Genomic DNA, 55,576 nt, shown 5'->3' on the forward strand with positions numbered 1-55,576 from the left:
GATGGAAAAGCGCACGCCCCGGCGCCCCAGCCCCATATCGAACAGCAGGCCGTCGGCATCGCGCGGCAGCAGCGCCTGCGGATCGGTGCCGAGGGCCGTCAGGGTGGTGGGGCCGGCGACATCGGCGCGGCCGGTGGGCACCGCCAGCGCGATCAGTGGCGTGCGCCCTTCGCGCGCGATCTCGAAGGCGGTGAGGAAGGCCGGCGCCTCCACCCGCAGGGCCGCCCGGCGGGTGCGCACGGTGAGGGTGTCCGCCTCGCGCACCCGCTCGAAGGGTTCATCGGGCTCCCGCAGCACCTCGGCGACGGCGCCGGGAACGCCCACCACGAAGGTGCCCGCGGCGGTCGCGAAGCGCGTCTCGATGGCATCCAGCAGGCTGGCGCCGCGCCACGGCAGCCGGCGCATCTGCAGGCCGAGCGTGCGGGCGCGGGCCGGCAGCGCCGCCCAGATCCGCTGGCGCTCGGCCTCGTCGGCGCCGCCCCATGCGGCGATCTCCGCGCCGGTCCGCGCGCAGCCGGTGCAATAGCCGGTGGCCGGATCAATGCCGCAGGCGCCGATGCACGGGCTCGCCGGGCGGGGCTTTTCCACATTGATGGTCATCAGAACTCCACCCCCGGCTGCGCCATCACCCCGTCGCGGAACGGATGCTTCACCAGCGTCATCTCCGTCACCAGATCGGCCGCCGCGATCAAGTCCGGCGGCGCATTGCGGCCGGTCAGGCAGACATGGGTCATGGCCGGCTTCTGCGTCGTCAGGAAGTCCACCACGCTCGCCACGTCGAGATAGCCATAGCGCAGGGCGATGTTGATCTCGTCCAGAAGCACGAAGCGGATCTGCGGATCAAGGATCTGCGCCTGCGCCAGCTGCCAGCCGCGCTGCGCCGCCGCCACGTCGCGGTCGCGGTCCTGGGTCTCCCAGGTGAAGCCCTCGCCGCTGACGAAGAACCGGCATTCCCGGGCGAACCGCTCGCGCAGCAGGGTCTTCTCGCCGGTCTCCCGATCCCCCTTGATGAACTGCACCACCGCGCACGGCATGCCATGGGCGATCGCCCGCAGGATCATGCCGAAGCCGGAGGACGACTTGCCCTTGCCGGCGCCGGTGTGGACGATGATGAGGCCCTTTTCCCGGGTCTTCGACTTCATCATCTCGTCCCGCGCCGCCTTGACGACCTTCATCTTGGCATTGTGGCGGGCGGTCAGCTCATCCATGGGGCAGATCCTTCTTGCTTGACAGAGTCGGCCGTTCGGGCACATTTCCCGCGAAGCTGGTGTCTGTGTAAACAGATGAAAAGGGAATGCGCCAGGCTCTTCGGCGCGTGAGCATGCTGCCCACGCGCCTGCCCAAGCGCAGCCGCCCCCGCGACCGTGACCGGAGAGGTCGCCCAATGCCACTGGTTCGCGCCGGGAAGGCAGGGTGACCGCCAGAGCCGCCCGCGCCGACCGCCCCCGGGCGGATCGTGTGGTGCGTCCTCTGACTTCCGCAAGCCGGGAGACCTGCCAGCCCGACAGACGGAACCGGACGGGGTGCGCCGGTGTCGGGAGGGCTTAAGGTCAAGCCACCCGCCATGCGCCCCCCGAACCATCAGGATGGGACGCAGGCGCACCATGGCCACTCTCGAAAAGCTGCCCGTGACGGTGATCACGGGCTTTCTGGGCGCGGGCAAGACCACCGTCATCAGCCACCTCATGCGCAACGCCGCCGGCAAGCGGCTGGCGGTGGTGGTGAACGAGTTCGGCGACGTGGGCGTCGATGGCGAGATCCTCAAGGGCTGCGCCCTGCCGGACTGCCCGGAGCAGAACATCATCGAGCTGGCCAACGGCTGCATCTGCTGCACCGTCGCCGATGAGTTCATCCCCACCATCGAGGCGCTGATGGCGCTCGATCCGCGGCCGGACCACATCCTCATCGAAACCTCCGGCCTCGCCCTGCCCAAGCCGCTGGTGAAGGCCTTCGACTGGCCGGACATCCGCTCGCGCATCACCGTCGACGGGGTGATCGCCCTCGCCGATGCGGAGGCGGTGGCCGCCGGCCGCTTCGCCCCGGACGTCGCCGCAGTGGACCGCCAGCGCCAGGCCGATGCCAGCATCGACCATGAGACGCCCTTGAGCGAGGTGTTCGAGGACCAGATCGCCTGCGCCGACATCGTGCTGCTGACCAAGGCGGACCTCGCCGGCGCCGCTGGCGTCGCCCAAGCAAAGGCGGTGATCCAGGCCGAGGCGCCGCGCCCGCTGCCCATCGTCGAGGTGGTCGACGGGGTGGTGGATCCGCGCATCATCCTCGGTCTCGGCGCCGCCGCCGAGGATGACCTCGCCGCCCGCCCCAGCCACCATGACGGCGCCGGCGACCACCACCACGACGATTTCGACAGCGTGGTCATCGAGGTGCCGGAGCTGGCCGATCCGGCCGAGCTCACCGCCCGCATCGTCACCCTGGCCGATACCCAGAACATCCTGCGGGTAAAAGGCTATGCGGCGGTGGCCGGCAAGCCCATGCGGCTGCTGGTGCAGGCGGTGGGCGCCCGGGTGCGCCATCAATACGACCGGCCGTGGGGGCCGCAGGAGGCCCGCCACGGCCGCCTGGTGGTGATCGCCGAGCACGACGACATCGATCCCAAGGCCATTGCCGCCGTGCTCGCGCCACAGGTGGAAGCGGCCGAATAGGCATGCACATCGTCTTCCGCGAGAGCCACGGACTCGAGGAGACCGACACCCCGACCGACCTGGGGCAGAGCCCGGCGGATCTGGTGGTGCTGTCGTTCTCCGATTCCGATCTCGGCGCCTTCGCCGCCGGCTGGCGGCGCGGTGGCGGCGCGGGCGGGGCCATGCCCAGCCTGCGGCTGGCCAATATCGGCGCGCTGCGCCATCCCCTGTCGGTGGATACCTATATCGAGCGCACCCTCGGCGCCGCCAGGGGCATCCTGATCCGCCTCATCGGCGGCGCCTCCTACTGGCCCTACGGCCTCGGCCAGATCGAGGCGCTGGCCCGCGCCAAGGGCATCGCCCTGGCGGTGCTGCCGGCGGACGGGCGCCCGGATCCGCGGCTCGATGCCGCCTCCACCCTGCCCCACTCCACCCTACGCCGGCTGGCCGAGCTGTGCGATGCCGGCGGCGCGGTCGCCGCCCAGGCCGCCCTGGCGCAATTGGCTTTGGCGGCAGGCCTCTACGCCGCCCCGGTGCCGGGCGCGAAGGCCGTGCCCACCGTCGGCCTGTGGACCCCGGAGACGGGGGTGACCGATCCCGTCCGGCCGCCCGCTGCCGCCCCGGGCGACGCCCTGCCGCTGGTGCTGGTGGTGTTCTACCGGGCCTATCTGGTGGCCGCCGATCTCGCCCCCATCGAGGCCCTGTTCGCGGCGCTGCGGGCGCGCGGCTTCCGGGTGCTGGGGTTGTTCGCGCCGTCGCTGAAGGCGCCCGACGCCGCCGATGTCCTGGCCGCCCGGGTGGCCGCCCTCAAGCCCGTCGCCATCGTCAACGCCACCGCCTTCTCGGGGCGCGGCCAAAGCCAGCGACAGGACGAGGGGCAGGACGAAGGACAGGGGTCCGCCTCGCCACTGGACGCCGCCGGGGTCCCGGTCTTCCAGGTGGCCCTCGCCACATCGAGCCGGGCCGCCTGGGCGCCGGCCGCGCGCGGGCTGTCGCCGGCCGATCTCGCCATGCACGTGGTGCTGCCGGAGGTGGATGGCCGCCTGTTCGCCGGCGTCGTCTCCTTCAAGGCCGAGGCGGAACGCGACCCCGCTCTGGAATTCTCGCGCACCATCCACGCCCCCGCCCTGGACCGCATCGCCGCGGTCGCCGATCGGGTGCGGCGCTGGCATGATCTGGCCGCCACGCCGGCGCCGCATCGGCGGCTGGCGCTGGTGCTCTCCACCTATCCCGGGCGCGACTGGAACCTCGCCCACGCGGTGGGGCTCGATGCCCTCGCCTCCGCCGAGGCGATCCTCGCGGATCTCGCCGCCGCGGGCTACGACACCGCCGGCGGCGCACCGCTCGCCACCGCCCTGGGCCGGGCGCGCATCATGTGGCCCATGGCCGCCTATCGCGCCGCCCTCGCCCGGCTTCCCGAGGCCCTGCGGGCCGATCTCGACTCAAGTTGGGGCCCGCCCGAGCACGACCCGGACGCCAGCGCGGATGGCTTCGCCTTCGCCGCCGTGGCGCGCGGGCGGATGCTGGTGGCCCTGCAGCCGGAACGGGGCCTCCCGGCGCAGCGCGATGGCGAGTATCACGACCTGTCGCGCACCCCGCGCCACGCCTATGTGGCCTTCTATCTGTGGCTGCGGGCCACGGTGGACGGGCTGGTGCACGTGGGCGCCCATGGCACGCTGGAATGGCTGCCGGGCAAGGCGGTGGGCCTGTCGGACACGTGCTGGCCGGAGGCCCTGGTGGGCGACCTGCCGGTGGTCTATCCGTTCATCGTCAACGATCCGGGCGAGGCGGCCCAGGCCAAGCGCCGCATCGGCGCCATCACCCTCGGCCACGTGCCGCCGCCGCTGCGCCCCTCCGACACCCCCACCCGCCTCGCCCGGCTGGAGGCGCTGCTGGACGAATTCTCCAATGCTGACGGGCTCGATCCCAAGCGGCGCGGACGGCTGATCGAGGCCATCCGCGACGAGGCCCAGGCGCAGGGCATCGAGGGCGATCTGGGCCTCGATGCCGGCATCAGCCCCCATGAGGCGGTGACGCGGATCGACCGGTTCGTCTGCGACGTCAAGGACAGCCAGTTCGGCGATGGCCTGCATGTTTGGGGCCGGGCGCCGACCGGTGACGACCCGCTCGGCCTTGGGGCCTCGGCCGCCGCCGAGAAACAGGCGCTGCTCGACGCCCTCGACGGCCGGCGGATCGAGCCGGGGCCGGCCGGCTCGCCCTATCGCGGCCGGCGCGACGTGCTGCCCACCGGGCGCAACCTCTACACCACCGATCCACGCGCGGTGCCGACGCGGGCGGCCTATGCCCAGGGGGTGCGGCTGGCCGAAGAGCTGGTGCGCCGCCATCTGCAGGACGAAGGCGACTGGCCGCGCACCCTCATGGTGGATCTGTGGGGCTCCGCCACCATGCGCACCGCCGGCGAGGATTTCGCCATGGCCCTGGCGCTGATGGGCGTGCGCCCCCTGTGGGACAACGGATCGGAGCGGGTGAGCGGCATCGAGGTGCTGGCTCCGGCCGAGCTGGCGCGCCCGCGCATCGACGTCACCCTGCGCATCTCCGGCCTGTTCCGCGATGTCTTCCCGAGCCTTTCGGCCCTGTTCCAGCAGGCGGTGCGGGCGCTGGCGGCGCGCGACGACGAGGCCGGTTGGAACCCCTATGCGGGCGATGCCGCGGCCCGGGTCTACGGCCCGGCGCCGGGGGCCTTCGGGCTGGGGTTGGGCGAGAGCCTCACCGACTATTCCGAAGCCGGCCGCCGCGCCGCCGCCGAGGCGTGGCTCGCCGCCAGCGCCTATGCCCACGATGGCGACGGCGCCCGGAAGGACGATGCCGGCCTGCGCGCCCGGGTGGCCGGCGCCGATGCCTTCGTGCACCCGCAGGACCTGCCGGAGAGCGACCTGCTGCTGGCGCAGGATTACGCCAGCCACGAGGCCGGCTTTGCCGCCGCCCGCGACATCGCCGGTGGCCACGCCGCAGTCTATCATCTCGACAACACCTGCCCCGAACAGCCCCGCGCCCGCCCCCTGCAGGAGGAGATCGCGCGGGTGGTGCGCGCCCGCGCCGCCCATCCCCAATGGATCGCGGGCATGCGGCGCCACGGCTTCCGCGGCGCCGCCGAGATCGCCGCCACCCTGGAGAACATGGCGGCGTTCGCCCATCTCGCCCATTGCGTGCCCTCCCACCTGTTCGACCTCTATTGGGATGCGACCCTCGGCGACAGCGAGGTGCAGCGCTTCCTGGAGGAGGAGAACCCGCAGGCGCTGGCGGCCATGCGCGCCCGCTTCGCCGCGCTCGATGCCGCCGGCCTGTGGTCGTCGCGCCGCAATTCCATCCGCGCCGCGCTGGAGGCGCAGCCATGAGCGCGCCCATAAACGCCCCCGCCGTGAAAGGCTGGTGCCCCGGCGCGCACCGGCCCATGATGTCAGCCGAAGGGCTGGTGGTGCGCATTCGCCCGCCCCGGGGCGAGCTGACGGCGCACCAGGCATCCGGCCTCGCCGCGCTGGCCACGGCCTATGGCCATGGCACGGTGGAGCTGACCAATCGCGCCAACCTGCAGATCAGGGGCGTCGCCGACGCGCATCACGCACCGCTGATCGAGGGGCTGGATGGGCTGGGGCTGCTGGATGCCGATGCGGACGCCGAGCGCCATCGCAACATCGTCATCGACCCGTTCCGGCCGCTGGGCGAGGACCGGCAGACGGTGTGCGCGGAACACCTCGCCGCGCAGCTGCGGGCACAGGCCACCGGCGATGCCGACCTCGCCCGCCTGCCCTCCAAGTTCGGCTTCGTCATCGACGCCGGCCCCCGGCGGCAACTGGCCGAGGTGAGCGGCGATATCCGCATCGAGGCGGCCGCCGGCGCGCTCCTGGTGCGCGCCGATGCCATGGCCACCGGCCGCATCGCCCGCGATGGGGAAGACGCGGTGCGGCTGGCGCTGGAGCTGGCCCGCTGGTTCGTCGCCTCGGGCGGCGTCGGCGCCGATGGCCGCGGCCGCATGCGCGCCCATCTGGCCGCCGGCGCCCAGCCTCCAGACGCCTGCTGTGGCGCGGCCCAACCCAATCCGGCGGCACCACGGCCCCAGCCGGGCCCGAGGGACGGCGGGCTGACCGTGGCCGTCGCCTTCGGCCAGCTCGACGCCGCCGATCTCGCCCGCCTCGCCGCCACCGGCGCGCCGGTGCTGCGCATCACGCCCTACCGCATGATCCATCTGCCCGGTGTCAGCACCTGCGCGCTCGCCGGCGGCTCCCTGATCCTCGCCGGCGACGACCCGCTGCTCCGGGTGGTGGCCTGCACCGGCGCGCCCGGCTGCCCCCAGGCCAGCGTCACCACACGCGACCTCGCCCGGGCGATCGCACCGCTCCTGGTGCCGAGCCTGCCGGCGGGCGCCACCGCCCATGTCTCCGGCTGCGCCAAGGGCTGCGCCCTGCCCGCCCCGGCGGCGCTGACGCTGGTTGGCCGCGACGGCCGTTTCGACCTCATCTCCCATGGCCCCCCCTGGAGCGAGCCCGCCCGTCGCGGCCTCACCCCCGGCGCGGTGCTCTCGATCCTCGGCGGTTGACCGATGCCCTATCAGTATGAAACCGATGGCGCAGCCATCTACGCCCAATCCTTCGCCACCATCCGCGCCGAAGCGGACCTCGCCCGGTTCGCCGCCGATGAGGAGCAGGTGGCGGTGCGCATGATCCACGCCGCCGGCATGGTCGGCCTGGAGACCTATATCCGCGTCTCTCCGGGCATGGTGGCGGCGGCGCGGCGCGCCCTGGAGGCCGGAGCCCCCATCCTGTGCGACGCCCGCATGGTCAGCGAGGGCATCACCCGCAAGCGCCTGCCCGCCGACAATCCCGTGCTCTGCACTCTGCATGACCCGCAGGTGGCCGCCTTGGCGGCGCAGCTCGGCACCACACGGTCGGCGGCGGCGCTGGAATTGTGGCGGCCGCACCTGGCTGGCGCGGTGGTGGCCATCGGCAATGCCCCCACCGCCCTGTTCCACCTGCTGGAGATGCTGGAGGCCGCCGATTGCCCGCGGCCCGCCGCCATCATCGGCTGCCCGGTGGGCTTTGTCGGCGCACAGGAATCCAAGGCGGCGCTGTGGCAGGCCCAGCCCGCCCCCAGCCTGATCGTCGAAGGCCGGCTGGGGGGCAGCGCCATCACCGTCGCCGCCGTCAACGCCATTGCGAGCCGCGCCGAATGACCCCGGGCACCATCTATGGCGTGGGCCTCGGCCCCGGCGATCCCGATCTGATGAGCGTGCGCGCCGACCGGCTGGTGCGCGGCGCCGCCCACATCGCTTATTTCCGCAAGGCCGGCCGGGCCGGCCGCGCCCGCACCATCGTCGACGGGCTGCTGCGCGCCGATGTCCGCGAGCATCCCCTGGACTATCCGGTCACCACCGAGATTCCGTTCGCCGACCCGCGCTACAACGCGCTGCTGGCCGATTTCTACGCCGGCGCCAGCGCCCATCTGCGCGACCTCGCGCAAGCGGGCGACGACGTGGTGGTGCTGTGTGAGGGCGACCCCTTCTTCTATGGCTCCTTCATGCATCTGCACGTGCGGCTGAAAGGCGAGGTGCCGGTGTGCGTGGTGCCCGCCATCACCGGCATGTCGGCCGCCTGGACCGCCACAGGAACACCGGTGACCTGGGGCGACGACGTGCTGACCGTGCTGGCGGCCACCCTGCCCGAGGCGGAGCTGGCCCAGCGCATGGCCGAGGCCGATGCCCTGGTGGTGATGAAGATCGGCCGCAATCTCGCCCGGGTCCGGCGCGCCCTCGCCGCCGCCGGCAAGGCCGACCGCGCCTTCCTCGTGGAATACGCCAGCATGGCCGAAGAGAGGGTCACTCCGCTGGCCGAGGTGGAAGCGGATGCCGCGCCCTATTTCTCCATCGCCATCGTCCACGGACAGGGACGCCGCCCATGACCGCGACACCCCAGCATGCCCCGCCGCAGGCCGCCGGCGGATGGGTGGTCATCGCCGGCCTCGGACCCGGCGACGAAGCCCTCGTCACCCCCGAGGTGGCCGCTGCCATCGCCGACGCGACGGATGTAGTAGGATACCTTCCCTATGTGCGCCGGGTCGCCGACCGCCCCGGTCTGCGGCGTCATGAGAGCGACAACCGGGTCGAAATCGAGCGCGCCCGACACGCCTTGTCCCTCGCCGCCGAGGGCGGCCGCGTCGTGGTGGTCTCGTCGGGGGATCCGGGCGTCTTCGCCATGGCCTCGGCGGTGTTCGAGGCGGTGGAGCACGGCTTGCCCGGATGGCGCACCCTCGACATCCGGGTGCTCCCCGGCGTCACCGCCATGCTGGCCGCCGCCGCCCGGGTGGGCGCCCCGCTGGGGCACGATTTCTGCGCCATCAACCTGTCGGACAACCTGAAACCGTGGAGCCTGGTGGAGCGGAGGCTGCGGCTGGCGGTCGAGGCCGACTTCGCCATGGCCCTCTACAATCCGCGCTCCAAGGCCCGCCCGGACGGCTTCGGCCAGGCCCTGGCACTGCTCCGGACCCTGTGCAAACCCGCACGCCTGCTGGTTTTCGCCCGGGCGGTCAGCACGCCCGAGGAAGCCATCCAGATCGTTCCGCTGGCGCAGGCGGAGCCGGAGATGGCCGACATGCGGACAGTGGTTCTGGTGGGCGCCGCCACCACCCGCCTCATCCCCCGCGACCCGCGCCCGTTCGTCTACACGCCAAGATCGGTGTCGGCATGAGCCAGCCACTCCAGCACCGCCGCGACGCTCTCCAGCTCCAGTCGATCGAGCCGCGGCGCCCGGTCGATCATGATCACCGGCAGGCCGAGAGTGCGGGCGGCGACGATCTTCGCGTAAGCTCCTGTGCCTCCGGAGTTTTTCGAAACCACCAGCGCAATGGCATGCTCCTGCAGCAGGCGGCGGTCGGCCTCGACGCTGAAGGGACCGCGATCGATCACCACATGGTGCTGCGGAAAGGGCAGCGGCGCCTTGGCCGGCTCGACCAGCCGCAACAGGTAGAAGTGCTGGGGATGGGGCAGGAAATCCGCCAGATGCATGCGGCCCACCGCCAGCATGACCCGCGTCGCCGGCCGGTCCAGCGCCGCCACCGCGCCGGCCATGTCGGGCACATGGATCCAATGATCCCCTGGAACCTCCTGCCAGGGCGGCCGGGTGAGGGCCGCCAGGGGCAGCCCCAGGCGGGTACAGGCCGCCAGCGCATGGGCGCTCATCTGCACCGCGAAGGGGTGAGTGGCATCCACCACGTGGGTGATCCGGTGCTCCCGCAGATAGGCCTCCAGCCCCTCCACCCCGCCGAAGCCCCCGACCCGTTGCGGCAGCGGCTGCGCGGGCAGGCGCTCCACCCGCCCGGCGAACGACACGGTGCCGGCGATTCCCGCCGCCGAGACGGCGCGGGCGAGCGCCGCCGCTTCGGTGGTGCCGGCCAGGATCAACAGGTTGGGGCGAGATTTCGAGGCGCCCATGGGTGAAGCTCCGTGGCTGACCATCATCGGGGTCGGCGAAGATGGACTGGAAGGCCTCGCGCCGGCAAGCCGTGCGGTGTTGGAACGCGCGCAGGTGATCATGGGCCCGCCACGGCACCTGGCGCTGGTGCCAGACCTCGGGCAGGAACGGCTTCCCTGGCCGGTGCCCTTCGCCGCCGGGTTGCCGCTGCTGCAGGCGCAGCGCGGGCGGCGGGTCGTGGTGCTGGCCTCCGGCGATCCGTTCTGGTTCGGCGCCGGCAGCGTCATCGCCCGCGTGCTGCATGCGGATGAATGGCGGGCGCTGCCAGGCCCGTCCACCTTTGCCCTGGCGGCGGCGCGGCGCGGCTGGCCGCTGGAGCAGACCGCCTGCCTCGGACTGCACGCAGCGCCCCTGACCCGGCTGCGCCCGCATCTTGCTCCGGGCCGGCGCGCCATTGTGCTGCTGCGCGACGGCGCGGCAGTGGCGGCGCTCGGCAGCTATCTCACCGACCTCGGCTTCGGCGCCAGCCGGCTGTGGATCATGGAAGCCCTGGGTGGGCCCCGGGAGCAAGTCACCGAGGCCCTGGCCGAGGCCCTGCCGGCCGCCCCCTTCGCCCATCCCCTCTGCGTCGCGCTGGAGATCGCCGGCACCGGGGCGGTGGTGCCCCTGGCTTCCGGCATCGACGACGATTTCTTTGATCATGACGGGCAGATCAGCAAGCGGCCGGTACGGGCCCTGGCGCTGTCGGCCCTGGCACCCCGCCCCGGCGAGCGGCTGTGGGACATTGGCGGGGGCTCCGGCTCCATCGCCATCGAATGGCTGCTGCGCGACCCGGCGATGCAGGCCGTCAGCATCGAACCGGTGGCCGCCCGCGCCGCCCGCATCCGCGCCAACGCCGCGCAACTGGGCGTCGATCGGCTGCAGGTGGTGGAGGGAGCGGCCCCGGTGGCGCTGCAGGGCCTGCCGCCGCCCCATGCGGTGTTCATCGGCGGCGGCCTCTCGGCCGACCTGCTGACGACCCTGGCCGATCTCCTGCCGCCCGCCACGCGCCTGGTGGCCCATGCCGTCACCTTGGAATCCGAGGCGGTGCTGACGGCCGCGCAGGCGCGCTGGGGGGGCGAGCTGCTGCGCATCGAGCTGGCGCAGGCGACACCGCTGGGCAGCCGCCGGGGCTGGAAGTCCGCTTTCCCCATCGTGCAATGGCGCGCCACCCGATGAGCGCGCCGCAGCGAACCCCGGCGGACGCCGCCGGGAAGGACCAGCCATGACCGTGCATTTCATTGGCGCCGGCCCCGGCGCACCGGATCTTCTGACCCTGCGCGGCCGCGACCTCATCGCCGCCTGCCCGGTGTGCCTCTATGCGGGCTCCCTGGTGCCCGAGGCGGTGCTCGCCCATTGCCCGCCGGGCGCGCGGATCGTCAACACCGCGCCGCTCAGCCTCGACGACATCATGGCCGAGATCGGCCGGGCCCATGGCGCCGGCCAGGACGTGGCGCGCCTGCATTCGGGCGATCTGTCGGTGTGGTCGGCCATGGGCGAACAGCTGCGCCGGCTGGAGGCGCTGGGCATCGCCTATACGGTGACGCCCGGGGTGCCGTCGTTCGCCGCGGCGGCCGCAGCGCTTGGCGCCGAGCTGACCCTGCCGGGCCTCGCCCAATCGGTGGTGCTGACCCGCACCCCCGGCCGGGCCTCGGCCATGCCGGAGGCGGAGGCGCTCTCCGCCTTCGCCGCCACCGGCGCCACCCTCGCCATTCATCTGTCGATCCAGAACCTGCCCCGTGTGGTGGCCGATCTCACCCCCCATTACGGGGCCGATTGCCCGGCGGCGGTGGTCTACCGGGCAAGCTGGCCCGACCAGAAGATCGTCCGGGCGCGCCTCGACACCATTGCAGAGGCGGTGGGATCGAGCATGGCGCGCACCGCGCTGATCCTGGTGGGCCGCACCCTCGGCGCCGCCGGCTTCGCCGAAAGCCGGCTCTACGCCCCGGACTATGATCGACGCTACCGGCCGCAATCCAGCGACAGCGCCTGGGCAAGTTGGAGGCCGGATGATGAATGAACGCCCCCCGCTGCCGCCGGGCCTTCTCATTTCCGCGCCGGCCTCGGGCACCGGCAAGACCACCGTCATGCTCGGCCTGCTGCGGGCCCTGCGCGACGCGGGGCATGTGGTGCAGCCCTTCAAGTCCGGCCCCGACTACATCGATCCGGCGTTTCACCGCGCCGCCGCCGGCCGGCCGTCGTTCAACCTCGACACCTGGGCCATGGACGCCGGCCTGTTCGACGCCATCGCCGCGCGCGCCATCGGCGCCGATCTGTGCCTCGCGGAAGGCTCCATGGGCCTTTACGATGCGGTGGCTACGCGCGGGGCCCTGGGGTTCGGCGCCAGCGCCGAAACCGCGCAAGCCCTGGGTTGGCCAGTGGTGCTGGTGCTCGACGTGGCCGGCCAGGCGCAGTCGGCGGCGGCCACTGCGCTCGGGTTTGCCGCTTATGCGCCGACCCTGCCGTTTGCCGGCGTCATCGTGAACCGGGTCGCCAGCCCCCGGCATGAACGCCTGGTGCTGCGCGGCATGGAACGGGCCGGGCTGCCGGTGCTCGGGGTGCTGCCCCGGCGCGGCGACCTGGTGCTCCCCGAACGCCATCTCGGCCTGATCCAGGCGGCCGAACATCCCGACCTGGACGCCGCCATCACCGACTATGCCGCCTTCCTGCGCGCCCATGTGGACCTTCCCGCCCTGGTCGCGGCGGCCAGGGGAGGTGAACACCGGGGAGAACAAGAGCGCAGCGTCCTGTCGGGTGGGGCGCAAACGGCAGGCGGCCCCCTCCCGCTTCCCCCGGCCCAACGCATCGCCCTCGCACAAGACCCGGCCTTCTCCTTCACCTATCCCCATCTGCTTGAGGGCTGGCGGGCCGCCGGCGCGGACATCCTGCCGTTCTCGCCGCTCGCCGACGAGCCGCCCGACCCGACGGCGGATCTGGTCTGGCTGCCGGGGGGCTATCCCGAGCTTCATGCCGGCGCCATCGCCGGGGCGCAGCGGTTCATGGCCGGGCTCCGGCGCCATGCCGAGAGCCGCCCGGTGCACGGCGAATGCGGCGGCTACATGGTGCTCGGCACCACGCTGGTGGACGCGCAGGGCAACGCCCACCCCATGGCCGGACTGCTGGGCCTGGTGACCAGCTACCAGACCCGCCGCCTGCATCTCGGCTACCGCCGGGCGGAGCTGAGCGCGCCCATGCCCGGGCACGCCGCCGGCGCCACCCTGCGGGGCCACGAATTCCATTATTCCACCATCCTGGACCAGCCCGATGCCCCCCTCGCCCGCGTGGCAGACGCCGATGGCGCGCCGGTGGCCGAGACCGGCTCGCGCCGGGGACAGGTGACGGGAACCTTCTTCCATCTGATCGCACAGGAGCGCCCGTGAGCGGCTTCGTCAGCTTCGTCGGCTCCGGTCCCGGGGACCCGGAACTTCTCACCCTCAAGGCGGCCGATCGCCTGCGGCAGGCCGATGCCGTGCTGTTCGATGACCTCGCCGCCGGCCCCATCCTGGGCCTCGCCCGCCCCGGCGCCGATCTGGTGGGGGTGGGCAAGCGCGCCGGGCGTGCCTCGCCGCGGCAGGACCATGTGAGCCGGCTGCTGGTCGACTATGCCCGCGCCGGCGGCCGCGTGGTGCGCCTCAAATCCGGCGACGGCGGGCTGTTCGGTCGGCTGGAGGAAGAGTTGCTGGCGGTGCGCGCTGCGGCCATTGCCTATGAGATCATCCCCGGCGTGCCCTCTCCCTGCGCGGCGGCGGCCGCTTGCGGCATCCCCCTCACCCGTCGGCTCACCGCGCGACGGGTGCAGTTCGTGACCGCTCACGACACCGAGGGACGGCTGCCAGGCGACCTCGATCTCCCGGCGCTGGCCGATCCCAAGGCCTGCACCGTGGTGTTCATGGGCCAGCGCACCTTTCCCGCCCTGGCCGCGGCGCTGCTGGCGCACGGCCTGCCGCCGGATACGCCGGCGCTGCTGGCCGAGGCGGTGGGCACGCCCGAGCAGGCTTTGGCGCGGCTCACCGTGGCGACCCTCGCCGAACGGCTGGCGACGGCGGTGAGCGCCAAGCCGGCGTTGATCGTCTATGGCCCGTTGGCGGAAACGGGGGTGGGCTTTGATTGACCTGTGGCTGATCGGCATCGGCACCGGCAACCCGGCCCATGTCACCCTGGAGGCGCAGCAGGCGCTGCGCGCCGCCGCCCTGGTGCTGGTGCCGCGCAAGGGGCCGGACAAGGCCGATCTCGAGACCCTGCGGCACGCCATTCTGAAGGCCAGCGGAAGCACGGCGCCGGTGGCGACCTTCGACATGCCGGTGCGCGACGAGAGTCTGCCCTATCTGGAGCGGGTGCGCCGCTGGCATGACGAGATCGCGACCCTGTGGGCCGACACCATCGCCACCGCGCAGCCGCGCGGGCCCGTGGCCCTGTTGGTGTGGGGCGATCCCGGCCTCTACGACAGCACCCTGCGCATCGCCGCGCGGCTCAGCCCGCCCCCGCACCTGCGGGTGGTGCCGGGCATTTCCGCCCTCCAGGCCCTCACCGCCGCCCACGCCATTCCCTTCAACACCGTGAACGGCGCGGTGAACGTGACCACCGGCCGCCGTCTGCGCGACTTCGGCTGGCCCGGCGAGGCCGATACGGCGGTGGTGATGCTGGATGGCGCCTGCAGCTTCAGCGCCCTCGATCCCGACGGGGTGGAGATCTGGTGGGGAGCGTTCCTGGGCATGCCGGAACAGGTGCTCGACAAGGGACCGCTGGCTGAGGCCGGCCCCCGCATCATTGCCACGCGCGCCGCCGCCCGAGAACAGCACGGCTGGATCATGGACACCTATCTGTTGCGACGGGTACGGCGGAGCAGGTGAGAAACACGGTGCCGGCTGTGCCTTGACACCACCCAGCCGGGCCAATACCACAGACATCGTGGTGTCCTCGAAAGTGTTTTCTCCCGCTCGGGACGGACGTGCTGACGAGGATGAAAAGGGAATTCGGTGCGCCGTTCGCGGCAACTCCGGAGCTGCCCCCGCAACTGTAATTGGCGAGCCCTCACCCCATGCGTGCCACTGGCGCCTCCAGGCGTCGGGAAGGTCGGGTGGAGGCGGTGACCCAAGAGCCAGGAGACCTGCCACAAACCGCGCGCTCCGGCGCGCGGTCGTTCGTCGGACGCCGGGGTGAGCGTCGTGCGCGAGCGCGCCGGGCTTTTCCTCACGGGCCGGCGTGCGCGCCTCAGATTCCCCGCGTCTCCTGCTCAATCCGAGCCGTTTCGGCTCGTCGGGGAGACATCGCCTTGAACACTTTCACCCGCGCCTGGAGTTGCGCCGCAGCCTTGCTGGCCGGCGCCGCCGGCCTCACCGCGCTGGCGCAGCCCGCCCAAGCCCATTTCCAGCTCATCTACACCCCCGAGACGAACCTGGAGAAGCCGCAGGAGGTGCCCTTCCTGCTGGTGTTCTGGCATCCCTTCTCGAACGGTCCGGCCATGGACATGGGCACGCCGGAGCAGTTCTTCGTCAGCCGCAAGGGCAAGACCACGGACCTGCGCGGCACGCTCAAGCCCATCATCTTCAAGGCCGCACAGAACAGTTCCGCAGGGTTTGAAACCAAGGTGCGAGTGAACGGGCTCGGCGATCACATCTTCGCCCTGGTGCCGGCCCCCTATTACGAAGCCAGCGAAGACAAATACATTCAGCAGATCACCAAGACCTATGTGAACCAGGGCGGCGTGCCGAGCGGATGGGACGAGCCGCTCGGCCTCGCCACCGAGATCGTGCCCCTCAACAAGCCCAATGCCGTCATCGCCGGCTCCACCTTCTCCGGACAGGTGCTGAGCGAAGGCAAGCCGGTGCCGGGCGCGGAGATCGAGGTGGAATACATCGCGGCCACGCCGGATCTCGCCACGCGCGCCTCCGGCCCCGCCAGCGTCGCGCCACCGCCGGGGGGCGCCGTGGTGGTGAAGGCCGATGACAACGGCGTGTTCACCTTCGGCATTCCCCGCGCCGGCACCTGGGGTTTTGCCGCGCTGGGGTCGGGGCCTGCCAAGACGGTGCAGGGCAAGCCCCTCTCCCAGGACGCGGTGCTGTGGATCCAGGCCAACCCGCTCCAGTGACGGCTGCGAGGCTCCCATGCACATTGTCGATGGTGCCCTCTCTCCCCCGGTGCTGATCGGCGGCGCGGCGCTCGCCGTCGCCGGCATCGGCATCGGTCTGCGGCGGATGCCGATGGAGAAGATCCCGGCGGCCGGCGTCCTCAGCGCCACCTTCTTCGTCGCCTCGCTGGTGCACGTGCCGGTGGGCCCGTCGAGCGTCCACCTCATTCTCAACGGTCTGGCCGGGCTGGTGCTCGGCTGGGCCGCCTTTCCGGCGCTGTTCGTCGCGCTGCTGCTGCAGGCGGTGTTCTTCGGCTTCGGCGGGCTGACGGTGCTGGGCGTGAACACGGTGGACATCGCCCTGCCGGCAGTGACCGTGGGCATGCTGTGCCGCGCTGGCATCGTGCGCTCCTCACCGCGCGGCGCGGCCATCTGGGGCGCGCTGGGCGGCGGGCTCGCCATCGCCCTCACCAGCGTCTGCGTCGCGCTGGCGCTGGCGCTGTCGGGCGAGGCGTTCATTCCCGCCGCCAAGCTGGTGCTGGTGGCGCACATCCCGGTGATGCTCATCGAAGCCGCCATCACGGGCGCTGCGGTCTATCTGGCACAGCGCGTCAAGCCAGAGCTGTTCACCGCCTTCGGCGCCTCCACGGAGCACGGGTGACCCCATGCGCAGAATTGTCACGACACTGCTGCTCACCGCCGCGCTCGCCGCCGGCCCAGCACTGCCCGCCGCCGCCCACAAGGTGGTGGCCGGGGCCTACGCCGCCGGCGACCAGATTGAAGGCGAAGTCGGTTTTTCCGATGGCTCCATGGCCAACAATGCCCTGGTGGAGGTGCTGGCGGAGGACGGCAGCAAGATCGGCGAGACCCACACCAATCCCGAAGGGGTGTTCACCTTCACGCCCACCCGCAGCATTGTCCACATCTTCCGCGTGGATCTCGGCGGCGGCCATGTGGCCGAAGTCCGCCTGGATGTGGCCGATCTGCCGGCCGCGCTGCGGGCGCCTGCTGCCGCGAGCGCGCCAACGGGTCCGGCCACAACTCCGGCGGCACCGTCGGCCGCCGTGGCGGATCGCCCTCCGACGCCCGCGCAACAGGCCGCTTTCGCCAGCGCCCTGCGCGACGAGCTGAGGCCGCTCCGGCGGGAAATCATCGCGCTCAAGGAGAAGAACGACTTGCAATCGGTGCTCGGCGGCATCGGCTACATCGTGGGCCTGTTCGGCCTGTGGTTCTTCCTGGCGGCGCGGCGTCAGATGCGCAAGGCCGGCGGCCACTGATGGGCGATCTGGCCCCGGCCGCCGGCCTCCTCGACACGCCGGCGCGCCGCTCCGGCTGGATCCCCCGCCTCGATCCGCGGGTCCGCCTCGTCACCGCCGGAGCGTTCGCGGTGCTGGTGGTCGCCTGTTCGGCGTTCGGCCCCCTGCTGGCGGCGCTGGCCGGCGCCGGGGCCATGATGGTGGCGGCGCATCTGCCCATCGGCCGGACCCTGCGGCGGGTCGCCACCATGGATTCCTTCATCGTCTTCATGCTGGCGACGCTGCCCTTCACCACCCCCGGCGCGCCGCTCTTCACCCTGTTCGGCCTGCCGGCGAGCCAGGAGGGGGTTGTTCACGCCGCCACCATCGCGCTCAAGGCCAATGCGGTCATGCTGATGGCCATGGCCTTGCTGTCCACCCTCGCTCCCGACACCCTGGCGCGCGCGCTCGCCCGGCTGGGCGCGCCGGAACGCCTCGTGCACCTCATCCTGTTCAAGATCCGCTATGTCGACATGCTGCATCAGGAATATCATCGCCTGCGCACCGCCATGCGGGCACGCGGCTTCAAACCCGCCAACACGCGCCACACCTATGTCAGCTTTGGCTACCTCATCGGCATGATGCTGATCCGCGCCCTGGAGCGGTCGGAACGCATTCTCAAGGCCATGAAGTGCCGCGGCTTCACCGGCCGGCTGTTCATCGAGGACGACAGCCGCCTGGGTGCCCACGACATCGCCTTCTGCATCCTGGCCGGAGCCCTCGCCACCGGCCTTGTCACCTGGGAGGTGATGATCCGTGTCTCCGCTTCTTGAGGCCCAGGATATCGTCTTCGCCTATCCCGGCCGCCCGCGCGTGCTCGACGGCGCCAGCCTCACCCTGTCGGCGGGGGAACGGGTCTGCCTGGTCGGGCCCAATGGCGCGGGCAAAAGCACGCTGCTGCATATCCTGGTGGGCCTGCTCTCCCCTTCAGCCGGCACCGTCCGCGCCTTTGGCACCTTCTGCCGCGCGGAAGCAGATTTCATCGGCGTGCGGCAGCGGGCCGGGTTGGTGTTTCAGGACCCCGACGACCAGCTGTTTTGCCCGACCGTGGCCGACGACGTGGCCTTCGGCCCCCTCAACCAGGGCAAGAGCCGCGCCGACGTCCGGGCCATTGTCGACGCGACCCTCGCCCAGCTCGATCTCCAGCACCTGCGGGACCGCATCACCCATAAATTGTCAGGCGGGGAAAAGCGGCTGGTGACCTTGGCGGCGGTGCTCGCCATGCAGCCGGAGGTGCTACTCCTGGACGAGCCCACCAACGCACTGGATGAGCAGGTGTATGCGCGGCTGGTGGAGATCCTGCGCGGCCTGCCGCAGGCGATGGTGATCGTCTCCCATGATCCAGCCTTCCGCACGGCCCTCGCCACCCGCACCGTGCGCCTCCAGGCCGGCCGGACCGCCGACCTCGCCGCCACCGATGACGTCACGCCCGCCGCCCGCCAACGTCCGGCGCCGCGGTAGCTCCTGCCAGCGCACCGGAGGTCGCTTCCTTTTTCCCTCGCGAATCAGCAGATTGTGTCAAGGGAGCTCAGGGGGCGAGAATCATGGCGGCGATGGCGGCGGCGCGGCGCGCACTGCTGGTTTCAGTTTCGACACTTGCGACAGGGGTGGCGCTGCCGGCAATAGCTGCCGACCTGCCGCCGGCAATGGCGGTGAAAGCCCCCGGCCCCGCAGGCAGCTGGACCGGGTTCTATCTCGGCACCTATGTGGGCGCCGGCCTGGTGGACAGCCAGTGGGGACCGGGCACCGGGCCGCTCGTGGCCACCGCTCCCCAGTCCTTCCCCAGCTCCGGCTCGGCCGCAGGGGCGCTGATCGGCTCGACCATCGGCTACAATTACCAGATGGGCTCCTACGTGCTCGGCCTCGAGGGCGACCTCGGCACGGGCTTCCTCTACGGGCAGGCCCGATGCGCCGGCAGCTGGCAATCCATCTGCACCACCGACACCGATCTGCTCGCCACCCTGGCGGGCCGGATCGGCTATGCCTTCGACAATGTGCTGGTCTATGGCAAGGCCGGCGCCGCCTTCATCAACAACAGCTACACCGTGAGCGGCACCGCTTATGCGGGCCAGTTCACCGGGTCGCAGTTTCAGGCCGGCTGGACGGTGGGCGGCGGTGTCGAGGTGGCGCTGACGCCGCAGATGTCGGCCAAGGCGGAATATGCCTATCTCGATTTCGGCAGCTCCGATGTCGACCTGTCCAACGGACGTGTCGCCAGCACCATTCCGATGTCCGGCTCGGCGCAGATGGTCAAGCTCGGCCTCAACTGGCGGCCCTGGGGGGCGCCGTTGCCCGGGTCCGGCGCGGCACTGCCGGTGCCGGGGCGCAACTGGGCCGGCTTCTATCTCGGCGGCCACGCCGGCGGCGCCTGGGGACGCGACGACTGGACCACGGCCAACGGTTTCCTGGCGCAGGATTCCGTGGGCGGGGCCTTTCCGGGCGGCGCCAATCCCATGGGGCTGCTCGGCGGCGTGCAGGCCGGCTTCAACGTGCAGTCGGGCCCCTGGGTGGCGGGCCTGGAAGCTTCCATCAGCGCGGCGGACCTCAGCGGCTATGCCAAGTGCGCCGCCGGCAACACCGGCACGCCCACCAGCTATGCCTGCCACAACGCGATTTCCTCGCTCGGCTCCCTCTCCGGCCGGCTGGGCCAGAGCTGGGGCGACCTGCTGCTCTACGGCAAGGTCGGCGCCGCATGGGTCAACAGCTCCGGCGAGGTGTTCCCCACCGACAGCGTCCGCCATTACACCCAGAGCGGCACCCGCTGGGGCTGGATGCTGGGATCGGGCATCGAATATGCCCTGAGCCAGAATGTCTCGACCTTCATCGAGTACAATTTCTATGACTTCGGCACGCAGGACGTGACCTATTCCGGCTGGGGCCGCAGTGCCACGGCGAGCTTCCGGCAGCGGCTGGAGGCGGTGCGCGCCGGCCTCAACTACCGCTTCGCCTGGGGCGAAGCCGATGCGCCGATGGCCCACAAGGCGCCGGAGCTGCCCATGGGCTGGACCGCCGAGATCGGCGGCCGCTACTTCCTCAGCACCGGCCGCATGCAGAAGGACCTGATGGCGCCGGTGCCGCCGGCACGCCTCAACTCCCGACTGATCTATGCCAACACCACCGGCCAGTCGGCCGAGACATTCTTCCGCTTCGAGAACAAGGACGGCCTGTTCCTGAAGGGCTTCGCCGGTCTCGGCGGGCTCTCCGGCGGCGGGCTCAACGACGAGGACTTCCCGGCGGCGGTGGTCTATTCCAACACCATCACCGATCTGCACGACGGCCAGCTGGCCTATGGCGCCATCGATGTGGGCTATGACTTCCTGCGCCAGGGCGGCAACACCCTGGGCGCCTTCATCGGCTATCGCGGCTTCTATCAGAGCGTGAACGGCTTCGGCTGTCGGCAGCTCGCCGGCGACACCACCTGCGATCGCGCCCAAGCGGCGGCCTATCCGGCCCTGCTCAATTCCCTCGGCCTCAGCGAAACCGAGTCCTGGCAGGCGCTGGCCATCGGCCTCAACACCCGGGTGCATCTGTCCGATCGGGTGCGGCTGGAGGTGGATGCCGCCTACCTGCCCTATGCCACGCGGGCCAGCACCGACAATCACTGGTTCCGGTCCGACATCAACCCGCAGGTGGAGCAGGGCCGCGGCTGGGGCACTCAGCTGGAGGCCATTCTCTCCTACGCGGTCACCGACCGGCTGAACGTGGGACTGGGCGGGCGCTACTGGTACTTTGCCACCGACACCGCCTCCACCCAGTTCCCGGCTCCCATCCCACGCTCGCCGCAGGCCTTCTTCTCCGAGCGCTATGGCGCCTTCGTGCAGGCCTCCTACCTGTTCGGCGACCTGCCGCCGAAGGCCGACGGCAGCCTTATCACCAAGGCGCCGGAGCAGCCGGTGAACTGGACCGGCTTTTATGTCGGCGGCACCTTGGGCGGCGGCAAGGGGCACTCCACTTATGCCTCGCCCTTCGCGGCACCGGTGTCCGGCGATGCGGCAGATCTCGGCGGCGCCATGGCCGGCGGGCAGATCGGCGGGGACTGGCAGTTCGGCGCGCTGGTGGTCGGCGCAGAAGCCTCCGCTGCCTGGGCCAACATCATCGGCGCCAACACCTGCTTCTCCACCGCGCCCGCCGGCGCCGATTCCGGCTTCAACTGCGGCAGTGGCGTGGGCGCCCTCGGCACGGTGACGGCGCGCCTCGGCTATGCCTTCGACAAGACCCTGCTTTATGCCCGTGGCGGCTTCGCCTGGGATCGGCAGACCGACGGCTTCAACAATTTCAACTTCACCGGCCAGCTCATGGGCCACGACAGCACCAACACCGGCTGGACCGCCGGCGCCGGCGTCGAATATGCGCTGCTGCCCAATCTCTCGGTGGGGCTGGAATACAAGCACTTCGACTTCGGCGGCTCGTCGGCCTTCTTCACCACGGCCCCGGCGTCGCTGGTGGGGGTGAACCTCGCGCCTGACGGCCTCCGGCTCGACATGGTCGCCATGACCCTCAACTATCGCTTCGGAAGCTTCGGCGCCGGCCAATAACGCATATGGCGGCCCTAGAGGCCGCCATGGCAGAAGTCAGGGCCGGCCCCGGACTGCTCCGGGGCCGGCGCTACTCACCGCGCGCTGGCGGCGGTGTGGATGATCGAACCCACATGCTCGCCACGCAGGGCGGCGGTGAGGCGGCCGGGAACCCGGCCGTTCACCACCTGCACCCGTTCGATGTGGCGGGCGGAGGCCATCACGTCTAGCAGCACCCGATCGAACGGCAGGCTGCCGGTGGACTTGGCGAGCTCCGCCGCGGTGGTCTCGGCAATGAGCTTCGCCTTGTCGCCCTCCGGGCCATTGGGATCGGTGGTGTAGACGCCGTCCACATCCTCGACGATGGTGAGCCCGGCCGCGCCCAGCGCATCCGCCAGCAGGAAGGCGCCGGCGTCGGCCCGGTGCAGCGGCAGGCGCGAGTTCGGGAATTCGTGGTGATGGTAGGGCGGGAACGCGCTGCCCACCACGGCACGGGCCGCTGCCAGATGGATGGCGAGCTGGCTGGCGATGGTGGGATGCTCCACATAGGACACCCCTTCCGGGGCCAGCAGCGAGGCCAGGATATGGCCGTTCTGCCCGGCCTCGCTCGCCGCCAACGGCGACAGCGAGCCCACCGGAAGCCCCAGATCGAGGCCCACGGTGTAGAGGTGCCGGGCGCGGATGCCGGCGCCGGTGAGGATCAGCAGCCGGTGCTCCGGCAGCAGCTTGCGCAGCTCATCGACGATGGGAAGAATGCCTTCCGGCCCGCGATCCATGATGGAGCGCCCGCCGATCTTCACCACCTGCAGCCAGGGCAGCAGGCGGATCGGCCGCACCCCGGCCACCGGGCGGGTGAGCTGGCCATCGAGAAGGGTCTGGCTCGCGAGCGGCGAGGCCACGTGCTTGATGCTGTTGTTGACGTCAGCCATGGCGATCTTCCCTCAGCTCGCAGTGATGATGGTGCCGACATGCTCGCCGGCAAGCGCCCGGGTCAGGTTGCCCGGCACAAGGCCGTTCACCACCTGCACCTCACGCACGTACCGCGCGGCCTTCAGCAGATCGAGCATCGGGAACTCGAGAATGGAGTCGTGCAGGCCGCGGGCCTTCATCTCGTCCACGGAGATCTTTGGAATGAAGGTGGCATCCTTGGACGTCTTCGGATTGGCCGTGTAGAGGCCGTTCTCGTCCTTCACGTAGATCATCGCCTTGCAGCCGAACTGCTCGGCCAGCAGGAAGCAGCCGGCGTCGGTCCGGTAGGGCGGGATGACACCTTCCGGAGAAGTCCGGGTCCACAGGGCGTAGGGCGGCATGCCGCTGAACACCACCGCGTTCACCTCCTGCAGGGCCAAGGCGATGGTGGACATGGCGGCGCTGCTGCCCGAGGAGATGCCGTACTTGGCCAGGAGCTGGCCCAGCATCTCGGCATTCTGATTGGCCACCGAGGCGCCGAGCTGCGCCAGGACACCAGCCGGCAGATTGAGCTCGGCAGCGATGGAATACAGATGGCGCGCGCGGGTGCCCGCACCCGTGCCGATCAGCATCTTGTGGGTCTTGCGGGCGGAGACGATCTCCTCCACCAGCGGGTACACCGCGGCCCGCCCCCGATCGATGACACTCTGGCCGCCGATCTTGATCACCGTCGCCTCGGGCAGGATCCGGTATTCGGCAGCGCTCTCCGCCGCGGCCTGCAGTTCCGGGTCGCTCAGCGAGCGCTGCATGAGGAGTGTATCCAGCTCCTTCATCGTATTCGCCATGAATTTTCCCTTCGGGTTCTGCGCATTGATTATTTATTGGATGCGCTCAATACATCCAGAGCAAATACTATTCAATATGCTGAAATTACGTGCCATTCCCGCCGCAGGGAAGGAACGACACAAAACGCATAGCCAGCCGGGAAGCGTGCGTAGCGCGCCGCGGAACCCGCCCTGATCCCGGGCGTGACCAGGGCCGCAGGTTGCCGATCGACCCGTCGGGAGACGTCGGAAGCTGCTCAAAAACTGATCATGATCAGCGGTCAATCGCTCAAATTGTATGGTTGATTACTCTGGTCGCTTGTCAACGGGCCGCCGGCTGTCGTTTACTCTTCGCATCAAGCCGCTAGTCAGCGCGGGCACACGGTTCCGGGGGACCACACCATGAGCAAGTCGACGTTCACGCGGCGCACCGCCGCCGGCCTCCTCGCCGCCGCCTGCGGCGGGTTGCTGGGCGTTGGCCCGGCACTGGCGCAGGGCTACCCCGACAAGGAAGTGCGGCTGGTGGTGCCGTTCTCCGCCGGCGGCTCAACCGACCAGTTGGCCCGCATCCTGGCCGAGAAGCTCTCTGACAAGCTCGGCAAGCGCGTGCTGGTGGACAACGTGCCCGGCGCCGGCGGCAATATCGGCATGGGCATGGTCGCGCGCGCCGCACCGGACGGCTACACCCTGATCCTGGTGAGCTCCAGCTTCGTGGTGAATCCCAGCCTCTATGCCAAGACGCCCTATGATCCGAAGGCGGACTTCGCGCCCATCTCCTATATCGCCAGCGCGCCCTCCTTCCTCATCGCCAATCCCAAGCTGGGGGTGAAGACCTTCCCCGAGTTCCTGGCCAAGGCGAAGGCCGAGCCGGGAATGTTCTATGCCTCCCCTGGCATCGGCACGGCCCAGCACCTGGCGGGTGAGCTCCTGAAGAAGCAGGCGCAGATCGACATCGAACATGCCCCCTTCAATGGCGCCGGGCCCGGGGTGACCGCGGTTCTGAGCAACGAGGCGCCCATCGGCTTCGCCTCGGTGCCGTCCGCCATCCAGCATGTACAGTCCGGCGCCCTGGTCGCCCTCGGGGTCACCACCCTGGAACCCTCCGCCTCCGCCCCCGACGTGCCGCCGCTCGATAAGGCGGGCCTGCCGGGCTATGAGGTGGACCACCTCCAGGGCCTATTGGCCCCCGCCGGCACGCCGCCGGAGGTGATCGCCAAGCTCTCGACCGCCGTGCAGGAGATCATGGCCGACCCGCAGATGAAGGAGCGCCTGGTGAAGCTCGGCTTCGTGCCGGTGGGCTCCACGCCTGCCGCCTTCGCCACCACCATCGACACTCAGGTGGCCAAGTGGAAAGGCGTGATCAGCAGCGCCGGCATCACCGCCAAGTGAAGGTCATCTGTGGCCTGTGCGCGGCCCCGCCTGAAGGACAGCCATGATCCGACTGCGCTCTAATACGCTTTGCGGCCTGCTGTTCCTCGCCATCGCCCTCGGCTTCGGCTGGGCGGCGGCGGGCTATGATCTCGGCACCGCGCGCCGCATGGGACCGGGCTATTTCCCGCTGCTGGCAGCGGCCATTCTCGGGCTGTTCGGCCTCGTCATCCTCGGGCGGGACCTCCTGGCCGCCGCCCGCGGCGCCGCCAGCACAAGCCCGGATGAGCCGGTGCCCTGGCGGCGCGGCCTGCTGATCATCGGCGCCATCGTGTTCTTCGCCGCCACCGCCGCCGGCCTCGGCCTGGTGCCGGCGCTGGCCGTCTCAGTGCTGCTGGCCTCCCGCGCGGGCGCCAACAGCTGGCGCCAGAGCCTGGTGCAGGCGGTGGTGCTCACCCTCATGTGCACCGTGATCTTCCAGATGGGCCTGGGCCTCAAGCTGCCCCTCATCGGGCCGTGGCTCGCCCTGTAGGCGACCGGGACGACTTGAACTTTTCCCCCGCGGCTCAAGCTCGCGCCGGGGATGCTCTGCGGGACACTGAGGAATGGATCTGTTCCAAGCGCTGTTGACGGGCGCGGCTACGGCCTTCGCCCCCATCAACATCCTCTATTGCTTCATCGGCGTGCTGCTGGGCACCATCGTCGGCGTGCTGCCCGGGGTCGGCCCCACCGCCACCGTCGCCCTGCTGCTGCCCGCCACCTTCTCGCTCGATCCCGCCTCAGGCATCATCATGCTGGCAGGCATTTATTATGGCGCTCAGTATGGCGGCTCCACCACCGCCATCCTGCTCAACCTGCCGGGCGAAAGCTCCTCGGCGGTCACCGCCATCGACGGCTATCGCATGGCGCAGCAGGGCCGCGCCGGCACCGCCCTGGCCACTGCCGCCCTCGGCTCCTTCTTCGCCGGCACCGTCGCCACCATGATCCTGGCGGTGGCCGCCCCGGCGCTCTCGCAGGTGGCGCTGCAGTTCCGTTCGGTGGAATATTTCTCCCTCATCCTGCTGGGGCTGGTGACCTCCGTGCTCCTGGCCCACGGCTCCATCCTGAAGGCGCTGGCGATGATCGCGCTGGGCGTGCTGCTCAGCCTGGTGGGGCAGGATGTGGCCACCGGCACCCCGCGCTTCACCTTCGATCTGTTTCAGCTCTACAATGGCATTGATTTCGTTGCCGTTTCGGTCGGCGTCTACGGCATCTCGGAAATCCTGCGCAACCTGGAGAATACGGGAGCCCGCAGCACGATGGTGCACGCCCTGAGCCGACTGTGGCTGACACGCAAGGAGTTCCGGGAGATCGCGGCGCCAGTGGTGCGGGGCACGGCCTTGGGCTCGTTCTTCGGCATCCTGCCGGGGGGTGGCCACGTGCTCTCCTCCTTCGCCTCCTATTCGCTGGAAAAGGCCATCGCCCGCGAGCCCTCCCGCTTCGGGCGCGGCGCCATCGAGGGGGTGGCGGGACCGGAGTCCGCCAACAACGCCGCCGCCCAGACCAGCTTCATTCCGCTATTGACCCTCGGCCTGCCGGCGCATCCCGTCATGGCGCTGATGATCGGCGCCTTCATCATGCAGGGCATCGTTCCGGGCCCGCAGGTGATCAGCTCTGAACCACAATTGTTCTGGGGCCTCATCGTCTCCATGTGGATCGGCAATCTGCTGCTGGTGATCCTCAACCTGCCGCTGATCGGCATCTGGGTGAAGCTGCTCAGCATCCGCTATGACGCGCTGTTCCCGGCCATCGTCGCCTTCTCGTGCATCGGCGCGTATTCGGTGATGTCGAGCGGGTTCGGCGTGCTGCTGCTCGCCCTGTTCGGAGTGCTCGGCTATGTGCTGGTGCGGTTCGGCTGCGAGCTGGCGCCGTTCATCCTGGGCTTCGTGCTGGGCCCGCTGCTGGAAGAACATTTCCGCCGCGCCATGATGTTCTCGCGCGGCGACCCCACCGTGTTCCTGCAATCGCCGATCAGCGTGGGCTTCATCCTGCTGTCGCTGCTCGCCCTCGGGGCCATGATGATGCCCGGCTTCCGGCGCCGGCGGGCGGAGATCTTCACCAGCTCCGACGATTGAGCGCCGATCTCAGCCGGCGGGACTGTCCACCGCATAGGCGATCTGCACCTCGCGGGTGAAGATCGCCGTCCCGCTGGCGAGCGGCACGCGATCGGCGTCGCTGAGCACATAGTCGCGCACCAGCACCGGCGTATCGGCGGTGATGGCCAGGCGCGACGCGGTCTCCGCCGAGGCCGCATCAGCCCGGATCACCCCCTCGATATGGGCCACCGGCCGGCCGAGCTCCGCCAGAATGGTGAACATGGGCAGGCGCGACAGGGCATCGATGCTAAGGCGCTGGCCCAGCGCCAGCGGCAGGAAACGGATTTCCTGAACCGTCGGCACCGCATCAAGGATCCGCACCCGCTCCAGGCGAAAGACCTCTTCGCCCAATGCCAGCCGGAGCTGGTGCGCCGTTTCCGGCGACGGCGCCACCCGCGCGAAGGACAAGAGGCGGAACTCGATCTGCGAGCCGCGCGCCACCACCTCCTCATCGAACGAGCGCACCAGGCTGGTGTGCTGGGTCACGCGCACCTCGCGGCGGGCCACGAACGTGCCCTTGCCGGCGATGCGGGTGATCCGCCCCGCCGCCACCAGCGACGACAGCCCGTGCACCACCGTGTTGCGGGTCACATTGAAGCGCCGCGCCAGCTCGGTTTCCGAAGGCAGGCGGTCGCCCGGCCCGTAGGCCCCCGCCTCGATCTCGGCCAGAAGATAGCGCCGCACCTGCAGATAGGCAGGCTCCTTCCTCTCGAGCATCATCGGGGCCACTCAGTTGATTACGCAATCCACTGGCGAACCATAACCAGGTGCCACCGGAGCCGTCAAAGCGCCGCGATCCGCGCGGGTCCCCGCCGCCCTAGAACCGCCAGGCGAACGCGACGGTGGGCCCATGCATGGTCGTGTCATAGCGGAACGTCCCGGCACGCAACCCCGGCCCCTCGTAATTCTCGTAGAGATACCGATAGCCCAGGGCTGTCGAGAAGCTGTCGGTCCACAGATAGCCGACACCGAGATAGCCGGTGCTCGACAAGGTGGAGCCCACGCCAAAGCCGCCGATGTCGGCGATGGCATTGACGAACCATTTTTCGGACACCGTCCAATGGGCAAAGACACCCACGGTGGGATCGATCCACGATTGCCGTGCCGACGCGGACAGGTTGGCCGCGGTACCAAAGACATTGAGCCCCACCGTGGCCTTCAGGTTCACGTATCGCGCCCCCGCCGTGAACGCCACGTCGAGATCCGAACGCCCGGTGGGCAGCTTGTAGCCGACCGCGCCGGTGGCGATGGTCTCCGTCAAGGCGACGTCCAGGCCGGCGCCATAGGTCGGCAGCCCCTGCGAGTCCGACAGCTTGGCGTAGACCAGATCGGCCAGCACGATCCATCTGTCGTTCTCGATGAAGACCGACCCCATGAGCGCCCCGTCGAGGTGGCGCAGCACCTCGGAGAAGGGCACGTCGACCGATGCCGAAGGCATGTTGCCGACGCCCACGTCGCCATTGAGCGCCGTGGCCCAGCCATAGACGGTCAGCTGAACCCTCCAATCGGAGGCTACCGGCGCGGGGGGCGCCACCGCCGGCGCGGCCGCCATATCCGCAGCACAGGCTGCCCCCGACGCGACGCCCGCCAGGGCGACAAGGCCCCATCTCAGCCACCGCGCAGCCGCGGGGCAGCGCACCACCCCCATCGTCTTGTTCATGCCTTGCCCCCGATGCAGCACGGATCCGTGCCCTGGTCAGACCTGCCGTCGCCCCGCATGGCGCCCGCCGGCACCACGCCTCATTGCATCTGGCAGACAGCACTACCATACGCCATTGGCGGCAGCCACGCGCCACGCATACATCCGCGACGCCGGTCCCAAAAATGACCGTCCCGACACGGCGGGCAGGCTATTCCGGGTGTCAGATCGGAAACTCGTCATTTCACGTCGCCGCCCGGGTGCTCCGCAGCACGGACGCGCGGCGCTCCGGGTCGGATTTGCGACATCCCGCCCCCCCGATGGCGGCATTCGAAGTGGTCCACAACTTGCGTCGTGCCCGCAACCGGATGTTTCGGGAAAGGCAAGCACCATGGCATTCACCTTCATCTGCCCCACTGATGCCGTGAGCGAAGGCGGCATGGGCTTCTTCCAGGCGGGTCGCAAGAGCGTGATGCTGGTATGGCCCCAAGGCGGGGAACTGAAAGCCTATCGTGGCCGCTGTCCGCATGCGGATGTACCGCTCAACGAGGCCACCTTCAACGGCACCGTCGTCACCTGCCCCCATCACCAGTGGGGCTTCGATGCCGTCGGCGGGAAATGCGTCACCCACCTGGTGCGCAATGCCCTGCACCCCTATCCGCTACGGATCGAGGGGAATGAGATCCAGGTGGATGTGGGGCCGGTGAAGCCCCCGCGCGCCCCAGCCGCCACCGAGGCCTGAACGGCCGTGGCCGCCGGCCATGGCGCTCGACCCCGGTCTTCACACGAAGCGCGATCCCCTTTGGCGGAGCGCCTCGCTAACGCCCGGGTGCGGCGTCGCCGGGTTCGGTCCAGCGCCGGGTTCCCGGCAGGTGGATGTCGAACAGGTCGAGCGCCCGCGCCACCGTCTGGTCGATCACCTCGTCAAGGGATTGGGGGCGGTGGTAGAAGGCCGGCACTGGCGGCATGATCACGGCGCCGTTGCGGGTGGCCTGGGCCATGAGCTCGATATGGCCGGCATGCAGCGGCGTCTCGCGCAGCAACAGCACCACGCGCCGGCGCTCCTTCAGGCACACGTCGGCGGCGCGCACCGCCAGCTCGTCATTGTAGCTGTGCGCGATGCCGCTGAGGGTCTTGATGGAACAAGGCGCCACCAACATGCCCGCGGTGACGAACGAGCCCGACGACAGCGAAGCGCCGATGTCGCGCGGATTGTGAACGCAATGGGCCAGAGCGCGCACCTGCTCGGCGCTGTAATCGGTCTCCGCCGTCAACGTGCGCAGCCCCGCCGCTGTGAGAATGAGGTGGGTTTCCACCGTTCCCAGGGCCGCCAGAAGCTCCAGGGCCCGGATCCCGTAGATGGTGCCGGAGGCCCCGGTGATGGCGATGATGAGACGCTGCATCCTGGATCGTGGCTCCCGTTCCGCTCACCGCCCCACGGCCCGCCGGGCGACGAGGGCAAGGGCATCTATTTCCACTTCCGCGAGGGTGCGCCCGGCAGCAGCCGCCACCACCTCCGCCATGCCAGCCCGGGCCAGCGCCTCCGCGGTGCCGGTGGCACGCGGGGCGCCCGCCAACAGCCGATCGGCGCAGGCCCCCAGGCGATCGAGCTCGATGAGCTCCGCCTCGATCTCCAGCGCCTTCACCTGCTCACGCAGCCAATCGGTCCGGGCATCGGGCGCGGGTGCCGGCCCGGACTTCAGCCGCCGCCGCACGGCGCGCAGTCCCCCCACGATCTCCCGGTGCCACGGCGCCACCTCCCCCTGCAGATGCTTCACCCCCGCGGGATCGAGCGGGTGGCCGCGCCGCGCCCCCAGAAAGGCCGCGCACAACAGCAGGTTCACATCCACCCCGGCCCGATCCTGCAACAGCAGGCAGGCCTCGACCACGCCAGCCTCGCCATAGAGAGCGAGCGCGAACGGGCGCAGGGTGGTGGCCGCCGCATCACCGGTCATGAGGGCAACGCGAGATCGGACCAGATGGCCTCGGTGAGGTGGGTGAAGGTGGGGTCGGAGCGCAGCGCCTTCATGTGGCGTGGCCGCGGCAAGTCCACCGCATAGTCGGCCACGATCCGTGCCGGCCGGGCGCTGAACACCACCACCCGGTCGGCCAGGGCCACCGCCTCCTCGATGTCATGGGTAACGAAGATGATGGAGCGTCGCTCCGTCTCCCAAACCCGCAGCAGTTCCAGGCCCATGGCGATCTTGGTCTGGTAATCGAGCGCACCGAACGGCTCGTCCATCAGCATCAGGTCCGGCTCATAGGCCAACAGCCGACCAAGCGACACCCGCTGGCGCATGCCGCCCGAGAGCTGCCGCGGCCAGGCGTTCTCGAACCCATCGAGCCGCAGCAGGCGGATCAGCTCGGCAACACGGGCCGGCTGCTTCTGCCGCGGCGTGCCACCCAGCTCGCAACCGACCTTGATGTTGTCCGCCACCGTCCGCCAGGGCAGCAGCGCATCCTTCTGAAACATGAAGCCCACATGGGGCGGCGGGGTCGTGACGCGCGTCCCGTTCACCCGCACCTCACCCCCCGCCGGTTTCAGCAGGCCGCAGATGGCACGCAGGATGGTGGACTTGCCCGAGCCGCTGGGGCCCACCACCGCCACGAACTCCCCCTCTCCCACCTGCAGCGAGACGCCGGAGATCACCTCCAGCGGCGGCGCATCGGGGCGCGGAAAGGCGATGCGCAGGTTCGCGAGTTCGGCCCGCGGCGGAGCCGAGATGGTGTCCGTCAGCGCCATGTCACCACCTTCCTTTCCACATAGCCGATCAGCTGATTGGCCAGCATGGCCAACACCATCAGCACGATCAATCCGGAGAACACGCCGGTGGTGTCGAGCTGGCCACCGGAGCTTTCCACGTACCAGCCCAACCCGCGGTTGGAACCGATGAGCTCGCCCACCACCGCGCCGATCAGCGCCAGGCCGACGCCGATGCGGAAGGAGGCCAAGATCCATGGCACCACCGCCGGCAGCAGCACCCGCCACACCACATAGAAGCGGCCCGCGCGCATGGTGCGCATCAGGTCCAGGTGGTCGGGATCGATGGTCCGGATGCCTTCCATCACGTTCAGGATGAAGATGAAGACCACCATGGTGAAAGCCATCATCACCTTGGAGAACAGGCCGATGCCGAACCACAGGATGAACAGCGGCGCCAGGGCGACGCGCGGCAGGCCATAAAGCCCCATCATCACCGGATCGACCGTGCGCGCCACCTTGGGCGCCCGCGCCAGGGCGATGCCGATGGGAATGCCCACGAGGGCGGCGAGCAGCAGGCCGGCGCCGGCCTCCTGCAGGGTGGTGAGAGTGTGCACCCACAGGTCGCCGCTGGCGGCGAGTTCCCACAGCCGGACGGCGATGAGGGTGGGCCGGCTGCTCCAGAAGGGATTGAACAGAGTGCGCGCCCCAAGCTCCCACAACAGCAGCAAGGCGGCGATGAAGCCAAGCTGGGCGAGGGCGGTCGGGCTGATCGAGACCAGACGCCGGCGGGCGCTCGCCACATAACCCGGTGAGGTCGATGCGGTATCGGTCATGGCCGGCTCACTTCGCCGCGCCGATCATGATGTCGGCATAGCCCACGGGCTTCAGCTTCGGGTCTGCGGCCGCCATCATCTCCATCAGCGTCTTGAAGCTCTCCGGCGTCATCACGCCGGTGCCGGAGAGATAGCCGGCAGCCACATCGTTGGTGATGCTGTCGATGAGCACGGGATCGGTGATCTTGGGGAACATGGAGACCACCGCCGCCTGCAGCACCGCCTTGTCGGCCTTGATCATCTCCAGAGCCTTCACCACCGCACGCTGGAGCTTCGCCGCCTCGGCCGGGTGCGCCTTCAGCCAGGTGTCGGTGACAACCAGATCCTGGGCCGGATACGGCAGCTTGCGGAAATCCTCGACAATCTTGTAAGCGCCCGGCTCGGCGAGGGTGATCTGGATATCGGGCGTGGTGAACATGCCGGCGTCGATGACCCCCGCCTGCAGCGCCGCCCGCTGCGGCCCGGCGCGGCCCACGGCGATCAGTTGCACGTCCTTGTCCGGATCGAGCCCGGCCGCCTTGAGCGCATACCGCAGCGTGGTGTCGGTGAGGCTGCCGGCGGAGGTGATGCCGATCTTCTTGCCCTTGAGGTCAGCCAGAGAAGTGGCCGGCGCGTCCGCTCGGGAGAGCAGCGCATAGCTGTGGGTGTCGGCCAGGGCCACCAGAACCTTGCCGCCCAGCCCCTTCTCCTCCAGATGCACCGCATGATCACCGGCGCAGATGCAGGCATCGATACTGCCCGAGGCCAGCGCCTGGGCCGCCGGGGCGCCCCCCTTGAAATCGAGCCGCTCGTATTTCAGGCCCTCGGCCGCGAACAACCCCTTCTGATCGGCGACAACGATGGGCAGGGAACCGGCCGAGGTCTGCGCCGCGCCGAGGGTGATGGTGGTCTGCGCCTGCGCAAGCCCCACGGGAGAAAGGCCGCCGACCAGCACCAGCACGGGCAACGCTCGGCGCAGCGCGTGCCAGGACGGCGATAGAGGAAAGCCAGGCAAGGAACGATGGAAGTTCATGGGTTCGCCCTCTTTCGATCTGATGGGGGATGTCTTCGAGGCGGGGTTTGACGGGGGCCGAAGAGACGGCACCGGCCGGCGCGGGAGTCAGCTCCCCGGGGCCTTCGCGGCGAAGGCCGATCCCCGCAGGCACATGCGGCCACGCGGGTCCTGCCACAGCCGTTCAGTGGCATGCAGATGCCCCAGGGCCCGCGCCACCACCGGAAAGTCATAGGAGGAGAAAGCCTCGGCGATGTCCGTGTAATAGCGCGGCGCGCTGCCAATCATCTCGGCGATGGATTCAGCAAGCCGCTCCACCTCCGCCGCATCAGCAACGCTGCCGGCGGCATCCGCCTTGCCGGCCACATAATCGGCCACCTTGGCGGTGTCGGCATAGGCATAGGCGATACGCTCATAGCGTTCCTTGGGAATACCCTCGGAGATGGTGGCATCGATGCCCACCTTGGCGGTGGTGGGCACCACACCGGGCGGGGTCGGCGGCAGGCTGGGATCCAGCGGCTTGCCGCGGGCGCCGGGGATGATGACGATGTCCTTGTCACCCTGGACACGGGTGGCGATGGCCCATTCCACGTCGGTGGGATTGAACACATCGATATCGTCGTCGACCACCACCACGTGCTTGAGATCCATCACCGAGAGGGCCGCGAGCAGGGCATTCTTGCCTTCGCCCGCCTGCTTCTTGATGGAGACCACCGCATGCCAGAAGGCACAGCCGCCGAGGGTGACGTTGATGTCCTTCACCTGGACGCCGGCGGTCTTCAGCGCCTGGCGAATGGCGGCATAGCGGGTGGGCGCCGCCAGCCAGGTGTTCTCCCACGGCATGTGCAGCGCGTAATACACAGCGTCCTTGCGCATGGAGATGGACGTGATGCGGACGATGGGGTTCCAATGGAGCCCGCCCATCAGCCGAGTGAACTCGCCGAACCGCCCTTCAGGATAGACCCAGCCGGTCGGCAGGATCTCGCCTTCGAGCACGATCTCGGCATCGGCGATATAGGGCACGTCGATGGTGCGGCAGGGAGCCAGTTCCACCGGCCCGCCCCGCAGCCCGCCCGAGATGGCCATCTCGTCAACACCGAGCGGTGCGCGGAAGCCCGAGCCCATGATTTCATAGGGATGGGTGCCGATGGAGATGGAAATGGGGCACGGCCGACCCGCCTCATAGGCCCGCTGCGCGAACAGGCGCATGTTGTTGGGCGTGACGATGTCGATGCCCGTGAGGTTCCGTTCCTTGACGATGAAACGGTAGATCCCGGCATTGAGCCCGTATTCGGGATCGCGGGCAATCACCACGCCGGCGGTGATCATCGGCCCGCCGTCGTAGATGGAGCTCATGGGGATGGGGAGCTTGTAGAGGTCCACCTCCGCTCCCTCCATCACCAGCTCCTGGGTGGGCGAGGTGGCGACGCGGGCGGGCGCGATCGGCTGGTCGATGGCCGCTTTCAGCTTGGCCTCGATCTGCGGATAGGCTGTGCAGCCCAGCGACATGATGGCCCGGTGCTGGGTGCGGATGATGCCCGAGACCACCGGCACGTCGTAGCCGATGACGTTGTGGAAGAAGAGGGCCTTGTCGGACTGGTCCACCAGGGTGGCGATGTGGCGGATGTCGATGGGCTGCCTCAGGTCGATCAGCTCACCCGCATCCCGCAGGCGGTCGAGGAAGCCGCGAAACGTTTCCTTGTCGTGCATCTACGCGCTCCGCTTGTGCCACGTGAGGTGGCCGCGTCGTTCAGCAGACCGGGCGGCACGCCACCACCCGGCATTTCATCAGTGTGCGGACGATCTAGTTCTACAGGCCCGCACCACGGCGCGGCGTGCCGCGCACTCGGGTCACCAATCAGGGGTGCTGATCTGTCTTTCTGGAATAGAGGGCCGAGCGGAACCAAAGTTCGCGCCTCGAATACAGGACAGTTTACATAGCTTGCTATGCAAGTCTAGAGACGCGCCACGCTGAAATTTTGAGCAGTCACGGCCGTGCTGATGGGCTGCCGCGCCAGGGATCCTGCTCGAGCCGCCGGGCCATGGTCGACAGGATGCCGCGCAGCACCTCACTCGTGTCATGATCCAGATCGGCCAGGGCGAGGCGGTTGATGTCCATCACGTTCTGCACGGCGGCCTGCGTCAGGGCCGCACCGCGCGCGGTGAGATGGATGGTGGCCTGCCGTCCATCGGCCACGCTGGGCCGGCGGGTGATCAGCCCGTCGCGCTCCATGCGTTTCAACGTGTTGGCCATGGTGGCCTGCTCGATGCGCACGGCCTCGCACAGGTCGCGCTGGCTGAGCCCATCCCGCGCCAGCAGCTCCAGCGCCACCGGATACTGGCCCGGCGCCATGCCGTCGGAACCATTGCGCGCCTTGAGGGACTGCGCCATGAGCCGGGCCACCAGACTGATGAGATAGCCCAGCGTCATGCCCTGCAGGGGATCAGCCTCGATCTCTTCGGCTTCTGCCCTGTCGCAGGGCGCGCTCACATGATTCACAATGCCCGCCCCTATGCCGTCCGGCAACCACCGTGACGCGCGCATCGCCCTGAGGCAAGAGGACCGCAGCCCCCTAACGGATCGGCGGAGGGGGCCGGCGCCGGCGGCTGGCCGCCGCGACGCGGAGGCCGCGCGCCGTACGTGGGGGAATTTCCATCATCTTGCGCAGCAGATGCACCAGGCGGGCGCGTTCACTGCGCGTCAGCGCGGTCAGGGTCTCCTCGGTGATCTCTTCCGCCACCGCCTGCGCCGCCTGGATCACCCGCCCCCCCTCCTCGGTCAGCGCCAACCACTGGCGGCGCCGGTCGTTGGGATCGTCGGTATGGGTGATGAAGCCTCGAGCGCGCATGCGCTCCACCACCCCGTTCACGGTCGCGGAATCGAGAGTCAGCAGCCGCACCAGGTCGCTCTGTGAGCAACGGCCCACCTCATGGAGCTTGGCGAGGGTGGCGAACTGGGTCTGCGTCAACCCCTCCACCATGTGGGCGGTGAAAATGGCGGTGTGATACTGGACCGCAAGACGCAGAACGAAGCCGATCTGATCGTCGAGATGATAAGGCCCCTCCTCATCAGCAACCACGGGAGAGGGAGGCAAGGCCGGCACTGTCATCGAGCACAACTCTTTGGAAGGGACCGCGGCGAAGGCCACAACAGGCCAAAAAGCCAAGGCCCGAGGTTGTCAGGTCGGGGGCGTCAGATCCTGAGAGGGCCACGTCCCGTGGCAGCCCGGCGCTGAGGCAGCCAGATGCGGACGGTGCCAAATTCCGATGCTACCGGGTTCTGAGGCTGCCAGATTCTGAAGTGTCATGTGGCGGATTCGGATTAGACGTGAGTGGGAATGTTATCAGGTTCACCTGCGCGGTACTGGTGCAAAGTGCGCAAATGCGCGGTGGCCGCGAACAGCCGGGCATCTGCGCCATGGGCCGCGATTGCCTGAATGCTGGCGCCGGGCATGCCCGATGCGGGCCAGACCAGTGCCGGGGCGCCGATGATGTTGGCGAAGCAGGTTCCTGCAAGCAGCACCGACAATACGGAGAGGCGCCGCACCTCCAGCTCCAGGTGCGTCGCTCCCCGGGCCGGCACCGGCACCAGCAGCGTGGGGGTCAGCAGCAGATCCACGCGGGCAAGGAGCCCGCCGTAGGTCGCACGCGCCGCATCGGCTGTGGCCCGCGCTGCCTCCACGTCCGCGACTTTCGGATCAAAACGCAGGGCCTCACGGGCGGCTTCTCCGAGCTGCGCCAGGGCGGGGCGCGGCAGGCGATCGTAGAGCGGGTGCGCCTCGGCCAGCACCAGAATGCCGAAGGCCCGCACCAGCGGCCCCGCAGCTGGCGGCGTCCAGGGCTCCACCACGTGCCCGGCCGCGACGAGAGCGCCCGCCAGCTGCTGCAGCGGCGCCAGGCATCGCGGGTCCACATAAGACGGGAGGCCGGTGGCGACGGCGATCCGCAGGCGGCCCATCGGCGCGGATGCGGCAACCGCCGCGTCATCCAGCAGCACGGCGGCGGCGCTGCGCAACTGGTCGAAGTCGCGCCCCATCAGCCCGACATGGTCGAGACGCGACGCCAGCGGCTCCACACCGTCCATCGGCACCCGGCCGAAACTGGGCTTGAAGCCCAGCAGGCCGGTGCAGGCGGCCGGAACGCGCACGCTGCCGCCGGTGTCGGTGCCAAGGGCGAGATCGGCGAACCCGGCCGCCACCGCCGCCGCGGCACCGCCCGACGAGCCGCCAACCATCCGCCCCGGCCAGACCGGGTTGGTCACCTCCGGCGTGGTCATGCCGAAGCCGCCGGCGTCGGTGCGCGTCATGCCGACGAAGCCGGCGCCGGCGGTCAGCAGCCGGCGGACGGCGGAGGCGGTGACGCCGCCCCGCCGGTCCGCATAAAGCGGATGGCCGGCGGTGAACGGCTCCCCGCACACCGCAATATTGTCCTTCACGCACAGCCGCACCCCGGCCAGCGGGCCCGAGCCCCCAGCTGGAGCCGGCTTCAGGGACAGCATGGCCCCGTAGGGATCAAGCGCAGATGTCATCTCAGACGCCATGGCGAACATCCCGGCCGCGCACCATCCGCGCGGTGCGCCAAAGCAAAGGGGCGCGTGGCGGCCGCACGGCCACCACGCGCCAGGACAGGGACGGCGTAACGGGGATCAACGATCGCGGGAGCGATCCATCAGGGCCTTATCCTGACCGCCGTCCACCTCGATCATGGTGCCGTTGGCGAAGAAGGCACGCGGCGACGCGAGCATCACCACCAGATCCGCCACCTCCTCGGTCTCGGCGATGCGGCCGAGGGGGATGGAGGACGGCGCCAGCTTGTCGGCATCCTCCAGCGAGATGTTCATGTCTCGGGACATGGCCTTCACGAGCCCCGCCCAACGCTCGGTGCGCACCGGGCCCGGGTTCACCGCGGCGAGGCTGATGCCGTACTTGCCATACTGGCCGGCCAGCGACTTGGTGAGGTTCTGGCCCGCGGCATTGGCGGCGCCGGGGGCGATCTCCCAATAGGAGGGCTTCACACCGTCGTTGCCGATGAGGTTCACCACCCGGCCGCCGCCCTGCTTCACCATGATCGGCAGCGCATAGCGCAGGCAGCGCACATAGCCCATGAACTTGAGCTGCAGGGCCTGCGCCCACTGCTCCTCGGTCAGGGTCTCGATGACGCCGCCCGGTGCGGAGCCGGCGTTGTTGACCATGATGTCGACGCGGCCGAGCGCCTCATGACCCTTGGTGACGAACGCCTTGGCGTCCTCGTCCTTGGTCAGGTCGGCGGGAATGGCCACCACCTTGCGGCCGGTGGCATCGGCGATTTCCTTGGCGGTGGCTTCAAGCACATCCACGCGACGGCCACAGATGGCCACGTCGACCCCCTCGCGGGCGAGGCCGAAGGCGATCGCTTTGCCGATGCCTTCGCTGCCGCCGGTCACCAGGGCCGTCTTTCCTTCAAGCTGCAGGTCCATCTCGTCTCGTCTCCGGTTCGGTTAGGCGCGGTTGGTGAACAGGTCGGCATGGGCCGCGCGCAGGTCCGCTTTGAGGACCTTGCCCATGCGATTCCGGGGGATGTGGGAAACGGGAAGAATGCGCTTCGGCACCTTGTAGGCGGCGAGGGTGTGGCGCAGCGCGGCGATCAGGGCCGGTTCGTCCACCGGCGCGCCCTCCACCACCGCGACGACGCCTTCGCCGAAGTCGGGATGGGCGACGCCGAACACGGCGGATTCCCCGCCCGCCAGCAGCGCATCGAGCGCATCCTCGACTTCTTTGGGATAGACATTGAGACCGCCGGTGATGACGAGATCCTTGGAGCGGCCCAGAAGCCGCACGCAGCCGGTGGCGTCGATCTCGGCGATATCGCCGGTGATGAACCAGCCATCGGCCGTGAAGGCCTCGGCATTGGCGTCCGGCCGGTTCCAATAGCCGGAGAAAACGTTGTGGCCGCGGGTCTCGAGCCCACCCACGGCATCGTGGCCGGCGACGCGGCCATCCGCCTGGCGCACGCGGATCTCCACCCCCGGCAGGGCCCAGCCGACGAAGCCGGTGCGGCCTTTGGTGCCGGCGGGAATGGCGGTGACGATGGCGGTCTCAGTGGCGCCATAGCGCTCGACGATGTGCACCCCGGTCTCGGCGGCGAAACGCTCGGCGATCTCCAGCGACAGGGGCGCCGAACCGCTCACCGCGAGGCGCAGGCTGCGCGCCGCCGCCTTCAGCCCCGGCTCCTTCAGCAGGCGCCCATAATGGGTGGGCACCCCCATGAACACCGTGGCCTCAGGCAGAGCGGCGAGCGCGGACGCCGCCTCGAACCGATCGAGGAACAGGATGGAGCCGCCGGCCACCAGCAGGCTGTTCACCGCCGTGAGCAGGCCGTGGGCGTGATACATGGGCAGCACGTGCAGCAGCCGGTCGGCCGGCATCAGCGCCCACACCCTGGCCAGCGCTCGAGCGCTTTCGGCCAGGTTGCCATGGGTGATGCAGGCGCCCTTGGGCTTGCCCGTGGTGCCCGAGGTATAGAGCAGTGCAGCAGTGTCATCAGCCGAGACAGGCGCCACCGCCGCGAGCGGCGCAGCTGCGGCGATGGCGGCCCCGAGGGTGCCGGACAGATCCGGCCCCAGGGTCTCGATCCGCACGCCGGGCAGCACCGACGCGACATGGGCTGCGGCCTTGGGGGCGCACACCATGAGCCGCGGCGCGGCGGCGCCCACCAGGCCGGCCACCTCGGCGTCCGTGTAAGCCGTGTTCAGCGGGTGCAGCACGGCACCGATCTGCAGGCAGCCGTGGGCCAGCAGCAGCACCTCCTCGCCCTTCTCCAGCTGGAACGACACCCGGTCGCCCCGGCCGACACCCAGGCGCAGCAGCGCTTCTGCGACCCGGCCGACGCGGGCACGCATCTCGGCGGTGCTGCGCTCGGGGCCGGCCTCGAAGCGATAGGCGCGGCTTGCCGGATCACGGCCCGCATAGAGCGCGTGGAGCAGGTTTGCGGTCATGTCATGACCCCCTGAAGACCGGCGCGCGCTTCTCGGCGAAAGCGGCGCGCCCTTCGCGATAATCGGCGCTGGCATCGGCCCGGGCGCCCGCCGCCACGGCAGCCTCCCGGCTCGTGGCGTCATCCCCGGCCAGGGCCCGCAGCGCTTCCTTGGCGGCGCGGATGGTCAAGGGCGCGTTGGAGGCGATCCGCGCGCACAGGGCGCGCGCGTCCACCTCCGCTGTCTCCGCCGGCACCAGCTGATGCACGGCGCCGCTGCCAAGGGCGGCGGCCGCCGGCACCGGATTGGCGGTGAACAGCAGCGCGGCGGTGGCGGCAGGACCGAACACCCGGCGAAATCGCTCGATACCTCGCATGTCGTAACCGAGCCCGAGCCGGGCCGCCGGGACGCAGAACACCGTTTCTGCCGTGGCGAGGCGCAGGTCGCAGCTCGCCGCCAGCGAGGCGCCGGCGCCGTAGCACGGGCCCTCCAGCAGGCACAGCACCGGCTGGGGAATGGCCTCTACCTTGCGGCAGGTCTCCTCCACCAGGTCATCGTAGCTCGCCGCATTGCCGGCGCCGGAACGGGCGCTGGCGAAATCGGAGATGTCAGCGCCGGCGGAGAAGAAACCCGGCGCGCTCGTCAGCAGCACCACCCGCACGGCCGGATCCGCCTCCACCTGATCGGCAAAGGCCGCGATCTCCGCCCACATGGTGGCGGAGATGGCGTTGCGCCGCTTCGGATTGCTCAGCCGCAGCACCGCCAGGTGCTGCTCTGGCTCCCGGGCAATGGCGACGTGGGGGGTGACGTGCGGGCTCATGCGCAGGCCTGCGCCAAGCGGCGATGGGACATCCAGGTGCCCCCTTCGCTGGCCGCGAACAGCTCCGCCAGCGCCGCATTCACCGCCGCCGGCTCCTCGCTGGTGATGGTGTGTCCGGCGCGCGGCACCACCAGCAGGCCGGCGGTGGGCACGGTGCGCTTCAGGAACAGGCTGCCGTCAAGGCAGGGAAAGTCTTCGTCGCCCACCACCACCAGCAATGGCGGCTGGAAGGCTTCGAGCTCCGCCTTGAGATCCCAAAGCGTGGGCCGCTTCAGCTGCAGGTTGAGCATGGTGAGAGCCGAGCCAACCCCGGAATGCTCGGCCAGCATGGCTTCGAACTCGGCGAAGCCGCGCGGATCCTTGGCCTCGAAGGTGAGCCGCATGGGAGCGCGGGCGTATTTGGCCGCCGCGACCGCAATCGGCTCGTTCTCGAACATGGCGGCGATGTCCTCGCACGCCTTCACCGAGGCATCCCGCTCCGCCGGGGACGAGCCCCAGCCGCAACCCAGCGCCGCCACCGACAGGCAGCGATCCGGGTGATGCAGCCCCACATGCAGGGCGCTGTAGGCCCCCATGGAGTGGCCCACCACATGGGCCTTCTCGATGCCGAGACCATCCATCACCGCCAGGATGTCGCGGCGGGCGACGTCCTGCCCGTAGGCATCGGGATCGGTCGGCACATCGGACGGCAGATAGCCCCGCGCCGCAAAGCTCACGCAGCGGTGGGAGCGGGAAAAGAAGCGCATCTGCGGTTCCCAGGACCGATGATCCCCGGCGAATTCATGCACGAACACGATAGGCGTGCCCGCCCCCGCCTCTTCCACATGGAGCGCAATGCCATCCGAGGTGCGAACACTCATTCCCGCCTCCTTCATTCCGGCATCGACGCTAGATATTTTATCACTTGCGTACAAGTGATTTTTGAGCGCACCGAAGACCTTCGCGAGGCCCCGCCCAAACAGCAGGCAGTGCGAAGTCCGCGATTTCCGCGGCGCACCGGAAAGTCGCTATTATCTTATTATATATACGTGAAATATTGGCGCATCGCACAATCGGCGTAAGCACTTGCGAAATGGGCAGACGCATGAAGTTCAGGCATATCTATGCATTCATTTTCGGCATCTTTTGCGATTGAAGGCGAAGCATCATTTTGCTAGCGTGCAAGTCATTACGCCGAAGATTGGCGTGCCATGACGGGCCGCCGCCCCGCCCCGGCGGACACCCCCGGTGACCGCAAGCGGTCACGTTGGGCGCCCTCGCAGGTTCGTGCCGGGAGAAGTTGCGTGAAGCTTCCGCCGCTCCAATACGTCCGCGCCTCGAGCGTCAGCGAAGCCGTCGACCTGCTGGTTCAAGGCGCGGGCGACGCGCGCATCCTCGCCGGCGGACAGAGCCTCATTCCGGTGCTGGCGTTCCGCCTCGCCGCCCCCGCTGTGCTGGTGGATATCGGCGGCATCGCGGACCTGAAGCGCATCGACATCACCGACGAGACGGTGACGTTGGGGGCCCTGGTGCGCTGGGTGGATATCGAGCGCAGCACCGCCCTCAAGGCCCATATGCCGCTGCTGCCGGCGGTGATGGCCCATGTGGCCCACTACCAGATCCGCAATCGCGGCACCGTAGGGGGCAGCCTCGCCCATTGCGATCCGGCCGCCGAGATGCCGGGCCTCGCGGTCACGTGCGACGGCACCATCATCCTCGAAGGCGCCTCGGGCCGTCGGGAGGCGCCCGCAGTTGAGGTGCTCACCGGGGCCCTCGCCGCCGAGATCGCAGAGGATGAGATGATCGTCGCCCTGCGCTTCCCCCGCTGGCGCCCGGAGCGCCGCTGGGGCTTCGCCGAGTTTGCCCGCCGCCAGGGCGATTTCGCCATGGCCGGCATCGTCGCCCATTTCGACCAGGACGCAGACGGCGTGGCCCGCGACGTGCACATCGGCGTCATTGGTGCCACCGATCGGCCGACCCGCCTTCCCGGTGCGGAAGCCGCGCTCGAAGGGCGGATCCCGGACGCGATGACCATCCGCGACGCCTGCCGCGCCGTGCAGGACGAAGTGGAGCCACCGGAAGATATTCACGCCAGCGCCGCCTATCGCCGCGCCCTCGCCGGGGTGATGGCGAACCAGGCGCTGCGCCAGGCCGCCGGCCTGCCCGCCGCGGCCAACGGACAGTGACCATGGACGAGATCGACATCACCCTCACCGTCAATGGCACGGCGCACATCCTTTCGGTGTCGCCCCGCACCACGCTCGCGGACGCGCTGCGCCAAGGCCTGGGGCTCACCGGCACGCATGTGGGCTGCGAGCACGGCGTATGCGGCGCCTGCACCGTGATTGTCGACGGTGCCGCCATGCGCTCCTGCCTGATGCTGGCGGCCCAGGCGGAGCGCCACGCCATCACCACCGTGGAAGGGCTCGGCAGGCCCGAGGCCCTCGGCCCACTCCAGGCGGCGTTCCGCAAGCATCACGCCTTGCAGTGCGGCTTCTGCACCCCCGGCTTCCTCACCACCCTCCACGCTCTTCTGACCGAGGAGCCGGACGCCGACGCCGAGCGCATCCGCGAGGTGGTCTCCGGCAATCTGTGCCGCTGCACCGGCTATGTGGCCATTATCGAGGCCGCCCTCGAAGCCCGCGCGGCCTATGGCCACCAGGAGGCTGAGGCATGCTGACCGGCATCACCTTCCCCACCGATGCCGCGACGCCGGTCACCGGCACCCCGGTGGAGCGCCTGGAAGATGCGCGGCTGCTGACCGGCACCGGCTGCTTCGTGGACGATCTCACCCGGCCCGACCTTTTGCACGCCGTGGTGCTGCGCTCGTCCATGGCCCACGGCCGCATCGTCGCCATCGATGCCTCTGCCGCCCTGGAGCTGGACGGCGTGGTGGCGGTCTTCACCGCCGCCGATGTCGCCTCGGACGGCGCGGTGCCGCTCATTCCCATCCGCCTGGCGCCATTCCCGGAATCCCAGGCGTTCCGCCAGCCGGTGATCGCCGTCGACACGGTGCGTTATGTGGGCGAGCCGGTGGCGCTGGTGGTGGCCACATCCCGCGCCATCGCCGAGGACGCCCTGGAGCTGATCGAGCTCGACATCGACGCCCTCGAAGCCGTGGCCAGTACGGATGCGGCCCTGGCGGCGGAGGGCGACGGGGTCTTGTTCCCCGGGACCGGCAGCAATCTGGTGCTGCGCTATACGGCGCAGATGGGCGATGCCGACACCGCCTTCGCCAACGCCCCCTATGTGCGCACCGAGCGCTTCTCCACTCAGCGCCACAGCGCCGTGCCCATGGAGACCCGCGGCCTTCTGGCCGAATGGGATGCGGAACATGGCCACCTGTTCCTGAGCGGTGCCGCCAAGGTACCCTATTTCAACCGGCGCGCTCTGGCCGAGGCCCTCGGCCTCGGCATGGATGAGATCGATCTTCTGGAACAGGACGTGGGCGGCGGCTTCGGCGTACGCGGCGAATACTATCCGGAAGACTTCCTCGTCTGCTTCGCGGCCCGCCGGCTCGGCCGTCCGGTGAAGTGGATCGAGGATCGCCGCGAGCACTTCATGGCCACCAACCATTCGCGGGAGATCGCCTGCGAATTGTCCATCGCCTGCGCGCGCGACGGCACCATCCTGGCGCTTGCCGGCCGGCTCGATGCGGACATGGGCGCCTATATCCGCACCAATGGCGGCGTGGTGCCGGCCAAGGCCGGCCAGTTCCTCCCGGGCCCCTACCGCATCCGCGACATCCATGTGGACGTGAGCATCGTCGTCACCAACAAGACCCCGGTGGGCACCTATCGTGGCCCCGGGCGGTTCGAGGCCAATTTCTTCCGCGAGCGGCTCATCGACATGGCGGCAGCCGATCTCGGCCTCGACCCCAATGTGATGCGCGCGCACAACCTCATCACCGCCGCCGACATGCCGTGGGATGCGGGCAAGCTGGTGCCCTATGAGGCGGAAACCTCGTTCGACACCGGCGATTACCCGGTCACGCTCACCCGCTGCCTGGAAGAGATCGGCTGGGAAAAGAACAAGCATCTGCAGGGCACCGTCATCGATGGCCTCTACCATGGCATCGGCGTCGCCTGCTTCGTGGAGAGTGGCGGCGCTGGCCCGCGGGAGAATGCGCGCATCACCCTCGAAACCGACGGCACCCTCACGGTGGCGGTGGGCTCGTCCTCGGTGGGCCAGGGCATCGAGACCGCCCATGCCCAGATCGCCGCCGACGCCCTCGGCCTGCCCCTCGGCAAGGTGCGGGTACTGCATGGCTCCACCACCCTCTTGCACGAAGGCTTCGGCACCTATCATTCCCGCGCCGTGATCATGGGCGGCTCGGCCATCCTCGATGCCGCCACCAACCTCAAGGAGCATCTGGTGGCGGCCGCCGCCAAGCGCCTCGGCCTGCCCAATACCCGGCTGGTGGTGGAGAACGGCGGGGTGGGCAGCGGCGACCGCTTCATCTCCCTGGCGGAATTGGCCACGGACGGACCGTTCAGCGCCAATGGCACCTTCGCCAATACCACCCGCACCTACAGCTACGGCGCCCACGCCTGCCATGTGGCCGTGAACCCGCAGACGGGGGCGGTGAAGATCCTCGATTTCGTGGCGGTGGAAGATGTGGGCCGCGCCATCAATCCGCTCATCGTCCATGGCCAGGCCATCGGCGCCATCGTGCAGGGCCTCGGCGGGGTGTTCCTCGACCATCTCGTCTATGACTCCGAGGGCCAGCTGCTGAATGCCTCCCTCGCCGATTATCTGCTGCCCACCGCCACCGATTTTCCCAACGTGCGCGCGGTGACGCTGGAGCTCCACCCTTCGCCCACCAATCCCCTCGGCGCGAAGGGCGCGGGCGAAGGCGGCATCGTCGCCGTCGCGGGCGCGACCGCCAATGCCGTGGCGGCCGCGCTCGCGCCCCTCGGTGTCACGATCACCGATCTGCCCCTCACGCCGCCACGCCTGTGGCAGCTCATCTCAGACGCCCGCGCCGCGGCCGAACCGGAACACTGACGCGCCATGCCCATTGACGTCCATGCCCATTACGTGCCGCCGCAGCTGCTGAACGCCATCGCCGATCGTGGCGCACAGATCGGCGTGACACTGCTGCCCTCCCCCGATGGCAAGCCCCCGGCGCTGGCCTTCGACTATGGCTTCAAGGTGCGCCCCATGTTCCCCAAGCTGGTGGAGGACGTGACGGTGCGCCGCGCCAGCCTCGACCGCCAGGGGCTCGATCGCCAATTGGTGGCCACCTGGCCGGACATCTACGGCTATGGCCTTGCCGCCGGCCCCTGCACCGCCTGGCACCAGATGCTCAACGACACGCTGGCGGACTGGTGCGACACCCATGCCGACCGCTTCTCCTTCGTCGCCTCGGTGCCGCTGGTGTCGGCCGCCGATGCCGCCGCCGAGCTGGAGCGGGTAGAACGGCTGGGCGCGGTGGCGGTGATGGTGCCGGCCAATGTGGAAGGCACCAATCTCGGCGATCTCGACCTCGATGCGTTCTGGGCCGCGGCCGAGCGCCTGAAGCTGCCGGTGGTGCTGCATCCGGTGCTCACCGGCCCGGCCCCGCGCGCCGCCAAATATGCGCTGACCCAGGTGGTGCAATACACGTTCGACACCACGCTGGGCCTCGGCTCGCTGCTCGCCACCGGCGTGCTCGACCGGTTCCCCGGCCTGAAGCTGGTGATCTCCCATGGCGGCGGCGCCTTCCCCTATCTCATCGGCCGGTTCGACATCATGTATGGCCGCGTCGACCATGCGGCGCAGGGGGTGACCGCCCGCGAGGCGCCCTCCGCCTATGCGCCGCGCCTCGCCTACGACACCATCGTGCATGCGCCGAAAACGCTGCGCTTCCTGGCCGAGACCATGGGCCTCGACGCGCTGGTACTGGGCACCGACGAATCCTTCCCGCCGGCGGATCTCGACCCGCTCGGCCACCTGAAAGAGGCCGGCTTCTCCGCCGCCGAGATCGAAGCGATCAGCGAGGCCACGCCCCGCAGGATTTTCTCGCGCATCAAATAATAAAACGACCTTCCAGATAAACCATAAGGGGATCAGCTGATGAAACGACTTCTGCTCACCACGGCCCTCCTCCTCGGTACACTCGCAGGCGCCCATGCCCAGGACGAAAAGGTCGTCCGCGTCGGCACCACAAACCTCACCTCCGACATCGGCCTCTACCTTGCGGACAAGAAGGGGTATTTCAAGGATCAAGGTCTGAAAGTCGAACTGATCCGGTTCGACTCCGGCGCCAAGATGATCGCGCCCCTCGGGTCTGGCGAACTCGATGCCGGGGCGGGTGCCGCCTCCGCCGGCCTTTACAATGCGGTCAATCGCGGCCTCAAGCTGAAGATCATCGCCGACAAGGGCACCAATCTGAAGGACTACAGCTACAAGTCCCTCACCGTGCGCAAGGATCTCATCGACAGCGGCGCGTTCAAGTCGCTGGCTGATCTCAAGGGCAAGAAGGTAGCGGTGGTGGCCAAGGGGGCCGCCGACGAATCCGTGATCCACCAGGCGCTGTTGAAGGCGGGCCTGCAGGATTCCGATATCGAACTCGTCTATCTGCCGTTCCCCCAGCACATCACCGCTTTCACCAACAAGGCCATCGACGCCGCCATCTCCTCCGAGCCCGGCACCACCACCATGGTGCGCAACGGCGTCGCGGTGCGCTTCACCGGCCTCGACAGCTTCTATCCCGTGCAGCAGACCGCCATGCTGCTGGGCAACGGCCGGTTCCTCGCCGACAAGGAAACCACCGAGAAGTTCATTCGCGCCTATCTGCGCGGCGTGCGTGACTATGTGGCGACCCTCAAGGACGGCAAGATCGCCGGTCCCGGCGCCAAGGAGATGATCGCCGACATCAGCGCCATGACCGGCATCAAGAACCAGGAGCTGATCGCCGCCGCCGTGCCTGTGTTCATCAACCCCAACGGCACGGTGGACATGGCCAGCCTCAAGGCCGACCTCGAATACTTCAAGTCAAAGGGCCTGGTGACTTCCGACGTGACGGTCGAAGACGTGGTGGACCCGACGTTCGTCGAGGCTGCCGTGGCCAAGCTCGGCACCGCGCCACTCCCGAAATGAGCCCACGGATCACGTGAGCCCACCGGCCGGAACGCCGCGCGTGGTTCCGGCCGACATGCGAGGGGCGGAGCCGCCGGCTCCGCCACCCTTTCCTCGGATCAGGGTAGGTCATGATGGAACCCGTGTCGCCATCGGGGTCGGCGCCAACGTCGAAGGTGAGCCTCCAGAGTGTCAGCAAGCGCCATGGTCGCCACCTGGCGCTCGATGCGGTCTCTCTGGAGATCCCCGTGGGCAGCTTCTGCGTCATCGTCGGCCCGTCCGGCTGTGGCAAGACCACGCTGCTGCGCATCCTCGCCGGCCTCGATACCCCTTCGGAGGGGCGGATCGAGATTGCCGATCCGTCCCCCGGGCAGCCCTCCAACTCCATGGTGTTTCAGGGCGACTCCCTGTTTCCCTGGATGACGGTGTGGGAAAATGCCGCCTATGGCCTGCGCATGCGCGGCGTTGCCGAAGACGAGGTCACCGCCGTGGTGACGCGCTTCCTGGAAAAGACCGGGCTGATGGCGGCGCGCGATCGCTATCCCCACCAGCTCTCCGGCGGCATGCGCCAGCGCGCCTCCATCGCCCGGGCCTTCGCCAACGATCCCGACATCCTGTTGATGGACGAGCCGTTCTCGGCCCTCGACGAGCAGAACAAGACCCTGCTCCAGCAGGAGCTGCTGCGGATCTGGGAAGAAACCCGCAAGACCGTGGTGTTCATCACCCACTCGGTGGACGAGGCGGTGACCCTCGGCGACCAGATCGTGGTGATGACCGCCGGTCCCGGCCGCATCAAGGCAGTGGTGGACGTGGGCTTCCCGCGCCCCCGCAACGTCTTGGAACTGCGGCATGATCCCGCCTATGGCGAGCTCGTCTACGCGATCTGGGGCCAGTTGCGCGAGGAAGTGGACCGGGCGCGTGCCGGCAAGGGGAACTGAGCGATGACCACCATCATCACACCCGCCAAGAACATCACCCAGCCCATCTGGTGGACCGCCTTCACCTCGGACCGGGCCATTTCCATCGTCTCCCCCATCGCCCTGCTGACGGTGTGGGAGGTCTGCGCGCGCCTGGGCTTCCTGGACGAGCGCTTCTTTCCCGCCCCGCTGCACATCGTCGCCCACATGCTCGACATGGCCGGCAGCGGCGGGCTCTGGGACAATGTGGGCGCCAGCCTCTATCGCCTGGGGGTGGGCCTCCTGGTGGGCGGTATTCCCGCCATCGCCATCGGCCTCGCCATGGGCCTTTATCATCCGGTGCGGGCGGCCCTCGATCCGCTGATCTCCGCCACCTACCCGATCCCGAAAAGCTCGCTGCTGCCGCTGATCCTGCTCATCTTCGGCATCGGCGAGGGCTCCAAGATCGCCATGGTGGCCATCGGCGTGTTCTATCCGGTGGTCATCAACACCGCGGTGGGCGTGCGCCAGTTGCCGCCCATCTATCTGGACGTCGGCCGGAACTTCAAGGCGAGCAGCTGGAACACCTTCCGCACCATCGCCTTGCCCGGCGCCATGCCGCTCATCATGACCGGCATCAAGCTCGGCGCCGGCATGGGCCTGGTGCTGATCGCCATCGCCGAGATGGTGGGGGCGAAAAGCGGCCTCGGCTACATGATCTGGAACGCCTGGGAGCTGTTCGACGTCACCACCATGTATGTGGGCCTGTTCGTCATCGCCCTCATCGGCTTCATCATGAACAGCGCCCTCGACGCCATCGAGCGCCGGCTCATTCCCTGGAAAAACGCCTGATCCGGCGATCTCAAAGAGGAGCAATCCCATGGCTCTGGAAATGACCGGCGAATGCGATCTCGCCGCCTCCCGCGAGACGGTCTACGCCGCCCTCAACGACGAGAACGTGCTCAAGCAGTGCATCCCCGGCTGCGAGGAGATCGAGCGCCTGGGCCCGGACGAGCTGCGCGCGGTCGTGGTGGCCAAGGTCGGGCCGGTGAAGGCCAAGTTCAAGGGCAAGGTCACGTTGTCCGATCGCGAGCCGCCGAGCCGCTACCGCATCACCGGCGAGGGGGATGGCGGCATCTCCGGCTTCGCCAAGGGTGGCGCCCTCGTCACCCTCACCGAACTGCCCGAAGGCGGCACCCGCCTCGTCTATGAGGTGGAAGCGCAGATCGGCGGCAAGTTGGCCCAACTCGGCCAGCGGCTCATCGCCGGCACCGCCAAGAAGAATGCCGACGCCTTCTTCGAGAACCTCGTGAAGCTGCTTGCCCCCTCCGAGGACGCCGCCTGACCCTGGCGTCCTCGACCGCAGGGGCGGCACCGCCCTGCCGCCCCTGCACCCCTCTTCGTACTCAGCGCGGCTGAAAGCCGGTGATGGTGCCGAGAAGAACCTCGGCGCCCGCGGCCACATCCTCGATGGTCACATGCTCGGCCGGATGATGGCTCACCCCGCCACGGCAGCGCACGAAGATCATGGCCATGTCGGCCAGGTCGATCATGGCCATGCCGTCGTGCCCCGCCCCGCTCGGCAGTTCCAGCACCCGATGGCCCGCCGCGGTGAGCGCCGCGCCGATCTGCGCCCTGAGCCAGGGTGCGCACAGCGCGGTGCCATTCTCATGGGTCTTGATGATGCGGGCCTTGAGGCCGCGCCGCGCGGCGATCTCGTCGATGGCGTCCACCACGTCGGAAACCGTCTCCCGCCGCTGGCCGTCGTCTGCCGCCCGCAGATCGATGGAGATGACGGCGCGGCCCGGAATGACATTGGCGGCGCCGGGCGTGGCGGCGATCTGGCCCACCGTGCCCACCACACCGATGCCCGCCTGGGCCAGGGCCTCCACCGCCAGCACGCATTCGGACGCCCCCGCGAGGGCATCCTGGCGCAGCCCCATGGGGACCGTGCCCGCATGCCCGGCCATGCCGTCCAGTTCCACCCGGAACCGGTTGGCGCCGCTGATGGCAGTGACCACCCCCACCGGCAGATCTTCCTTCTCCAGCACCGGCCCCTGCTCGATGTGCAGCTCCAGATAGGCCAGCACATCCTCCCGCCGCCGCGCCGCCCGGCGGATGCGATCGGGATCGAGCCCGAAGGCGATCATGGCCTCGCGCAGGGTGATGCCGTCGGCATCCTTCGCCTCCAGCGCGCCCTCGTCAAAGGTGCCGGCCAAAGCCCGGCTGCCCAGCAAGGTCGAGGAGAAGCGCACGCCTTCCTCGTCGCTGAAGCCCACCACCTCCACCGCATGGGGCAGGCGCACCCCGGCGGCGGAGAGCGCCGCCACCGCCTCGATGGCGGTGATGACGCCAAGCGGCCCATCCCATTTTCCGGCGTTGCGCACGGTGTCGTAATGGGAGCCCACCAGCAGTGCCGGGGCGCTCGGGGCCTCGCCTTCGTAGCGGCCCACCACATTGCCGATCTCATCCATGCGCGCCGCCATGCCGGCCTCGCGCATCCAGGTGAGGATGAGGTCCGCCGCCCGGCGATGCTCGGGCGAGAAGACGACCCGCGTCACCTCCCCGTCCCGTTCGGTGATGGCCGCCAGTTCCTCGATCCGGCGGACGATGCGCGCCGCCATTTCGGCAGGCCGCGCCAACAGTGCGCGGGACATGGTGATGGCTCCTCCCCTGTCCATGGCGTCCTCTCCTTTGGTTGGGGCCGGCTAATGCTGGCTGCCCACGAACTGCGCCAGTTCCGGCGTGCCGGGATTGGCGAACAGCGCCTTGGGCGGGCCTTCCTCATGCACCCGGCCCTGGTGCATGAAGACGAGCTTGGTGCCCACGTCGCGGGCGAACCGCATCTCATGGGTCACGAGGATCAGCGTCATGCCCTCGCTGGCGAGCTGCTCCACCACCTTCAGCACCTCGTTGACCAGTTCCGGATCGAGGGCGGAGGTGATCTCGTCGCACAACAGCACGGTGGGGCGCATGGCCAGCGAGCGGGCGATGGCGACGCGCTGTTGCTGGCCGCCGGAGAGCTGGCTGGGATAAGCGTCGAACTTGCCGGCAAGCCCCACCTTTTCCAGAAGCGCCTCGGCCATGGCGCGGGCCTCGCCCTTCTGCTCCTTGGCCACCACGGTGGGCGCGAGCATCACGTTCTCGCCGGCGGTGAGGTGGGGGAAGAGGTTGAACTGCTGGAACACCATGCCCACGTGGCGGCGCAGGGTGCGAAGATCAGTCTCGCCGTCGCCCACGGTCATCCCGTCCACGGTGATGGCGCCGGCCTGGTAGGTCTCCAGGCCGTTGATGCAGCGCAGGAGCGTGCTCTTGCCAGAACCGGAGCGACCGATGATGGCGGTGACATCGCCACGGCCGATCTCCAGCGACACCCCCTTGAGGACCTCTTGCGCGCCGTAGCTCTTGCGCACGTCCTTGATGCTAACGAGCGACATTGAGGCGACCCTCCAGACGTTTGGAATACCAGGACAACGGGAAGCACAAAGCGAAGTAGATGAGCGCCACCAGCGAATAGACCAGGAACGGCCGGAAGGTGACGTTGTTGAGCATGGTGCCGGCCTTGGTCAGCTCCACGAAACCGATGATGGAGGCGAGCGCGGTGCCCTTCACCACCTGCACCGAAAAGCCGACGGTGGGCGCTACCGCGATCCTCAGTGCCTGGGGCAGGATGACGTAGCGCATCTGCTCCCCGTAGGAGAACGCCAGGCTCTCCGAGGCCTCCCACTGGCCCTTGGGGATGGATTCCACGCAACCACGCCAGATCTCGGCGAGGAAGGCGGAGGTCCAGAAGGTCAGCGCCAACCAGGCGGCGATCCAGGGGCTGACCTCGATGCCGAACAAAGCGACACCGAAGAAGAACAGGAACAGCTGCATGAGAAGCGGCGTGCCCTGGAACAGCTCGATATAGCCGATGGAGGCGATCCTGAGCGCCCGGTTGTGCGACACCCGGGCGAGCAGCAGCGCCAGCCCGACGATGCCGCCGGAGACGAATGCGATCAAGGAGAGCAGGATGGTCCAGCGGGTCGCCAGCAGCAGGTTCTGCAGGATGATCCAGAAGCTGAAATCGCTCATGGCCGTCATCCTTTCGGAAAGATCGCCCGGCCGATGCCGCGCAGAAGCGCGCGCAGGCCGATGGCGAGCATGAGATAAAGGACCGCCGCGACAATATAGACTTCAAAGGCGCGGAAGTTGCGGGACTGGATGTAATTGGCCGCGTAAGTGAGATCCTCGGCCGAGATCTGGGACACCACCGCCGAACCCAGCATCACGATGATGATCTGCGAGGAGAGCGCCGGATAGACCTTCATGAAGGCCTGTTTGAGCACGATGTAGCGGAAGACTTCCCACCGGCTCATGGCGAGCGAGACACCCGCCTCCAGATGGCCTTTGGGCACCGCCTGGATGCCAGCCCGGATGATCTCGGTGGAATAGGCCCCGAGATTGATCACCATGGCGATGAACGCTGCCACGTCTTCCGACAGCTTCACCCCGAGCGCCGGAAGCCCGAAGAAGATGAAGAACAGCTGCACGATGAAGGGTGTGTTGCGGATCACTTCCACATAGGCCCGCGTCAGCGCGCCGGCCCATTTCGGCCCGAAGGTGCGGGCCCAGGCCCCCGCCGTGCCCAGGCCGATGCCCGCCACGGTGGAGGTGAGGGTGAGGACGATGGTGAACACCAGTCCCCGGGCGAACACGTCCCAATACGGGAGCAGGTCGCCAAAGTTCAGTTGCTGGATCATGGCGCTGCCCCGAATGTCGGCAGCGGTCAGAAGTTGGCCGGCAGGGGCGCCTTCAGCCAGGTTTCGGAAAACGTGGCCAGAGTGCCGTCTTCCTTGGCCTTGGTGATGATCGCGTTCACCTTGGCGAGCAGCGCCGGCTCATCCTTGTTCAGGCCCACGTAGCAGGGGCTGTCCTTGATGACGAACTTGAGCTCCGGCTTGCGGTTCGGGCTCTTCTCCGCCACCGTCGCCGCCACCGTGTTGCCGGTGGCGATGAGGTCCACCTGGCCGGAGACGAAGGCGGACACGGTCGCGTTATTGTCCTCAAAGCGCTTCACGGTGGCGTCGGCCGGGGCGAGCTTGGAAAGCTCCTGCTCCTCGATGGCGCCGCGGGTGGCGCCCACAGTCTTGCCGGAAAGGCTCGCCGCATCGGTCACCTTGTCACCGGCGATGCCGTAGACGCCGGAGAAGAACGGGGCATAGGGAATGGAGAAATCGATGACCTTCTCCCGCTCCGCGTTCTTGCCGAGGCTGGAGATCACCAGATCCACCTTGTGGGTCTGCAGATAGGCGATGCGGTTGGCGCTGGTGACGGGCACCAGTTGCACCTTCACGCCCAGCTGCTTACCGATGTAATTGGCCATGTCGATGTCATAGCCGCGCGGCTGGAGATCCGGCCCCACCGAGCCGAACGGGGCGAAATCCTGCGGCACGGCGATGCGGATCAGCTTGGCCTTCTCGATGTCGGCCAAAGCATCCGCAGCGGCGGCCGAGACGAACAGGGCGCCAGCGACGGCGACAGCCGCGCAGGTGGCGGCGGCACGGGTGACGAAATTCATGGAAGGCAACCCCTCATAGATCCGAAGACAGGTGGAAGGTCGGCCTTTTCGGGTGCGGCGCCTTGGGATCGCCGCCCTGGATTTTTCCCGGCCGTTGAAGCCACTGTCGCGCCGGGCTATGAATATGTCCAATATATGATTGAACTAGATTGATATGCCATGGATATGGATCTGAAGCAGCTGCGCTACTTCCTCGCCGTGGCGGAGGAGCTCTCCTTCACCCGCGCCGCGCAGCGGCTCAACATGTCCCAGCCGCCCCTGTCCCAGGCCATTGCCCAATTGGAGAGCGGGCTTAAGACGCGGCTGTTCACCCGTACCAGCCGGCGGGTGGAGCTGACCGCCGCTGGCCAGGAGCTGGAGGCGCAGGCGCGCGCCCTGATCGCCCAGGCGGAGCGGGCGCAGCAGCAGGTGATGTCGGTGGGCGCGGGGCGCTCGGGCAAGATCGAGATCGGCGCCACCGGCACCATCCTGCGCGGCGGGCTCGCCACCTGGCTCGCCGATTACCGCCGCCATGCCCCCCAGGTGCGCACGGTGATCTATGAGCAGGCGCCGGCGCTGCAGGTGAAGGACGTACTGGACCACCGCACCGACATCAGCTTCAACCGCACCGACATCTCCCTCGACCGCTCGGTGGCGCGCCACCCAGAACTGGGCTGCACCCTGGCCTGGCGGGAAACCCTTTCGGTGATCCTGCCGCTGAGCCATCCGCTCACGGCGCGGCCGGTGGTGGCGCTCATCGATCTGGCCGACGACGAGCATGTGATGCTGCACCCGGAATCCTCCGAGTTCGCCCGCTACATTCAGCGCTGCTGCGTGGAAGCCGGTTTCCTGCCGCGGGTGTCACAGCAGGTGGTGGATTCCCAATCCATCCCCAGCCTCATCGCCGCCGGCTTCGGGGTGGCGCTGGTGCCCACCTCCACCGCCCGCTT

55 protein-coding genes and 2 riboswitches (2 of these 57 only partly in view) are annotated in these 55,576 nt (G+C 69.1%); of the genes, 30 read left to right on the forward strand and 25 right to left on the reverse strand.

The window, feature by feature from the left end:
* Both MEU52_RS21985 and cobO read right to left on the reverse strand, forming a co-directional pair.
* On the reverse strand, window positions 1-600 hold the 5' portion of the coding sequence (locus MEU52_RS21985) for a DUF1289 domain-containing protein (protein ID WP_337927148.1). The gene continues 291 nt to the left of window position 1, outside the view; 600 of the gene's 891 nt are visible here — the first part of the coding sequence; it begins with the start codon at window positions 598-600; its stop codon lies off the left edge, out of view.
* Window positions 600-1,208 (reverse strand): cob(I)yrinic acid a,c-diamide adenosyltransferase, encoded by a 609-nt coding sequence (gene cobO, locus MEU52_RS17420; protein WP_238123278.1) that lies wholly within the window; start codon window positions 1,206-1,208, stop codon window positions 600-602. Before cobO ends, MEU52_RS21985 begins: the two co-directional genes overlap by 1 nt.
* A gap of 40 nt (window positions 1,209-1,248) precedes the next feature.
* Window positions 1,249-1,515, forward strand: a riboswitch (cobalamin riboswitch).
* An 89-nt stretch (window positions 1,516-1,604) separates the two neighbouring features.
* Here cobO and cobW point away from each other — a divergent pair.
* From cobW to cobJ, 6 genes are read left to right on the forward strand one after another with little or no spacing between them, the layout of a single operon-like run.
* Window positions 1,605-2,660, forward strand: coding sequence for a cobalamin biosynthesis protein CobW (gene cobW, locus MEU52_RS17425; RefSeq protein ID WP_238123277.1), 1,056 nt, complete (start codon window positions 1,605-1,607; stop codon window positions 2,658-2,660).
* A gap of 2 nt (window positions 2,661-2,662) precedes the next feature.
* On the forward strand, window positions 2,663-5,995 hold the full coding sequence (gene cobN / locus MEU52_RS17430) for a cobaltochelatase subunit CobN (RefSeq protein ID WP_238123276.1): 3,333 nt from the start codon (window positions 2,663-2,665) through the stop codon (window positions 5,993-5,995).
* The gene (gene cobG / locus MEU52_RS17435; RefSeq protein ID WP_238123275.1) at window positions 5,992-7,194 is read left to right on the forward strand and encodes a precorrin-3B synthase; all 1,203 of its coding nucleotides are present in this window, start codon (window positions 5,992-5,994) and stop codon (window positions 7,192-7,194) included. Before cobN ends, cobG begins: the two co-directional genes overlap by 4 nt.
* Before the next feature lie 3 nt (window positions 7,195-7,197).
* A complete protein-coding gene (locus tag MEU52_RS17440; protein ID WP_238123274.1) occupies window positions 7,198-7,827 on the forward strand; it encodes a precorrin-8X methylmutase in 630 nt (209 codons plus the stop codon).
* A complete protein-coding gene (locus MEU52_RS17445; protein WP_238123273.1) occupies window positions 7,824-8,552 on the forward strand; it encodes a precorrin-2 C(20)-methyltransferase in 729 nt (242 codons plus the stop codon). Before MEU52_RS17440 ends, MEU52_RS17445 begins: the two co-directional genes overlap by 4 nt.
* Window positions 8,549-9,337, forward strand: coding sequence for a precorrin-3B C(17)-methyltransferase (cobJ, locus tag MEU52_RS17450; protein ID WP_238123272.1), 789 nt, complete (start codon window positions 8,549-8,551; stop codon window positions 9,335-9,337). The genes MEU52_RS17445 and cobJ overlap by 4 nt, the downstream gene beginning before the upstream one ends.
* On the opposite strand, the gene MEU52_RS17455 is transcribed toward cobJ, so the two are convergent.
* Window positions 9,310-10,080 (reverse strand): cobalt-precorrin-6A reductase, encoded by a 771-nt coding sequence (locus MEU52_RS17455; protein ID WP_238123271.1) that lies wholly within the window; start codon window positions 10,078-10,080, stop codon window positions 9,310-9,312. The genes cobJ and MEU52_RS17455 overlap by 28 nt on opposite strands.
* Between MEU52_RS17455 and cbiE the strand changes: the two genes are divergently transcribed.
* From cbiE to MEU52_RS17510, 11 genes are all read left to right on the forward strand, one after another.
* Window positions 10,079-11,278: a precorrin-6y C5,15-methyltransferase (decarboxylating) subunit CbiE gene (gene cbiE / locus MEU52_RS17460; protein WP_238123270.1), complete on the forward strand. Its 1,200-nt coding sequence runs from the start codon at window positions 10,079-10,081 to the stop codon at window positions 11,276-11,278. The two genes, MEU52_RS17455 and cbiE, sit on opposite strands and share 2 nt — an antisense overlap.
* Before the next feature lie 46 nt (window positions 11,279-11,324).
* Window positions 11,325-12,119, forward strand: a complete 795-nt coding sequence (cobM, locus tag MEU52_RS17465; RefSeq protein WP_238123269.1) for a precorrin-4 C(11)-methyltransferase — start codon at window positions 11,325-11,327, stop codon at window positions 12,117-12,119.
* A gap of 10 nt (window positions 12,120-12,129) precedes the next feature.
* Window positions 12,130-13,479 carry a cobyrinate a,c-diamide synthase gene (locus tag MEU52_RS17470; RefSeq protein ID WP_238123450.1) on the forward strand — a complete coding sequence of 450 codons (1,350 nt, stop codon included), beginning with the start codon at window positions 12,130-12,132 and terminating at the stop codon, window positions 13,477-13,479.
* Window positions 13,476-14,210 (forward strand): uroporphyrinogen-III C-methyltransferase, encoded by a 735-nt coding sequence (gene cobA, locus MEU52_RS17475; RefSeq protein ID WP_238123268.1) that lies wholly within the window; start codon window positions 13,476-13,478, stop codon window positions 14,208-14,210. Before MEU52_RS17470 ends, cobA begins: the two co-directional genes overlap by 4 nt.
* Window positions 14,203-14,949, forward strand: a complete 747-nt coding sequence (gene cobF / locus MEU52_RS17480) for a precorrin-6A synthase (deacetylating) (RefSeq protein WP_238123267.1) — start codon at window positions 14,203-14,205, stop codon at window positions 14,947-14,949. The genes cobA and cobF overlap by 8 nt, the downstream gene beginning before the upstream one ends.
* A gap of 56 nt (window positions 14,950-15,005) precedes the next feature.
* Window positions 15,006-15,215: riboswitch (cobalamin riboswitch) on the forward strand.
* A 156-nt stretch (window positions 15,216-15,371) separates the two neighbouring features.
* On the forward strand, window positions 15,372-16,187 hold the full coding sequence (locus tag MEU52_RS17485; protein WP_238123266.1) for a DUF4198 domain-containing protein: 816 nt from the start codon (window positions 15,372-15,374) through the stop codon (window positions 16,185-16,187).
* A 16-nt stretch (window positions 16,188-16,203) separates the two neighbouring features.
* Window positions 16,204-16,827 carry a cobalt transporter CbiM gene (gene cbiM / locus MEU52_RS17490; protein ID WP_238123265.1) on the forward strand — a complete coding sequence of 208 codons (624 nt, stop codon included), beginning with the start codon at window positions 16,204-16,206 and terminating at the stop codon, window positions 16,825-16,827.
* 4 nt (window positions 16,828-16,831) lie between these two features.
* The gene (locus MEU52_RS17495; protein ID WP_238123264.1) at window positions 16,832-17,443 is read left to right on the forward strand and encodes a cobalt ABC transporter permease; all 612 of its coding nucleotides are present in this window, start codon (window positions 16,832-16,834) and stop codon (window positions 17,441-17,443) included.
* Window positions 17,443-18,234, forward strand: coding sequence for a cobalt ECF transporter T component CbiQ (gene cbiQ / locus MEU52_RS17500; RefSeq protein WP_238123263.1), 792 nt, complete (start codon window positions 17,443-17,445; stop codon window positions 18,232-18,234). Before MEU52_RS17495 ends, cbiQ begins: the two co-directional genes overlap by 1 nt.
* The gene (locus tag MEU52_RS17505; RefSeq protein ID WP_238123262.1) at window positions 18,218-18,922 is read left to right on the forward strand and encodes an energy-coupling factor ABC transporter ATP-binding protein; all 705 of its coding nucleotides are present in this window, start codon (window positions 18,218-18,220) and stop codon (window positions 18,920-18,922) included. Before cbiQ ends, MEU52_RS17505 begins: the two co-directional genes overlap by 17 nt.
* Before the next feature lie 83 nt (window positions 18,923-19,005).
* Entirely contained in the window at window positions 19,006-21,996 is a 2,991-nt protein-coding gene (locus MEU52_RS17510; protein WP_238123261.1) for an outer membrane protein, read from the forward strand.
* A 74-nt stretch (window positions 21,997-22,070) separates the two neighbouring features.
* On the opposite strand, the gene MEU52_RS17515 is transcribed toward MEU52_RS17510, so the two are convergent.
* Together MEU52_RS17515 and MEU52_RS17520 are read right to left on the reverse strand one after the other, a co-directional pair.
* The gene (locus tag MEU52_RS17515) at window positions 22,071-22,904 is read right to left on the reverse strand and encodes an amino acid kinase family protein (protein WP_238123260.1); all 834 of its coding nucleotides are present in this window, start codon (window positions 22,902-22,904) and stop codon (window positions 22,071-22,073) included.
* 12 nt (window positions 22,905-22,916) lie between these two features.
* Window positions 22,917-23,729: an amino acid kinase family protein gene (locus MEU52_RS17520; RefSeq protein ID WP_238123259.1), complete on the reverse strand. Its 813-nt coding sequence runs from the start codon at window positions 23,727-23,729 to the stop codon at window positions 22,917-22,919.
* Window positions 23,730-24,110: 381 nt separating this feature from the next.
* Between MEU52_RS17520 and MEU52_RS17525 the strand changes: the two genes are divergently transcribed.
* From MEU52_RS17525 to MEU52_RS17535, 3 genes are all read left to right on the forward strand, one after another.
* Window positions 24,111-25,097 (forward strand): tripartite tricarboxylate transporter substrate binding protein, encoded by a 987-nt coding sequence (locus tag MEU52_RS17525; protein ID WP_238123258.1) that lies wholly within the window; start codon window positions 24,111-24,113, stop codon window positions 25,095-25,097.
* Between the two features lie 43 nt (window positions 25,098-25,140).
* Entirely contained in the window at window positions 25,141-25,608 is a 468-nt protein-coding gene (locus tag MEU52_RS17530; RefSeq protein WP_238123257.1) for a tripartite tricarboxylate transporter TctB family protein, read from the forward strand.
* Between the two features lie 73 nt (window positions 25,609-25,681).
* Window positions 25,682-27,190: a tripartite tricarboxylate transporter permease gene (locus tag MEU52_RS17535; RefSeq protein ID WP_238123256.1), complete on the forward strand. Its 1,509-nt coding sequence runs from the start codon at window positions 25,682-25,684 to the stop codon at window positions 27,188-27,190.
* Between the two features lie 9 nt (window positions 27,191-27,199).
* On the opposite strand, the gene MEU52_RS17540 is transcribed toward MEU52_RS17535, so the two are convergent.
* Window positions 27,200-27,931, reverse strand: coding sequence for a GntR family transcriptional regulator (locus MEU52_RS17540; protein ID WP_238123255.1), 732 nt, complete (start codon window positions 27,929-27,931; stop codon window positions 27,200-27,202).
* 97 nt (window positions 27,932-28,028) lie between these two features.
* A complete protein-coding gene (locus MEU52_RS17545) occupies window positions 28,029-28,871 on the reverse strand; it encodes a hypothetical protein (RefSeq protein ID WP_238123254.1) in 843 nt (280 codons plus the stop codon).
* Window positions 28,872-29,241: 370 nt separating this feature from the next.
* Between MEU52_RS17545 and MEU52_RS17550 the strand changes: the two genes are divergently transcribed.
* Entirely contained in the window at window positions 29,242-29,592 is a 351-nt protein-coding gene (locus tag MEU52_RS17550; RefSeq protein WP_238123253.1) for a Rieske 2Fe-2S domain-containing protein, read from the forward strand.
* A 76-nt stretch (window positions 29,593-29,668) separates the two neighbouring features.
* Here MEU52_RS17550 and MEU52_RS17555 read toward each other — a convergent pair whose 3' ends face one another.
* From MEU52_RS17555 to MEU52_RS17615, 13 genes are all read right to left on the reverse strand, one after another.
* Window positions 29,669-30,253, reverse strand: coding sequence for a UbiX family flavin prenyltransferase (locus MEU52_RS17555; protein ID WP_238123252.1), 585 nt, complete (start codon window positions 30,251-30,253; stop codon window positions 29,669-29,671).
* 24 nt (window positions 30,254-30,277) lie between these two features.
* Complete coding sequence (locus MEU52_RS17560; protein ID WP_238123251.1) at window positions 30,278-30,805, reverse strand: TIGR02444 family protein; 528 nt, start codon at window positions 30,803-30,805, stop codon at window positions 30,278-30,280.
* Window positions 30,802-31,593, reverse strand: coding sequence for an ABC transporter ATP-binding protein (locus MEU52_RS17565; protein WP_238123250.1), 792 nt, complete (start codon window positions 31,591-31,593; stop codon window positions 30,802-30,804). Before MEU52_RS17565 ends, MEU52_RS17560 begins: the two co-directional genes overlap by 4 nt.
* Window positions 31,584-32,387, reverse strand: coding sequence for an ABC transporter permease (locus MEU52_RS17570; protein ID WP_238123249.1), 804 nt, complete (start codon window positions 32,385-32,387; stop codon window positions 31,584-31,586). The genes MEU52_RS17565 and MEU52_RS17570 overlap by 10 nt, the downstream gene beginning before the upstream one ends.
* A gap of 7 nt (window positions 32,388-32,394) precedes the next feature.
* Entirely contained in the window at window positions 32,395-33,399 is a 1,005-nt protein-coding gene (locus MEU52_RS17575) for an ABC transporter substrate-binding protein (protein ID WP_238123248.1), read from the reverse strand.
* Between the two features lie 87 nt (window positions 33,400-33,486).
* The gene (locus MEU52_RS17580) at window positions 33,487-35,088 is read right to left on the reverse strand and encodes a UbiD family decarboxylase (RefSeq protein WP_238123247.1); all 1,602 of its coding nucleotides are present in this window, start codon (window positions 35,086-35,088) and stop codon (window positions 33,487-33,489) included.
* Window positions 35,089-35,365: 277 nt separating this feature from the next.
* On the reverse strand, window positions 35,366-35,869 hold the full coding sequence (locus MEU52_RS17585) for a MarR family winged helix-turn-helix transcriptional regulator (RefSeq protein WP_238123246.1): 504 nt from the start codon (window positions 35,867-35,869) through the stop codon (window positions 35,366-35,368).
* Window positions 35,870-35,951: 82 nt separating this feature from the next.
* Window positions 35,952-36,488 (reverse strand): MarR family winged helix-turn-helix transcriptional regulator, encoded by a 537-nt coding sequence (locus MEU52_RS17590; RefSeq protein ID WP_238123245.1) that lies wholly within the window; start codon window positions 36,486-36,488, stop codon window positions 35,952-35,954.
* 212 nt (window positions 36,489-36,700) lie between these two features.
* The gene (locus MEU52_RS17595; RefSeq protein WP_238123244.1) at window positions 36,701-37,906 is read right to left on the reverse strand and encodes an amidase family protein; all 1,206 of its coding nucleotides are present in this window, start codon (window positions 37,904-37,906) and stop codon (window positions 36,701-36,703) included.
* Between the two features lie 117 nt (window positions 37,907-38,023).
* On the reverse strand, window positions 38,024-38,833 hold the full coding sequence (locus MEU52_RS17600; protein WP_238123243.1) for an SDR family NAD(P)-dependent oxidoreductase: 810 nt from the start codon (window positions 38,831-38,833) through the stop codon (window positions 38,024-38,026).
* Between the two features lie 21 nt (window positions 38,834-38,854).
* Window positions 38,855-40,351: an AMP-binding protein gene (locus MEU52_RS17605; RefSeq protein WP_238123242.1), complete on the reverse strand. Its 1,497-nt coding sequence runs from the start codon at window positions 40,349-40,351 to the stop codon at window positions 38,855-38,857.
* Between the two features lies 1 nt (window position 40,352).
* Window positions 40,353-41,150, reverse strand: coding sequence for an enoyl-CoA hydratase/isomerase family protein (locus tag MEU52_RS17610; protein ID WP_238123241.1), 798 nt, complete (start codon window positions 41,148-41,150; stop codon window positions 40,353-40,355).
* On the reverse strand, window positions 41,147-42,010 hold the full coding sequence (locus MEU52_RS17615) for an alpha/beta fold hydrolase (RefSeq protein WP_238123240.1): 864 nt from the start codon (window positions 42,008-42,010) through the stop codon (window positions 41,147-41,149). Before MEU52_RS17615 ends, MEU52_RS17610 begins: the two co-directional genes overlap by 4 nt.
* Window positions 42,011-42,433: 423 nt before the next feature.
* Between MEU52_RS17615 and MEU52_RS17620 the strand changes: the two genes are divergently transcribed.
* The 8 genes from MEU52_RS17620 to MEU52_RS17655 all read left to right on the forward strand — a co-directional run bounded on the left by MEU52_RS17620 (window position 42,434) and on the right by MEU52_RS17655 (window position 50,432).
* Window positions 42,434-43,315 (forward strand): FAD binding domain-containing protein, encoded by an 882-nt coding sequence (locus MEU52_RS17620; RefSeq protein ID WP_238123239.1) that lies wholly within the window; start codon window positions 42,434-42,436, stop codon window positions 43,313-43,315.
* Between the two features lie 2 nt (window positions 43,316-43,317).
* Window positions 43,318-43,809, forward strand: a complete 492-nt coding sequence (locus MEU52_RS17625; protein WP_238123238.1) for a (2Fe-2S)-binding protein — start codon at window positions 43,318-43,320, stop codon at window positions 43,807-43,809.
* Complete coding sequence (locus tag MEU52_RS17630) at window positions 43,803-46,136, forward strand: xanthine dehydrogenase family protein molybdopterin-binding subunit (RefSeq protein WP_238123237.1); 2,334 nt, start codon at window positions 43,803-43,805, stop codon at window positions 46,134-46,136. Before MEU52_RS17625 ends, MEU52_RS17630 begins: the two co-directional genes overlap by 7 nt.
* A 6-nt stretch (window positions 46,137-46,142) precedes the next feature.
* Entirely contained in the window at window positions 46,143-47,147 is a 1,005-nt protein-coding gene (locus MEU52_RS17635; RefSeq protein WP_238123236.1) for an amidohydrolase family protein, read from the forward strand.
* A 39-nt stretch (window positions 47,148-47,186) separates the two neighbouring features.
* Window positions 47,187-48,212, forward strand: a complete 1,026-nt coding sequence (locus tag MEU52_RS17640; protein WP_238123235.1) for an ABC transporter substrate-binding protein — start codon at window positions 47,187-47,189, stop codon at window positions 48,210-48,212.
* 110 nt (window positions 48,213-48,322) lie between these two features.
* Window positions 48,323-49,129 carry an ABC transporter ATP-binding protein gene (locus MEU52_RS17645; protein ID WP_238123234.1) on the forward strand — a complete coding sequence of 269 codons (807 nt, stop codon included), beginning with the start codon at window positions 48,323-48,325 and terminating at the stop codon, window positions 49,127-49,129.
* A gap of 3 nt (window positions 49,130-49,132) precedes the next feature.
* Window positions 49,133-49,939 carry an ABC transporter permease gene (locus MEU52_RS17650; RefSeq protein ID WP_238123233.1) on the forward strand — a complete coding sequence of 269 codons (807 nt, stop codon included), beginning with the start codon at window positions 49,133-49,135 and terminating at the stop codon, window positions 49,937-49,939.
* Window positions 49,940-49,967: 28 nt separating this feature from the next.
* A complete protein-coding gene (locus tag MEU52_RS17655; protein ID WP_238123232.1) occupies window positions 49,968-50,432 on the forward strand; it encodes an SRPBCC family protein in 465 nt (154 codons plus the stop codon).
* A gap of 61 nt (window positions 50,433-50,493) precedes the next feature.
* Here the strand turns inward: MEU52_RS17655 and MEU52_RS17660 are convergent, their stop codons facing one another.
* The 5 genes from MEU52_RS17660 to MEU52_RS17680 are packed head-to-tail and all read right to left on the reverse strand — an operon-like array spanning window position 50,494 to window position 54,647.
* Entirely contained in the window at window positions 50,494-51,744 is a 1,251-nt protein-coding gene (locus MEU52_RS17660) for an allantoate amidohydrolase (protein WP_238123231.1), read from the reverse strand.
* A gap of 51 nt (window positions 51,745-51,795) precedes the next feature.
* On the reverse strand, window positions 51,796-52,524 hold the full coding sequence (locus MEU52_RS17665; RefSeq protein WP_238123230.1) for an amino acid ABC transporter ATP-binding protein: 729 nt from the start codon (window positions 52,522-52,524) through the stop codon (window positions 51,796-51,798).
* A complete protein-coding gene (locus tag MEU52_RS17670; RefSeq protein ID WP_238123229.1) occupies window positions 52,511-53,161 on the reverse strand; it encodes an amino acid ABC transporter permease in 651 nt (216 codons plus the stop codon). The genes MEU52_RS17665 and MEU52_RS17670 overlap by 14 nt, the downstream gene beginning before the upstream one ends.
* A 5-nt stretch (window positions 53,162-53,166) precedes the next feature.
* Entirely contained in the window at window positions 53,167-53,829 is a 663-nt protein-coding gene (locus MEU52_RS17675) for an amino acid ABC transporter permease (protein ID WP_238123228.1), read from the reverse strand.
* A 26-nt stretch (window positions 53,830-53,855) separates the two neighbouring features.
* Window positions 53,856-54,647 (reverse strand): transporter substrate-binding domain-containing protein, encoded by a 792-nt coding sequence (locus tag MEU52_RS17680; protein WP_238123227.1) that lies wholly within the window; start codon window positions 54,645-54,647, stop codon window positions 53,856-53,858.
* A gap of 159 nt (window positions 54,648-54,806) precedes the next feature.
* Between MEU52_RS17680 and MEU52_RS17685 the strand changes: the two genes are divergently transcribed.
* A protein-coding gene (locus MEU52_RS17685; protein ID WP_238123226.1) for a LysR substrate-binding domain-containing protein crosses the window boundary here: on the forward strand, window positions 54,807-55,576 show its 5' portion. Its footprint extends 199 nt past the window's final position; 770 of the gene's 969 nt are visible here — the first part of the coding sequence; its start codon is at window positions 54,807-54,809; its stop codon lies off the right edge, out of view.

Origin of the sequence: Xanthobacter sp. NM-25 (assembly GCF_022138605.1) — a bacterium.
Lineage (GTDB): Bacteria > Pseudomonadota > Alphaproteobacteria > Rhizobiales > Xanthobacteraceae > Xanthobacter.

Excerpts from the sequence above, each read along its gene's own strand:
- cobO (WP_238123278.1), bottom strand. The coding sequence starts at position 1,208 with ATGGATGAGCTGACCGCCCGCCACAATGCCAAGATGAAGGTCGTCAAG.
- cobW (WP_238123277.1), top strand. The coding sequence starts at position 1,605 with ATGGCCACTCTCGAAAAGCTGCCCGTGACGGTGATCACGGGCTTTCTG.
- cobN (WP_238123276.1), top strand. The coding sequence starts at position 2,663 with ATGCACATCGTCTTCCGCGAGAGCCACGGACTCGAGGAGACCGACACC.
- cobG (WP_238123275.1), top strand. The coding sequence starts at position 5,992 with ATGAGCGCGCCCATAAACGCCCCCGCCGTGAAAGGCTGGTGCCCCGGC.
- MEU52_RS17440 (WP_238123274.1), top strand. The coding sequence starts at position 7,198 with ATGCCCTATCAGTATGAAACCGATGGCGCAGCCATCTACGCCCAATCC.
- MEU52_RS17445 (WP_238123273.1), top strand. The coding sequence starts at position 7,824 with ATGACCCCGGGCACCATCTATGGCGTGGGCCTCGGCCCCGGCGATCCC.
- cobJ (WP_238123272.1), top strand. The coding sequence starts at position 8,549 with ATGACCGCGACACCCCAGCATGCCCCGCCGCAGGCCGCCGGCGGATGG.
- cbiE (WP_238123270.1), top strand. The coding sequence starts at position 10,079 with ATGGGTGAAGCTCCGTGGCTGACCATCATCGGGGTCGGCGAAGATGGA.
- MEU52_RS17455 (WP_238123271.1), bottom strand. The coding sequence starts at position 10,080 with ATGGGCGCCTCGAAATCTCGCCCCAACCTGTTGATCCTGGCCGGCACC.
- cobM (WP_238123269.1), top strand. The coding sequence starts at position 11,325 with ATGACCGTGCATTTCATTGGCGCCGGCCCCGGCGCACCGGATCTTCTG.
- cbiM (WP_238123265.1), top strand. The coding sequence starts at position 16,204 with ATGCACATTGTCGATGGTGCCCTCTCTCCCCCGGTGCTGATCGGCGGC.
- MEU52_RS17495 (WP_238123264.1), top strand. The coding sequence starts at position 16,832 with ATGCGCAGAATTGTCACGACACTGCTGCTCACCGCCGCGCTCGCCGCC.
- cbiQ (WP_238123263.1), top strand. The coding sequence starts at position 17,443 with ATGGGCGATCTGGCCCCGGCCGCCGGCCTCCTCGACACGCCGGCGCGC.
- MEU52_RS17510 (WP_238123261.1), top strand. The coding sequence starts at position 19,006 with ATGGCGGCGATGGCGGCGGCGCGGCGCGCACTGCTGGTTTCAGTTTCG.
- MEU52_RS17515 (WP_238123260.1), bottom strand. The coding sequence starts at position 22,904 with ATGGCTGACGTCAACAACAGCATCAAGCACGTGGCCTCGCCGCTCGCG.
- MEU52_RS17520 (WP_238123259.1), bottom strand. The coding sequence starts at position 23,729 with ATGGCGAATACGATGAAGGAGCTGGATACACTCCTCATGCAGCGCTCG.
- MEU52_RS17525 (WP_238123258.1), top strand. The coding sequence starts at position 24,111 with ATGAGCAAGTCGACGTTCACGCGGCGCACCGCCGCCGGCCTCCTCGCC.
- MEU52_RS17530 (WP_238123257.1), top strand. The coding sequence starts at position 25,141 with ATGATCCGACTGCGCTCTAATACGCTTTGCGGCCTGCTGTTCCTCGCC.
- MEU52_RS17535 (WP_238123256.1), top strand. The coding sequence starts at position 25,682 with ATGGATCTGTTCCAAGCGCTGTTGACGGGCGCGGCTACGGCCTTCGCC.
- MEU52_RS17540 (WP_238123255.1), bottom strand. The coding sequence starts at position 27,931 with ATGATGCTCGAGAGGAAGGAGCCTGCCTATCTGCAGGTGCGGCGCTAT.
- MEU52_RS17545 (WP_238123254.1), bottom strand. The coding sequence starts at position 28,871 with ATGAACAAGACGATGGGGGTGGTGCGCTGCCCCGCGGCTGCGCGGTGG.
- MEU52_RS17550 (WP_238123253.1), top strand. The coding sequence starts at position 29,242 with ATGGCATTCACCTTCATCTGCCCCACTGATGCCGTGAGCGAAGGCGGC.
- MEU52_RS17555 (WP_238123252.1), bottom strand. The coding sequence starts at position 30,253 with ATGCAGCGTCTCATCATCGCCATCACCGGGGCCTCCGGCACCATCTAC.
- MEU52_RS17560 (WP_238123251.1), bottom strand. The coding sequence starts at position 30,805 with ATGACCGGTGATGCGGCGGCCACCACCCTGCGCCCGTTCGCGCTCGCT.
- MEU52_RS17565 (WP_238123250.1), bottom strand. The coding sequence starts at position 31,593 with ATGGCGCTGACGGACACCATCTCGGCTCCGCCGCGGGCCGAACTCGCG.
- MEU52_RS17570 (WP_238123249.1), bottom strand. The coding sequence starts at position 32,387 with ATGACCGATACCGCATCGACCTCACCGGGTTATGTGGCGAGCGCCCGC.
- MEU52_RS17575 (WP_238123248.1), bottom strand. The coding sequence starts at position 33,399 with ATGAACTTCCATCGTTCCTTGCCTGGCTTTCCTCTATCGCCGTCCTGG.
- MEU52_RS17580 (WP_238123247.1), bottom strand. The coding sequence starts at position 35,088 with ATGCACGACAAGGAAACGTTTCGCGGCTTCCTCGACCGCCTGCGGGAT.
- MEU52_RS17590 (WP_238123245.1), bottom strand. The coding sequence starts at position 36,488 with ATGACAGTGCCGGCCTTGCCTCCCTCTCCCGTGGTTGCTGATGAGGAG.
- MEU52_RS17595 (WP_238123244.1), bottom strand. The coding sequence starts at position 37,906 with ATGACATCTGCGCTTGATCCCTACGGGGCCATGCTGTCCCTGAAGCCG.
- MEU52_RS17600 (WP_238123243.1), bottom strand. The coding sequence starts at position 38,833 with ATGGACCTGCAGCTTGAAGGAAAGACGGCCCTGGTGACCGGCGGCAGC.
- MEU52_RS17605 (WP_238123242.1), bottom strand. The coding sequence starts at position 40,351 with ATGACCGCAAACCTGCTCCACGCGCTCTATGCGGGCCGTGATCCGGCA.
- MEU52_RS17610 (WP_238123241.1), bottom strand. The coding sequence starts at position 41,150 with ATGAGCCCGCACGTCACCCCCCACGTCGCCATTGCCCGGGAGCCAGAG.
- MEU52_RS17615 (WP_238123240.1), bottom strand. The coding sequence starts at position 42,010 with ATGAGTGTTCGCACCTCGGATGGCATTGCGCTCCATGTGGAAGAGGCG.
- MEU52_RS17625 (WP_238123238.1), top strand. The coding sequence starts at position 43,318 with ATGGACGAGATCGACATCACCCTCACCGTCAATGGCACGGCGCACATC.
- MEU52_RS17630 (WP_238123237.1), top strand. The coding sequence starts at position 43,803 with ATGCTGACCGGCATCACCTTCCCCACCGATGCCGCGACGCCGGTCACC.
- MEU52_RS17635 (WP_238123236.1), top strand. The coding sequence starts at position 46,143 with ATGCCCATTGACGTCCATGCCCATTACGTGCCGCCGCAGCTGCTGAAC.
- MEU52_RS17640 (WP_238123235.1), top strand. The coding sequence starts at position 47,187 with ATGAAACGACTTCTGCTCACCACGGCCCTCCTCCTCGGTACACTCGCA.
- MEU52_RS17645 (WP_238123234.1), top strand. The coding sequence starts at position 48,323 with ATGATGGAACCCGTGTCGCCATCGGGGTCGGCGCCAACGTCGAAGGTG.
- MEU52_RS17650 (WP_238123233.1), top strand. The coding sequence starts at position 49,133 with ATGACCACCATCATCACACCCGCCAAGAACATCACCCAGCCCATCTGG.
- MEU52_RS17655 (WP_238123232.1), top strand. The coding sequence starts at position 49,968 with ATGGCTCTGGAAATGACCGGCGAATGCGATCTCGCCGCCTCCCGCGAG.
- MEU52_RS17660 (WP_238123231.1), bottom strand. The coding sequence starts at position 51,744 with ATGTCCCGCGCACTGTTGGCGCGGCCTGCCGAAATGGCGGCGCGCATC.
- MEU52_RS17665 (WP_238123230.1), bottom strand. The coding sequence starts at position 52,524 with ATGTCGCTCGTTAGCATCAAGGACGTGCGCAAGAGCTACGGCGCGCAA.
- MEU52_RS17670 (WP_238123229.1), bottom strand. The coding sequence starts at position 53,161 with ATGAGCGATTTCAGCTTCTGGATCATCCTGCAGAACCTGCTGCTGGCG.
- MEU52_RS17675 (WP_238123228.1), bottom strand. The coding sequence starts at position 53,829 with ATGATCCAGCAACTGAACTTTGGCGACCTGCTCCCGTATTGGGACGTG.
- MEU52_RS17680 (WP_238123227.1), bottom strand. The coding sequence starts at position 54,647 with ATGAATTTCGTCACCCGTGCCGCCGCCACCTGCGCGGCTGTCGCCGTC.